The 54,126-nt window shown below is 37.6% G+C and carries 45 protein-coding genes, 1 tRNA gene and 1 rRNA gene (2 of these 47 running past the window's edge); 38 read left to right on the forward strand and 9 right to left on the reverse strand.

The window, feature by feature from the left end; translation table 11 throughout:
• From zwf to IGJ41_RS04055, 3 genes are all read right to left on the reverse strand, one after another.
• Positions 1-342: the beginning of a glucose-6-phosphate dehydrogenase gene (gene zwf / locus IGJ41_RS04045; RefSeq protein ID WP_002355906.1), read on the reverse strand. It extends 1,182 nt beyond the left edge of the window; the window shows 342 of its 1,524 coding nt (coding positions 1-342); its start codon is at positions 340-342; its stop codon lies off the left edge, out of view.
• Positions 342-1,010: a metal-dependent transcriptional regulator gene (locus IGJ41_RS04050; RefSeq protein WP_002355907.1), complete on the reverse strand. Its 669-nt coding sequence runs from the start codon at positions 1,008-1,010 to the stop codon at positions 342-344. The genes zwf and IGJ41_RS04050 overlap by 1 nt, the downstream gene beginning before the upstream one ends.
• Before the next feature lie 171 nt (positions 1,011-1,181).
• Positions 1,182-1,550 carry a DUF4828 domain-containing protein gene (locus tag IGJ41_RS04055; RefSeq protein WP_002355908.1) on the reverse strand — a complete coding sequence of 123 codons (369 nt, stop codon included), beginning with the start codon at positions 1,548-1,550 and terminating at the stop codon, positions 1,182-1,184.
• Positions 1,551-1,748: 198 nt separating this feature from the next.
• On the opposite strand from IGJ41_RS04055, the gene sfsA reads away from it, so the two are divergent.
• The 16 genes from sfsA to IGJ41_RS04135 all read left to right on the forward strand — a co-directional run bounded on the left by sfsA (position 1,749) and on the right by IGJ41_RS04135 (position 16,477).
• The gene (gene sfsA / locus IGJ41_RS04060; protein ID WP_128437540.1) at positions 1,749-2,480 is read left to right on the forward strand and encodes a DNA/RNA nuclease SfsA; all 732 of its coding nucleotides are present in this window, start codon (positions 1,749-1,751) and stop codon (positions 2,478-2,480) included.
• 105 nt (positions 2,481-2,585) lie between these two features.
• A complete protein-coding gene (locus tag IGJ41_RS04065; RefSeq protein WP_141417175.1) occupies positions 2,586-3,584 on the forward strand; it encodes a Gfo/Idh/MocA family protein in 999 nt (332 codons plus the stop codon).
• A 26-nt stretch (positions 3,585-3,610) separates the two neighbouring features.
• Positions 3,611-4,912, forward strand: coding sequence for a DEAD/DEAH box helicase (locus tag IGJ41_RS04070; RefSeq protein WP_128705387.1), 1,302 nt, complete (start codon positions 3,611-3,613; stop codon positions 4,910-4,912).
• Positions 4,913-4,956: 44 nt separating this feature from the next.
• Positions 4,957-7,662, forward strand: a complete 2,706-nt coding sequence (locus tag IGJ41_RS04075) for a sigma 54-interacting transcriptional regulator (RefSeq protein WP_438713920.1) — start codon at positions 4,957-4,959, stop codon at positions 7,660-7,662.
• 228 nt (positions 7,663-7,890) lie between these two features.
• Positions 7,891-8,208, forward strand: a complete 318-nt coding sequence (locus IGJ41_RS04080; RefSeq protein ID WP_002355913.1) for a PTS sugar transporter subunit IIB — start codon at positions 7,891-7,893, stop codon at positions 8,206-8,208.
• A 141-nt stretch (positions 8,209-8,349) separates the two neighbouring features.
• Entirely contained in the window at positions 8,350-9,813 is a 1,464-nt protein-coding gene (locus IGJ41_RS04085; RefSeq protein ID WP_010712192.1) for a PTS sugar transporter subunit IIC, read from the forward strand.
• Positions 9,814-9,856: 43 nt separating this feature from the next.
• Positions 9,857-10,075: a hypothetical protein gene (locus IGJ41_RS04090; RefSeq protein ID WP_002355915.1), complete on the forward strand. Its 219-nt coding sequence runs from the start codon at positions 9,857-9,859 to the stop codon at positions 10,073-10,075.
• A gap of 13 nt (positions 10,076-10,088) precedes the next feature.
• Positions 10,089-10,289, forward strand: coding sequence for a DUF3188 domain-containing protein (locus IGJ41_RS04095; RefSeq protein ID WP_002355916.1), 201 nt, complete (start codon positions 10,089-10,091; stop codon positions 10,287-10,289).
• Positions 10,289-10,699, forward strand: coding sequence for a DUF3284 domain-containing protein (locus tag IGJ41_RS04100; protein ID WP_002355917.1), 411 nt, complete (start codon positions 10,289-10,291; stop codon positions 10,697-10,699). Before IGJ41_RS04095 ends, IGJ41_RS04100 begins: the two co-directional genes overlap by 1 nt.
• Positions 10,700-10,974: 275 nt before the next feature.
• Positions 10,975-11,301 carry a PTS sugar transporter subunit IIB gene (locus tag IGJ41_RS04105; RefSeq protein ID WP_002355918.1) on the forward strand — a complete coding sequence of 109 codons (327 nt, stop codon included), beginning with the start codon at positions 10,975-10,977 and terminating at the stop codon, positions 11,299-11,301.
• A gap of 22 nt (positions 11,302-11,323) precedes the next feature.
• A complete protein-coding gene (locus tag IGJ41_RS04110; RefSeq protein WP_002355919.1) occupies positions 11,324-11,644 on the forward strand; it encodes a PTS lactose/cellobiose transporter subunit IIA in 321 nt (106 codons plus the stop codon).
• A gap of 65 nt (positions 11,645-11,709) precedes the next feature.
• Positions 11,710-12,987 carry a PTS sugar transporter subunit IIC gene (locus tag IGJ41_RS04115; RefSeq protein ID WP_173963833.1) on the forward strand — a complete coding sequence of 426 codons (1,278 nt, stop codon included), beginning with the start codon at positions 11,710-11,712 and terminating at the stop codon, positions 12,985-12,987.
• A gap of 83 nt (positions 12,988-13,070) precedes the next feature.
• Positions 13,071-14,465, forward strand: coding sequence for a glycoside hydrolase family 1 protein (locus IGJ41_RS04120; protein WP_002355921.1), 1,395 nt, complete (start codon positions 13,071-13,073; stop codon positions 14,463-14,465).
• A gap of 57 nt (positions 14,466-14,522) precedes the next feature.
• Entirely contained in the window at positions 14,523-15,716 is a 1,194-nt protein-coding gene (locus IGJ41_RS04125) for a GNAT family N-acetyltransferase (protein ID WP_252671984.1), read from the forward strand.
• Positions 15,717-16,036: 320 nt separating this feature from the next.
• Positions 16,037-16,110, forward strand: a tRNA-Arg gene (locus tag IGJ41_RS04130).
• Between the two features lie 34 nt (positions 16,111-16,144).
• Positions 16,145-16,477 (forward strand): putative quinol monooxygenase, encoded by a 333-nt coding sequence (locus IGJ41_RS04135; RefSeq protein ID WP_002358903.1) that lies wholly within the window; start codon positions 16,145-16,147, stop codon positions 16,475-16,477.
• 113 nt (positions 16,478-16,590) lie between these two features.
• Here IGJ41_RS04135 and ppdK read toward each other — a convergent pair whose 3' ends face one another.
• Complete coding sequence (gene ppdK, locus IGJ41_RS04140; protein WP_438713923.1) at positions 16,591-19,236, reverse strand: pyruvate, phosphate dikinase; 2,646 nt, start codon at positions 19,234-19,236, stop codon at positions 16,591-16,593.
• A gap of 169 nt (positions 19,237-19,405) precedes the next feature.
• On the opposite strand from ppdK, the gene IGJ41_RS04145 reads away from it, so the two are divergent.
• Both IGJ41_RS04145 and IGJ41_RS04150 read left to right on the forward strand, forming a co-directional pair.
• Complete coding sequence (locus IGJ41_RS04145) at positions 19,406-20,035, forward strand: helix-turn-helix transcriptional regulator (protein ID WP_002355926.1); 630 nt, start codon at positions 19,406-19,408, stop codon at positions 20,033-20,035.
• Between the two features lie 12 nt (positions 20,036-20,047).
• The gene (locus IGJ41_RS04150; protein ID WP_002355927.1) at positions 20,048-20,860 is read left to right on the forward strand and encodes a pyruvate, water dikinase regulatory protein; all 813 of its coding nucleotides are present in this window, start codon (positions 20,048-20,050) and stop codon (positions 20,858-20,860) included.
• A gap of 70 nt (positions 20,861-20,930) precedes the next feature.
• Here IGJ41_RS04150 and mprF read toward each other — a convergent pair whose 3' ends face one another.
• Both mprF and IGJ41_RS04160 read right to left on the reverse strand, forming a co-directional pair.
• Positions 20,931-23,462 carry a bifunctional lysylphosphatidylglycerol flippase/synthetase MprF gene (gene mprF, locus IGJ41_RS04155; protein ID WP_202564553.1) on the reverse strand — a complete coding sequence of 844 codons (2,532 nt, stop codon included), beginning with the start codon at positions 23,460-23,462 and terminating at the stop codon, positions 20,931-20,933.
• Entirely contained in the window at positions 23,459-24,193 is a 735-nt protein-coding gene (locus IGJ41_RS04160) for an alpha/beta fold hydrolase (protein WP_002376208.1), read from the reverse strand. Before IGJ41_RS04160 ends, mprF begins: the two co-directional genes overlap by 4 nt.
• A gap of 176 nt (positions 24,194-24,369) precedes the next feature.
• Between IGJ41_RS04160 and IGJ41_RS04165 the strand changes: the two genes are divergently transcribed.
• Both IGJ41_RS04165 and IGJ41_RS04170 read left to right on the forward strand, forming a co-directional pair.
• Positions 24,370-24,954 carry an AAA family ATPase gene (locus IGJ41_RS04165; RefSeq protein ID WP_002364651.1) on the forward strand — a complete coding sequence of 195 codons (585 nt, stop codon included), beginning with the start codon at positions 24,370-24,372 and terminating at the stop codon, positions 24,952-24,954.
• Positions 24,955-24,976: 22 nt separating this feature from the next.
• The gene (locus IGJ41_RS04170; RefSeq protein ID WP_153853870.1) at positions 24,977-26,032 is read left to right on the forward strand and encodes an endonuclease; all 1,056 of its coding nucleotides are present in this window, start codon (positions 24,977-24,979) and stop codon (positions 26,030-26,032) included.
• A 48-nt stretch (positions 26,033-26,080) separates the two neighbouring features.
• On the opposite strand, the gene IGJ41_RS04175 is transcribed toward IGJ41_RS04170, so the two are convergent.
• Complete coding sequence (locus IGJ41_RS04175) at positions 26,081-28,318, reverse strand: ATP-binding cassette domain-containing protein (protein WP_153853871.1); 2,238 nt, start codon at positions 28,316-28,318, stop codon at positions 26,081-26,083.
• A 161-nt stretch (positions 28,319-28,479) separates the two neighbouring features.
• Between IGJ41_RS04175 and IGJ41_RS04180 the strand changes: the two genes are divergently transcribed.
• From IGJ41_RS04180 to IGJ41_RS04205, 6 genes are all read left to right on the forward strand, one after another.
• Positions 28,480-30,663, forward strand: a complete 2,184-nt coding sequence (locus IGJ41_RS04180) for an amidase family protein (protein ID WP_438713927.1) — start codon at positions 28,480-28,482, stop codon at positions 30,661-30,663.
• A gap of 79 nt (positions 30,664-30,742) precedes the next feature.
• Positions 30,743-31,687, forward strand: coding sequence for an aminoglycoside phosphotransferase family protein (locus IGJ41_RS04185; protein WP_162783057.1), 945 nt, complete (start codon positions 30,743-30,745; stop codon positions 31,685-31,687).
• A gap of 42 nt (positions 31,688-31,729) precedes the next feature.
• Positions 31,730-32,383: a DUF4767 domain-containing protein gene (locus IGJ41_RS04190; RefSeq protein WP_002383434.1), complete on the forward strand. Its 654-nt coding sequence runs from the start codon at positions 31,730-31,732 to the stop codon at positions 32,381-32,383.
• A 109-nt stretch (positions 32,384-32,492) separates the two neighbouring features.
• Positions 32,493-32,906: a nucleoside-diphosphate kinase gene (gene ndk / locus IGJ41_RS04195; protein WP_002419116.1), complete on the forward strand. Its 414-nt coding sequence runs from the start codon at positions 32,493-32,495 to the stop codon at positions 32,904-32,906.
• 159 nt (positions 32,907-33,065) lie between these two features.
• Positions 33,066-34,676, forward strand: coding sequence for an aspartate 4-decarboxylase (gene aspD / locus IGJ41_RS04200; RefSeq protein ID WP_104855471.1), 1,611 nt, complete (start codon positions 33,066-33,068; stop codon positions 34,674-34,676).
• A gap of 142 nt (positions 34,677-34,818) precedes the next feature.
• Positions 34,819-35,904 (forward strand): hypothetical protein, encoded by a 1,086-nt coding sequence (locus tag IGJ41_RS04205; protein ID WP_002419118.1) that lies wholly within the window; start codon positions 34,819-34,821, stop codon positions 35,902-35,904.
• Between the two features lie 115 nt (positions 35,905-36,019).
• Here IGJ41_RS04205 and IGJ41_RS04210 read toward each other — a convergent pair whose 3' ends face one another.
• Positions 36,020-36,823, reverse strand: a complete 804-nt coding sequence (locus tag IGJ41_RS04210; RefSeq protein WP_002383439.1) for a Cof-type HAD-IIB family hydrolase — start codon at positions 36,821-36,823, stop codon at positions 36,020-36,022.
• Between the two features lie 205 nt (positions 36,824-37,028).
• Here IGJ41_RS04210 and IGJ41_RS04215 point away from each other — a divergent pair, with 205 nt between their 5' ends.
• The 3 genes from IGJ41_RS04215 (at position 37,029) to IGJ41_RS04225 (ending at position 40,568) form a co-directional block, all read left to right on the forward strand.
• Positions 37,029-37,604 carry a DUF1361 domain-containing protein gene (locus tag IGJ41_RS04215; protein WP_002383440.1) on the forward strand — a complete coding sequence of 192 codons (576 nt, stop codon included), beginning with the start codon at positions 37,029-37,031 and terminating at the stop codon, positions 37,602-37,604.
• Positions 37,605-37,755: 151 nt separating this feature from the next.
• Positions 37,756-39,162 (forward strand): NCS2 family permease, encoded by a 1,407-nt coding sequence (locus IGJ41_RS04220; protein ID WP_010816394.1) that lies wholly within the window; start codon positions 37,756-37,758, stop codon positions 39,160-39,162.
• Between the two features lie 209 nt (positions 39,163-39,371).
• On the forward strand, positions 39,372-40,568 hold the full coding sequence (locus IGJ41_RS04225; RefSeq protein WP_002381323.1) for a multidrug efflux MFS transporter: 1,197 nt from the start codon (positions 39,372-39,374) through the stop codon (positions 40,566-40,568).
• Between the two features lie 54 nt (positions 40,569-40,622).
• Here the strand turns inward: IGJ41_RS04225 and IGJ41_RS04230 are convergent, their stop codons facing one another.
• Positions 40,623-40,808, reverse strand: coding sequence for a YjzD family protein (locus tag IGJ41_RS04230; RefSeq protein WP_438713932.1), 186 nt, complete (start codon positions 40,806-40,808; stop codon positions 40,623-40,625).
• 117 nt (positions 40,809-40,925) lie between these two features.
• Here IGJ41_RS04230 and dnaE point away from each other — a divergent pair, with 117 nt between their 5' ends.
• The 9 genes from dnaE to IGJ41_RS04275 form a co-directional block, all read left to right on the forward strand.
• On the forward strand, positions 40,926-44,255 hold the full coding sequence (gene dnaE / locus IGJ41_RS04235; protein WP_153853872.1) for a DNA polymerase III subunit alpha: 3,330 nt from the start codon (positions 40,926-40,928) through the stop codon (positions 44,253-44,255).
• Positions 44,256-44,427: 172 nt separating this feature from the next.
• Positions 44,428-45,390 (forward strand): 6-phosphofructokinase, encoded by a 963-nt coding sequence (gene pfkA, locus IGJ41_RS04240; protein WP_002355947.1) that lies wholly within the window; start codon positions 44,428-44,430, stop codon positions 45,388-45,390.
• Positions 45,391-45,454: 64 nt separating this feature from the next.
• Positions 45,455-47,212 (forward strand): pyruvate kinase, encoded by a 1,758-nt coding sequence (gene pyk / locus IGJ41_RS04245; protein WP_002355949.1) that lies wholly within the window; start codon positions 45,455-45,457, stop codon positions 47,210-47,212.
• A 373-nt stretch (positions 47,213-47,585) separates the two neighbouring features.
• Positions 47,586-48,155, forward strand: coding sequence for a YceD family protein (locus tag IGJ41_RS04250; RefSeq protein ID WP_002363429.1), 570 nt, complete (start codon positions 47,586-47,588; stop codon positions 48,153-48,155).
• A gap of 56 nt (positions 48,156-48,211) precedes the next feature.
• Positions 48,212-48,391, forward strand: a complete 180-nt coding sequence (rpmF, locus tag IGJ41_RS04255) for a 50S ribosomal protein L32 (protein WP_002355952.1) — start codon at positions 48,212-48,214, stop codon at positions 48,389-48,391.
• A 204-nt stretch (positions 48,392-48,595) separates the two neighbouring features.
• Entirely contained in the window at positions 48,596-50,017 is a 1,422-nt protein-coding gene (gene gndA / locus IGJ41_RS04260; protein ID WP_002355953.1) for an NADP-dependent phosphogluconate dehydrogenase, read from the forward strand.
• Positions 50,018-50,174: 157 nt separating this feature from the next.
• Complete coding sequence (locus IGJ41_RS04265) at positions 50,175-50,861, forward strand: response regulator transcription factor (protein WP_002355954.1); 687 nt, start codon at positions 50,175-50,177, stop codon at positions 50,859-50,861.
• A gap of 10 nt (positions 50,862-50,871) precedes the next feature.
• Positions 50,872-52,401 carry a HAMP domain-containing sensor histidine kinase gene (locus IGJ41_RS04270; RefSeq protein ID WP_002416339.1) on the forward strand — a complete coding sequence of 510 codons (1,530 nt, stop codon included), beginning with the start codon at positions 50,872-50,874 and terminating at the stop codon, positions 52,399-52,401.
• A 767-nt stretch (positions 52,402-53,168) separates the two neighbouring features.
• Positions 53,169-54,126 (forward strand): 16S ribosomal RNA (locus tag IGJ41_RS04275); it runs 603 nt beyond the window's last position.

The raw sequence follows: 54,126 nt of genomic DNA on the forward strand, positions 1-54,126 counted from the left end.
GTAAACGTGATTGCCTTCTAAGTGGTATTGTTCATTTAGTCGATCAGATAATTCTTTTAAGGTATTATAATGTTCCGTATCATTCACATTATGTGATTGGTAATAGAAATGACTAGAAAATTCAGTTGCCTCTTCGGCCGTGGGATTTAAGTCTTGAATGGTTTCACGAACGATTTCACGATAGTATTCGTCTGTCCATTCCCGACGTGCGGTACCAATCACCGCAAAACGCTCAGCTAATAATCCTTTTTTATATAAGCGGAACAGGGAAGGATACAATTTGCGTTTGGCAAGATCACCTGTCCCCCCGAAAATAGTAAATAATGCTACTTTTTCATTCATTAGTTTTCCTCACTTTCTCTAATCAACGGCTCAACAAAAATTGTGTTTGCTGCTTTAAAGCTGACGGATAATTCTTTGTTTTCATTATAAATGGTGATCGGTCCTTCATATGCAGCAATTTCTTTAATCGTATATTCTTCTTGAATATTTAAATCAATGGAAACTAAATAATCCAGTAATTCTTTTTCGTCTAAGACACGTGCAATCCGAACTTTTGTGCCAACAGGGTAGTCTGTTAACGTTTGGCGTTTCTCCTCATGAATGGGTTGATTATCTTCGGGAATAACACCACCGTGTGGACAAAATTCTGGATGATTTAAATAATCCGCTAAACGGTTCACAAGCGTCTGTGAAGTAACATGTTCTAAAACTTCTGCCTCTTCGTGCACATCATTCCAAGTGTAATTTAAGTGCTCTACTAAAAAGACTTCCCAGATTCGGTGTTTGCGAATTAACGTACTCGCTTTTTTTAAGCCTTTTTCAGTTAATTGTACCCCTTGATAAGGAGAATGCTCAACCAAATCTTCTTTTACTAACTTTGAAATCATCTCACTAACCGAAGCTGCCGAAACATCGAGTCCAGAAACAATTTGTTTATTATTCACTTTAACTTCGTCGCCACCTAATTCAAAAATTAATTTTAAATAGTCTTCGCGATTTGGTGTCATAGGGGCTCATCCTTTCAAAAAAACATCATCCTAAGTTTATCAGAAAAAGGCGCATTTGACTATTTAATAATATTCAAGTTGTAAGAAAACTTTCTGAATGCTTTTGCAAGGGATGTAAAAAAATAAATCACCCACCGCACATACTTCATTTTATGTGTCGTGGGTGATTTATTAATTGTAAATGGCCCGTTCTAGTGTGTAGGTTTCGTCGTCGGCTTCATCGTAAAGCGTCGCAGGGACACCATTTTCACATTGAATGATTAAATGGTAACCTAACTTGTCTAAGATAACTAAGCGTTTAGGGGTTAATTCAACAAGCAAGGCATGCGTTTGTTTGCCATCAATGAAAACATTGAAAGATGAGGTGATTTCTAAGGTGTGTTGCGTGGCTTTCTTCACGTCCACAAACCACCAATGCCCAGTATAGTTGTGTTGAAGCTCCTGTGGGGAAGGGAGCTGTTTATTTTTTTTCCAGAGGATAGAGCCTGCTAATCCAGTAAGTAAAGATGCACCAACCAAGAAAGTCCAATGTTTTTTCAAAGAAATTCCTCCTAACCTTCATTTTCATTTATTCGTCTTCGTTACCTTTATTATATAGAAATTGTCTAAAATATTCGACTAAATCGCTGAGAATTGACAAATATTTAATGATTGACACAAGATAGTAAAATTGTTGGTTTTGGTCTATACTTTTCCTTGTTTTTTTATGGTATAGTGTGTAAGAAAGGAAGTCTGTGTATGAAGTACCCGAATGTCCAACTTGCTTATTTTATCGAACGACCCAATCGGTTTATTGCACACTGTCGTTTAATGGAAACGAATGAAGAAGTAATCACACATGTCAAAAATACTGGCAGAGGGAAAGAAGTTTTTTTACCAGGTGCTGTTGTGGCGCTTAGTTATCAACCATCGCCTAAAAGAAAAACAGATTACGATTTGATTGCAGTAAAAAAAGGTTCTTTTTGGATTAATATTGATAGCCAAGTACCGAATACATTAGTCAATGAAGCGTTAAAAAATGGTCAAATTGTGCTTCCTGGTTTAGTTGGTACGATCCAAACTGTTAAACGTGAGCAACGATTTGCACATTCAAAATTTGATTTTCTAGTGGAAACGGATGCGGACGAACAAGCTTTTGTCGAAGTGAAAGGCATGACTTTAGAAAATAAAGGCATCGGTGCTTTTCCTGACGCGCCAACACTTCGTGGCTTGAAGCATGTCACTGAACTAATAGCTGCAACTAAAGCGGGTTACCGCTGTTACATTTTGTTTGTGGTCCAATTTGAAGAAATTAAGCAAGCAACGATTCACCAAGAGATGCAACCTGCCTTTGCTGAAAATCTGGGTGCTGCAATTGATCAAGGTGTGCAAGTCCTTGCTTACAATTGCCACGTAACACCAGCAACGATTGAACTTAAGTCACAGGTAACCTTTGATTTATTACAGGCATTTGATGATCCTAATAAATAACTTGAAGAACTCCTAGCGCTTTAAGGCAGGGTAATTACGTGACTTTTGTACGAGAGATTACTATTATAAAGAGAGTAAATAAACAAAAAATGGAGGTTTTTGATTATGATACATTTAGGCGTAATTGGTACCAATTGGATTAGTCATCAATTTGTTGCAGCAGCTTTAGAAACGGGTGCGTATGATTTAACGGCTGTTTATTCTCGGAAACTAGCAACGGCACAAGAATTTGGTTCTCGCTATGGGGATGTGGAATATGCAATTGATTTAGAGACGTTTTTTGGTATTGCACATATGGATACGGTTTATATTGCCTCACCAAATTCATTACATTTTGAACAAGCGAAACAAGCAATTTTAGCGAAAAAAAATGTAATTGTTGAAAAACCAGCTTTTTCAACGCCTGATGAGATGGCAGAAATTATTGAATTAGCGAATAAAAATCGTGTGTATTTCTTTGAAGCGGCCCGTAATATTCATGAGCAAAGTTTCCAAAAAATTGCTGAATTATTGCCATTAAAAAACCAAATTTTAGGTGCGAATTTTACGTATATGAAATATTCTTCTCGCTATGATCAAGTATTAGAAGGCAAAGAGCCAAATATTTTTTCTCCTCATTTTTCTGGGGGAGCCTTAGCAGATTTAGGCGTTTATTTAGTTTATGCAGCCTTAGGCTGGTTTGGCGTACCAAACGAAAGCCATTATTTTGCTAGTAAAATTGCGACAGGTGTCGATGGCTTAGGAACAATTATTTTACGTTATGATCAGTTTGATGTGACGTTAAGCACTGGGAAAATTAGTGATTCTTTTGCGCCATCCGAAATTTACTTTGAAAACGGGACCTTGATTTTAGATAGTGTCAATGCTATTTCTTCGGCTGAGTACCATGATCGCGCACATGAAGAACGTGATGTCTTAGATATTCAAGTAGCCGATAATCCAATGATTGAAGAAGCCCGTGATTTTGCAGCAGTTTTAAATAACCCAACAGATAAGTATTGGGGCACCAAGTATGAAGAATGGGTTGAGCTTGCTCGAAATGTCAATAAAGTAGTCACTGATTTACGTCATAGTGCCGGCATTATTTTTGATGCTGATAAATAAGAATTAAGCGATAGGAAAGGAACAATATGAGATTTTTAGAACAACTTCCAGAGGCTTGGCAAGAACAGTGGCAAGCTTCTGGCTTTAACGAACCATCAACAATTCAAGAAAAAAGTTTTACGCCCCTTCGCGAAGGAGAAAATGTTTTAGGAATTTCGCCGACAGGAACTGGAAAAACACTTGCTTACATGCTGCCTTTACTCTTAACTGTTGAAAAAGGACAGGGAAATCAATTGTTGATTATTGCTCCGTCTCAAGAATTAGCTATGCAAATTGCTGAAGTTGCTCGGACTTGGGCTAAGCCACTTCAATTAACGGTTCAAACGTTAATCGGCGGGGCAAATGTTTCACGCCAGATTGACAAGTTAAAAAAACGTCCCGAAGTGTTAATCGGAACACCAGGTCGGATTTTAGAGTTAATGAAGAATAAAAAAGTCAAAGCTCAGTTGTTAAAAACAATCGTAATGGATGAAGTTGATCAACTTTTCCAAGAGGAAGAGCTAAGTTTAACCAAGCAAATTTTGACACACACACCAACCGAATACCAACTTGTTTTTTATTCAGCGACTGCTGATCGTGTCGTGAATCAAGCGCAATCTTTAAGCCAAAAATTACAGGTGATTGATGTGACGGAAGAAGATACTTCAGCAGGTCAAGTCGCCCACTACTTTATTCGGTTAGCACCAAGAAAAAAAGCTGATTACTTACGTCGTTTGGCCCATACAGAAGCATTCAGAAGCATGGTCTTTTTCAATCAAGTTGCTGATTTAGGTGCAGCAGAAGAAAAATTAGTTTATGAGAATGTGCCAGCTATTGGTCTGGCTTCAGATCAAAGTAAACAGTTGCGTAAATTGGCGATCGATCAATTTAAAGCAGAACGAGTGAAGTTGTTATTAACCACGGATATTGCGGCACGGGGCTTAGATTTCACAGGGGTCCCTTACGTCGTAAACGTAGATGTTCCTTTAACCGAAGAGAGCTATATTCATCGTTCTGGTCGCGTTGGCCGGATGGGTGCACAAGGGGCAGTGATTACGTTTATCAACGATGGCACCAAAAGGGATTATCAACGTTTGATGAAACAATTGGCCATTCCTTGTCAGGAAATCTTTTTATATGATGGTGCACTTCATGAGCAGCCAAAAGCCAAAGATGAACTAGAAAAAAAGAACGTAGCCAAAGATACGTATTCAGAAAAAAAGAGTACGAAAGAAAGAAAACCAGAAACAGTAAATTCTGTTGTCAAAGAACCACAAGAAACACGCAAAAAGAAGAAAAACAAAAAGAAAAACACGAAAAACAAAGGAGCTCGTAAAGCGAAGAAATAACGCTTTACGAGCTTCAAGCAGAACGTTGTATCGAGGAGGATTCCATGAAATCTCGGAAGGAAGAAATCTTAGCGTTACTTCAAAAAAATGAAACTGGCTTAACGGCAGGAGCGGTAGCAGAACAGTTAATGATTGATCGCAGTAATGCCAGCCGTTATTTAAATGAATTATTCAAAGAAAAGAAAATTACTAGAAGTACTGGACGTCCTGTTATCTATTCAGTGCCAACAATCAATGAAGGAGAACAAGTCCATGTAGATGAGTCTACCTCTGTTAGTTTTGACACATTAGTAGGTGCCAATGATTCTTTAAAAGTGAGTATTCAGCAGGCCAAGGCGGCTATTTTATATCCACCAAGAGGTTTGCATACGATTATTTTTGGGAAAACAGGAACAGGGAAATCTCTTTTTGCTGAATGTATGTACCGTTTTGCCATTGATTCAAAAACCTTAGATGAAGATGCCCCTTTTGTCTCTTTTAATTGTGCTGATTATGCACAAAACCCACAATTATTATTTGGTCATATCTTTGGCGTAAAAAAAGGCGCCTATACTGGTGCGAATGAAGATAGTCCAGGCTTAATGGCAAAAGCAGATGGCGGGATTCTCTTTTTAGATGAAATTCATCGCTTACCGCCAGAAGGTCAAGAAATGCTCTTTACGTTTATTGATAAAGGCGTGTACCGTCCATTAGGAGAAAGTGGTCAAACCTATGAAGCCTCTGTTCAAATTATTGGTGCGACAACGGAATCCTCAGAAAACTTTTTAACCACTTTTAATCGGCGGATTCCGATGTCGATTACATTACCATCTTTAGATGCACGGACGCTAGATGAGCGTTATGCCATCATTTCGTTATTTATTCAGCAAGAGGCAACACGTTTGGGCCAACAAATTGATATCGAACGCGAAGCAGTTTTGGCTTTTATGTTATACGATGCAGAAGGAAATATTGGTCAGGTGAAGCGGGACTTAAAATTAGTTTGTGCTAAGTCATTTCTTTATTATCGGACGCACAATTTAGAACATTTGGTTATCCGTAAACGGGATTTGTCGTTACCTGTCCAAAAAGGATTATTAAAAATTAAAGAAGTACCTGAGCGCTTGGATCAATTTGTCGATAGTAAAAGTAATTATTTATCTTTCCAGCCAGGTACCAACAAAATTGTTTGGTCGCAAGATCCAGCTAGAGACATGCAAGTTTACAATGAAATCGAAGAAAAAGTCGCTGACTTGTCTGAAGCTGACTTAGAAAATGTTGATTTAGAAGAATTGATTTCTAAAGATATGAATGCGTATTTTAAAAATTATGTCGAAGAATTAACCCAACATTCTTTACATAAGGAGTTATTACCAGAAGCTATTTGGGACTTAACGAATCGTCTTTATGATATCGCAGAAGAGCGTTTGGAACACACGTACAACGAAACAGCGCGCTTTGCCTTTGCGCTTCATTTACAAAGTACGATTGAACGTGTCAAAGAAGGTCACGTGATTGTCCATCCTGATTTAAATAATGTCCGTAAAAATATGAAAAAAGAATTTCAAGTAGCCTTAGATTTATCTTCTATTATTGAAGAAGAGAACAACATAGAGATTCCTTTCGATGAAATTGGCTTTATTAGTATGTTTTTATCTATTAATGTCGGTAAAGAAGAAAGAACTCCAGAAAATAATGTTGGTGTGTTCGTCTTAATGCATGGGGATTCTACTGCCTCAAGTATGTTGAAAACCGCCCAAGAACTTTTAGGAACGTCAATCGGAACAGCGATGAATATGCCGTTAACGATGGAAGTTCAAACAATGTATGAACAATTACGAAACCAAGTAATTACGCAAAAAGAATCGTTAAACAATGGGATTTTATTACTGACGGATATGGGTTCATTAAATTCGTTTGGAAATATGTTGTTTGAAGAAACAGGTATCCGAACGAAGGCGATTACAATGGCGAGCACAATGATTGTCTTAGAAGCTATTCGAATGGCAAGCGTGGGACGAAGTTTAGAGGACATTTACCAAAATATTCAACTTTCTTTTGAAAGCGTTGTGAGAGAACAATTTCGCTCTAGTCTGCAAAAACGTCAAAACGTAAAAAAAGCAGTAATCGTGACGTGCTTTACAGGAGAAGGGGTCGCCGCAAAACTATACCAACGAATCTTACCAGTTATTGATGAAACAAAAGTGGAACTGATTCAAATGCAATTTATTGAACGAGAAACGTTTAAAAAGCATATCGACAACTTGATGGAAGAATATGAAATTAAGGCCATTGCGGGAACTGTGGATGTTGAATATCAAAATATTCCCTTCTTTTCCGTCTATGATATTTTTGATGATGAAAAATTAAATGTATTGAAACGGATTGCTAGTGATGAAGTGGCAATTGATACAATTGTTCATTCACTAAGTGGCGTCATTACTTCTGTGGACTCCTTACAAAAATTAATTCTCATGTTACAAAAAACAGTTCATCAAATACAAACAGACATGCATATTATTGTTGAACCAGGGGTGGATGCCGGAATCATGATTCATTTGGCTTTTCTGGTAGATGCTTTAATTAAAGGAGAAGAAGCAAGAACTTTTCCAAACTTAGCGGAATATGTTAAAACACATCGTTTAGAAATCGATGTCGTACGCACGAATTTTATGTTAATTGAACGGGCGTATCGTGTGACGATCCCGGAAGCAGAAGTTGCGCATGTTACCCAAATGTTTTTAGAAAATGAAATTAAAAGTAAACAATAATAAATAAAAAAACATCAAGAAATGAGAAAACGCTCTCTTTTTTCTTGATGTTTTCTTTTTGTAAGTTACACACAATTTCATGTGTGTAAGCGTTTTCTTTTAGTGTGTGCACGCTTTTTTCGATGACAAAAGCTGTTATATCAGTATTTTAATGAGGAAAAAACTTGGCACAATTATTGCTATAAATAAAGTGTATAACGTCATAACTTTTAAGGAGATGAAGAAAAAATGGCAAAAAAAACAATTATGTTAGTTTGTTCCGCGGGAATGAGCACAAGTTTATTAGTAACAAAAATGCAAAAAGCAGCAGAAGATCGTGGCATGGAAGCAGACATCTTTGCAGTATCGGCTTCTGAAGCAGATACAAACTTGGAAAATAAAGAGGTGAATGTTTTACTTTTAGGTCCACAAGTTCGTTTCATGAAAGGGCAATTTGAACAAAAATTACAACCAAAAGGGATTCCTTTAGATGTCATTAACATGGCAGATTATGGCATGATGAATGGCGAAAAAGTTTTAGATCAAGCAATCTCATTAATGGGATAAGGAATTAAAACGTTTAAGAAAAGTGAATAGCAAACAAGGATAGTGCATGTTACCAAAGGTTTTATTTTGTACGCTCGATTCATTCGTTTAATGAGGCTACTGCCTTTTTAATAAATATAAATGGATACAGGAGGAATAAAAATGAACGGATTAATGGCATGGATGGAAAAATATATCTTACCAACTGCCGCAAAAATTGGTGCACAGAAACATCTGGTGGCACTAAGGGATGCTTTTATTGGTACATTACCTGCGACAATGGCTGGATCAGTCGCCGTAATGATTAACGCAATTATTCGAGATCTTCCCCAAGAGTTTGTCTCAACTTATGCGGCAAGTTTGGAAGCAGACAAAGGTATTTTTGCAGTATTGAATGTCATCATTGGGATTAATGGTTTTGTTTGGAATGGTACATTGGCTATCGCTGGTTTGATTTTCGCTTTTTCTTGGGGCTATAACTTAGCGAAAGCATACAATGTGAATGAGCTAGCTGGTGGGATTGTCAGTTTAGCTACCTTAATTTCAGGTGTTGCTTTTGCACCAAATAACACAGCTGAATTAGCTGTAAAAGTGCCAGAAAATATTGCCAACGCAATTAATGGGGCAGAAATTGGTGCATCAATTGCTAATAATCAATTGACTGTCAATCCATGGGGTTGGTTAAATCTCAATCATTTAAATGGTAACGCTTTCTTTACAGTGATGATTATGGGCGCTTTATCAACCATTATTTTTTGTAAATTAATGCAAGCGGATTTAACAATAAAAATGCCTGATTCTGTTCCGCCAGCAGTTTCAAAAGCGTTTGCGGCAATTTTACCAGCAACAATCGCGTTGTATGTCGTAGCAATTATTAACTTTACGGTGTCAAAACTTTCAGGCGGTCAATTATTAATTGACTTAATTCAAAAATATATCGCGGAACCGTTTCTTGGGTTATCACAAGGACTAGGAGCTGTGTTAATTGTAACGGTTTTTGTTCAAATTTTCTGGTTCTTTGGTATTCACGGTCCAAACGTTTTGGCACCAGTTCTTGAAGGAATTTGGGGACAAGCACAATTAATCAATATTGATATTTTCCAAAAAGGTTATGAAGGAAAAACAGGAACAGCTGCGGTTTTAGCCGCTATTGACGACGGTAAAGCCTACATGTGGGTCCGTGGTTCGTTTGATGCTTTTGCTTGGTTTGGTGGTTCAGGCGGTACAATTGTCCTAATTATTGCAATCTTGTTATTCTCCAAACGAGCAGATTATTTAACAGTCGGTAAATTATCATTAGGACCTGGGATCTTTAATATCAATGAACCGATTATGTTTGGTTTACCAGTTGTTCTGAATCCAATTATGTTTATTCCATTTGTAATTGCGCCATTAGTTGCTACTACAATTGGCTGGGTTGCAACGTATCTTGGGCTAGTCGCCCCAGTTTCTCAACAAGTCGCATGGGTGACACCGCCGTTGCTATTATCTTTCTTAGCGACAGGTGCCGACTGGCGCGCACCAATCGTAGCGTTGGTATGTATGGTAGTCACTTTCTTGATTTGGACACCGTTTGTTATCGCTGCTAACAAAATGGATCCTGCATTAGGCGAAAGTGAGCAATAGGCAATAAAAACAGCAATTACTTGTATAGAAAGGAGCGAGCGGCATGATTTCGATTGCAAGCGCAATGAAGCAAGAGGAAATTATTACTTTATTAGAGGCATATCAAGGGGAAAATGAAACATTTACTTTTAAAGAAAAGAATGGTATTAAGTTATTTTTTGAAGTTGAAGGAGACCCTGAAACTGCTGCACAAGTTGCAAAACAGCTGATTAAGGAACAACCTTGGGGTGGCGTTTTATACTTCCAAGCAACGGTAGTCTAAAAAGATAGGATGGATGAAAATGATTAGAAATGGATTATTTTTATGTAGTATTGGCTTCTTGATTGTTTTGTATTCGTTGAATCCCAGCTCCTTAAACTATGATTTATTAAGTCTGACAACGGGGATTTTTTTCATTGGACTTGGTGGTTACCTGTTTTTTAAAGGAAAAAAAGTTGCTGAAGAAGAGGCGACAAAGGATGAGGTGAAACGGTAATGGAAATTACGAAAACATTAACTATTTCAGCAGATGAATTTTACACGCAATTAATGAATTCTGTTATTTTTGATATCCGTAAGCAAACAGGCAAAACTCTTACAAGAAAGCAGTTACGTAAGTTTGAATATATCAAAGAATATAGTAAAAATAGTCGCGCGAAAATAGTTATTGAAGAAGCTGTAGAAAATAAGACCTATCAATTTCGAACATCCACAACTAAAAATGATTTCTCGGTGCGGTATGAGCTCCAGCCAATTGATGAAAAAAGCTGTGAACTGCGTTATACAGAAACAATGGTTTCTTATGGGGCGTTACAAAAACTGAATGACGCAGTATTAGGTATCTTTTTAAGTTATTTTAAAAAGAAACAGTTTTATAAAATGCTTAAAATGATGGAAACTGCTTAAAGGGAAAAAGCGGCTTTTGTCCAGTTGATTCTCTTCAGCTTTAGAAAGTGAGCGATGAGTCGTTTCGACTTATCGCTCACTTTCTTTTGTTGCCCTATTATTTTGGAAACGCACACAAAAAAGCTGTGTGTAATCGTTTTATTTTTAGTGTGTACACGCTTTCTATATCAAGAAATGTTGTCATATCAAGGTTTTTAATATGTTAAAACTTGGCACGCTTCTTGCTTATATAAAGGTGTAAAGCAAAACAAAGAGAATTTAGGAGATGAAGGAAAATGGCAAAAAAAACAATTATGTTAGTTTGTTCCGCAGGAATGAGCACAAGTTTATTAGTAACAAAAATGCAAAAAGCAGCAGAAGATCGTGGTATGGAAGCAGACATCTTTGCAGTATCGGCTTCTGAAGCAGATACAAACTTGGAAAATAAAGAGGTAAATGTTTTATTATTAGGCCCACAAGTTCGTTTCATGAAAGGGCAATTTGAACAAAAATTACAACCAAAAGGGATTCCTTTAGATGTAATTAACATGGCGGACTATGGCATGATGAATGGCGAAAAAGTTTTAGATCAAGCAATTTCATTAATGGGATCATCAAACTAGAGCAGAAAATGGGGTAGAGGTAATGGACGGACAACAGAACTTAGAAGCAATCATGGGTTTAATCATGTATGGCGGAAATGCTAAAAGCGATGCAATGGAAGCGATTGCCGCAGCAAAATCGGGGGATTTTGAATTAGCAGACAAAAAAATTGCAGATGCAGAAGAATCACTTGTACATGCACATCATTCGCAAACAGGAATGTTAACAGAAGAAGCAAAAGGCAATAACATGCAAGTAACATTGTTAACAGTGCACAGTCAAGATCATTTAATGACTGCGATTGCATTTACAGATTTAGCAAAAGAAATTATCGATCTTTATCGCCGTATTGATAACGAGTAATCTCGTTGTCAATGCGTCTTATAAGAAAAACGCGCTTGAGAAAGCGTTAATTAGGAGGAATAACAATGGACGGATTTGTTCAATGGATGGAGAAACACTTTATGCCGAAAGCGTCAGTAATCGCAGCGCAACGGCACTTGGTAGCAATTCGTGACGCGTTTGTCGTAACGATGCCATTAATGATTTTAGGGGCTTTGGCGGTATTAATTAATAATATTCCAATTCCAGGATATGAGGACTTTTTAAACAAAATTTTCCCAATGATGTATAACGATGCACCAATTTGGAAAAGCTTTGGTGGTAACATTTGGAACGGTACATTCGCAATCTTTGCCGTTTTAGTAGCCTTTTTAGTAGCACACAATTTAGTTAAATCTTATGGAAAAGACGGCATTGCAGCCGGTACAGTTTCTGTAGCTTCATTCTTCGCAGTTGGCGGCTTAGAAGGTATGGGCGCAACTGGATTATTTATTGCTTTGATTATTGCACTTATTTCAGGAGAACTATTCCAACGTTTATCTGGCAATCCTAAATTAGTTATCAAAATGCCTGATGGTGTACCACCAGCAGTAGCAAAATCATTTGCGGCATTATTACCAGCAATGATTACAATCAGTTTATTTAGTTTAATCACATCAATTCTATTTGCTTTAGGAATTGACAATATCGTTATTTCATTCTACGAAGCAGTTCAACAACCATTTATGGGACTTGCAAACAGCTACCCATCAGCATTATTGTTAGCTTTCATTACACCATTCTTGTGGTTCTTTGGTTTACATGGTGCCAACATGGTTGACCCATTAATGCAAACAATCAACGTACCAGCGATTGATGCGAACATTAAAGCTTTAGAAGCAGGTAAAGCAATTCCTTATATTGTAAACAAACCTTTCTTTGATTCATTTGTAAACTTAGGTGGAACAGGGGCAACATTAGGTCTGTTAATTGCTATCTTTATCGTAGGTCGTCGTAACAAACCATACAAAGTCATTACAAACTTAAGTTTAGCACCAGGACTATTTAATATTAATGAACCAGTCATGTTCGGTTTACCAATTGTTTTAAACCCAATCATGTTTATCCCATTTATTTTAGTCCCAATGGTTCTTGTAACTGTTGCGTATGTGGCGACAGCAACTGGTTTAGTGCCAGCTGCAACCTTTATGCCACCTTGGGTAACACCACCAATTATTGGCGGATTTTTAGCAACGAAGAGTATCGCCGGCGGAGTTTTAGCAGCTGTTAACTTATTGATTTCTATTTTGATCTACATGCCTTTCGTAAAAGTAGCAACAGATCAATACTTGAAACAAGAAACAGCCGCAGAAGCAGCTGAGTAAAAAATCGAAGGATTGAATCGTCCGGACTCTTACGGAGGGTTCAATCCTTTTTTTAATGATTAAATCGTAAAGGAGCAAACAACATGAAATATCAATTTCCAGAAAATTTTTGGTGGGGGTCTGCAGCCAGCGGTCCTCAAACAGAAGGCGTTTTTGAAGGTGATGGTAAAGGTCAAAACATTTGGGATTTTTGGTATCAAGAAGCGCCAGAAAAATTCTTTCAACAAGTCGGTCCAGATAAGACCTCACAATTTTATAAAAAATACCAAGAAGATATTCAGTTAATGAAAGAAACGGGACATAACTCTTTTCGAACATCCATTCAATGGAGCCGTTTAATTCCAGATCCTACAACAGGGAAAGTCAATCAAACAGCAGTTGATTTTTATAATCAAGTGATTGATGATTTATTAGAACACGGGATTGAACCCTTTATGAACTTGTATCATTTTGATATGCCGATGGTACTTCAAGAAAAAGGCGGTTGGGAAAGCCGTGAAGTGGTTGATTTGTATGTCGACTTTGCCAAAACCTGTTTTGAATTGTTTGGCGATCGCGTGAAAAAATGGTTTACGCACAATGAACCAATTGTACCAGTTGAAGGTGGTTATCTCTATGGCTGGCATTATCCTGATAAAGTGAATCTAAAAGAAGGGATTCAAGTACTCTATCATGAAGCTTTAGCTAGTGCCAAAGCGATTGCCGTCTATCACTCTATGAACTTATCAGGTGAAATTGGCATTATTTTAAACTTAACGCCGACTTATCCTCGTGATGAGCACAACGAAGCCGATGTAAATGCGGCTAAATTTGTCGATGGTTTCTTTAACCGTTCGTTTTTAGACCCGGCTGTTAAAGGTCATTTTCCAGAAGATATGGTTGCTTGGGCGAAAGCAAATGACTTGTTGCCAGAAACAACGCCAGAAGATTTAGCAATAATTGCTGAAAATACTGTGGACTTATTAGGAGTAAACTACTATCAACCACGTCGTGCCAAAGCAAAAGAAACACCTGTTGAAACACGACCAGAAGGCTTACTTCCAGAAGATTTTTATGATGTCTACGATATGCCTGGCAAAAAAATGAATCCTTACCGTGGCTGGGAAATCTACGAAAAAGGCATTTATGATACATTAATGAATTTAAAAGAAAATTATGGCAACATTCGTTGCTACATTTCAGAAAATGGCATGGGCGTAGAAGGAGAAGAACGCTTTGTCAATGAACAAGGAGTCATTGAAGATGATTATCGGATTGAATTCGTGCAAGATCACTTGAAATGGGTGCATCAAGCGATTCAAGAAGGTAGTAATGTTCAAGGATATCATATGTGGACGTGTATGGATAACTGGTCTTGGCTTAATGCCTATAAAAATCGTTACGGCTTCATCGCTGTGGATTTAGATGATGATGCGAAACGGACCATTAAGAAAAGCGGTCGTTGGTTCAAAGAAATGACAGCAAATAACGGCTTTTAGAAAGAGAAATGTTTCTGTGATAAAATGAATTGATACAATGTGCGAGGAGGAAAGAAAATGACAACTAGAAGAGTCAAAAAAATGGGCAAAGAAGAAATGAAAGAGATGTTTGATCTTGTCATCTATGCTTTTAATCAGGAACCCACGGCGGAACGCCAAGAACGTTTTGAAAAATTGTTGTCACATACGCAAAGCTATGGCTTCCTAATTGATGAGCAATTAACAAGTCAAGTGATGGCGACACCTTTTCAAGTGAATTTCCATGGTGTCCGCTATCCCATGGCTGGAATTGGCTATGTGGCTTCTTATCCAGAATATCGTGGTGAAGGCGGCATCTCTGCTATTATGAAAGAAATGTTGGCTGATTTAGCGAAACAAAAGGTTGCCCTTTCTTACTTAGCACCGTTTTCATATCCATTTTATCGTCAATATGGTTATGAACAAACATTTGAACAAGCAGAGTATACAATTAAAACGGAAGACTGGCCACGTGTTAAACGAGTTCCGGGTACCATTAAACGAGTTTCTTGGGCTGACGGTAAAGAGGTCATTAAAGACGTATACCTTGAAAATCAAAGAGCGCACTCTGGTGGTGTGATCCGTGAAACTTGGTGGCTGGATTATACGCTGAATCGTGCCAGTAAACCAAATAATCAAGCGATTTATTATTCGTCAGAAGGGAAAGCAGAAGGCTATGTGATTTATCGGATAGCTGCTGGCACCTTTGAAATCGTAGAATGGAACTATTTAACTAATACAGCTTTTAAAGCTTTAGCTGGGTTTATTGGCTCACATAGTGGTTCCGTTCAATCGTTCCATTGGATTAATGGTTTTGCTGGAAAAGATTTAAATGATTTAATGCCAACGCCAGCAGCTTCTGTAAAAATTTTACCTTACATGATGGCACGAATCGTTGAGTTACAAACATTTCTGGAAAAGTATCCATTTCAATCAGGAGAAAAAGAAACGTATTCTTTAGAGATTGAAGATTCCTATGGGCCATGGAATGAAGGTATTTGGACAATAATAATTGACGAACAAGGAAAAGCGACAGTGACTAAAGGTGCTGTGGAAAAAGAAGGGACTGCTGCTTTGAAAGCAGATATCCAAACGTGGACGCAACTATTCTTGGGCTATCGTTCAGCAGAGACGTTATCTTTTTATGAACGCTTGCAAGGAGACGCAACGACAGCTCAACGTTTAGGCCAACGTTTAGTCAAAGGCATGCCAATTTTAGAAGATTATTTTTAAAAGTGTGTTTATTCGCAAAAAATGACAGAACCTACTATAATAAAAATGTAAAAAGAATTATTTTAGAAAGGTGATGGGGACAATGGCGAAAACGAAACAAGAAAAAGTTGCACGCAATAATAAAATTGGGCAATATATAGCTATTGCGACAGGACTTTATTATTTAGGAAAAATGATTCTTGATCGGCGGCAAAAAAAATAATAGATAAAAGAACGACGTGTTTCACTGAAAGAAAGTATCTCGCATAATTGTTTATGCGGGATACTTTCTTTTTGTCTATTGACAGATGTAGTGAAGACTTCTAAAATTAAAACAGATTGTTCTCGTAGCTCAGTAGGATAGAGCAACCGCCTCCTAAGCGGTAGGTCGCTGGTTCAATTCCAGTCGGGAACGTAAAAAGGCAAGTAAATTTAGGGGGGGAAGACAGATGGCGATTACTATAAATATTTATTATAGTGGGACAAATGGACGTGCAAGAGAATTTGCCAAAGAAATGATTGCCAGCGGAATTGTAGAGGCGATTCGTGCAGAAAAAGGGAATAGTCGCTATGAATACTTTTTTCCAATGGACGATGAAGAAACAGTTCTGCTGATTGATAGTTGGACAGATCAGGAAGCATTAGACAAACACCACGCTTCTCCAATGATGACCCGTATTACGGAACTTAGAGAAAAATATGATTTGCATATGAAAGTAGAAAGATATGTATCAGATGTAACAGACCCCTTGACAAAAGATGCTGCGTTTATAAGAAAATAACCAGAGTGCAATCATTGATCTTAAAATTTAGTGCTAGGAACATCAATCGTTTCGACTGATGTTCCTAGCACTTTTTATCTTGTAAGGATGAATCATTTGTTACACACGTTAAATTAAAGAAGGACCATTTGTTCTTCAGTCACAGCCGGTTCGGTTAAAATTTTGGCTTGGGCAGCTGCGAGTTTCGCAATAGGTACCCGATAAGGTGAGCAAGAGATGTAGTTTAGGCCAAGTGTTTGGAAAAATGTGATGGATTGCGGATCACCACCGACTTCTCCACATACGCCAATACTCATGTTTGGTTTAGTGCGACGCGCTTTCTCTACAGCTAATTGAATCAGTTGACTAACACCTGTTTGATCTAGTGATTGAAACGGATCTTGGGTAATGATTTTCTTTTCCCGATACGTATTAATGAATTTACCGATATCATCACGAGAAAAACCATAGGTCATTTGTGTTAAATCATTTGTTCCAAAGCTGAAAAAGTCTGCTTCTTCTGCTAACTGATCCGCAATCAGACAAGCTCTAGGTAGTTCAATCATTGTCCCGATTTCGTAAGGGAAAGGAGTCATTTTATGTTCTTCAAAGAGACCGTCAATCGTTTCTTTTAAAATGCGTTTGAGATAGAGAAGTTCTTCTTTTTCGGCGATTAGAGGAATCATCACTTCTGGATAAACAGTAATTCCTTCTTTGACTAATCGAATGGCACTAGTAAATAAGGCTATAACTTGCATTTTGTATATTTGTGGTTGGGTCACACCTAAGCGACAACCACGATGGCCCAACATTGGATTGGTTTCTTGTAACCGTTCAATTTGTTTGGCGATGGTCACCGGGAACCGTTGTAGTTGCTTCGCCAATAATTGAATATCATTCTTTTCATGAGGTAAAAACTCATGCATCGGCGGATCTAACAAGCGGACCACCATGGGTTTGTCTTGAACTACTTTCAGCATTTGATAAAAGTCTTCCTGTTGAAAATGAAGAAGTTGCTCCAACGCATAGGTTGCTTCCTTTTCAGACTCTGCTAAAATCAGGCGACGCATTTCCAAGACACGCTCTTCACCGAAAAACATATGCTCTGTTCGCGCTAAACCAATCCCCGCTGCGCCAAAACGGATAGCAGTCTCTAAATCTTGTGTAGTTTCTGCATTGGCACGAACAGTTAAATCAGCATATGCATCTGCCCAAGACAAGAGCTCTTGAAGGTCATCGTTATTATCAGCAGAAATTGTAGGAATTTCGCCAAGATAAATTTCCCCCGTTGAGCCATCGACGGAAATGATTGTTCCTTCTAAGATGACCTGTGGCCCGCAGTGTAGTTGTTTGGCTTCTTCATTGACGGTTAAACTTTCACAACCAGTCACACAGCAAGTTCCCATTCCTCGTGCGACCACAGCGGCATGAGAAGTCATTCCGCCACGACTGGTCACAATTGCTTCGCTTACAACCATGCCTTCAATATCTTCTGGTGAAGTTTCTTGACGAACAAGAATGACTTTCTTTCCTAGATTGGTCAGTTCTTTGGCTTTTTCTGCTGTAAAAACAATTTGGCCACTTGCTGCACCAGGACTAGCAGGAAGTCCCATAGCTAAGCGTTCCATGTGTTGTCGTTTCTCTTGATCAAACACGGGATGAATTAATTGATCAATCGTATCAGGTGTCACACGCAACAGTGCTTCTTGTTTAGTAATGCGATTTTCTTTGGCTAAGTCTAAAGCAATTTTAACCGTAGCTGCGGCGGTTCGTTTCCCGTTTCTTGTTTGTAAAATATATAATTTTTCATTTTCAATGGTAAATTCAATATCTTGCATGTCACGATAATGATATTCTAACAGTTCTGCGTAATGGCGAAAATCTTGATAAACTTTTGGCATAGTCAAACGTAAACGACGAATGGGTTCTGGCGTCCGAATACCAGCCACTACATCTTCTCCTTGCGCGTTCAAAAGAAACTCTCCAAACAATTGATTTTCCCCTGTGACCGGATTTCTAGTGAAAACAACGCCAGTGCCACTGTCTAGTCCACGATTGCCGAAAACCATTTCTTGAATGTTGACAGCTGTACCTAAATCATGTGCAATATGATGTAAGTTTCGATAAACCACCGCACGTTGATTATTCCATGAATCAAAAACAGCTTTGATTGCTTCAAAAAGTTGTGCGACAGGGTCTTGCGGGAAGACCACCTGATGTTGTTCAAAAACTTCTTGGTAGCGGACAATCAAGGCGAAATGATCTGCTTCTTGAAAAGCGGTAATTTTTTTGTTTAGCTCTTGTTCCAAGCGCTCTTTTTGTTGGTCAAATAATTCTTTGGGAATGTGATAGACGACGTCTCCAAACATTTGAATAAGTCGACGATAACAGTCAAAAGCAAAACCAGGAGAGGTTAAGGTCGCAAATTTTTTCACACGTTGATCATTTAAACCCAAATTTAAAATAGTATCCATCATACCAGGCATCGAGAAGGCAGCACCACTGCGAACAGAAACTAAGAGAATCTCATTGTCCGCGGTAAAAGATTTGCCTGTTTCAGTTTCTAAGTTTTTAACCGCTTTCAAAATTTCTGATTGTAAGTGTTCTTCAAAGAAAGTAGCATCTGCCAAATAGTCCATACAGCAACGGGTTGTAATCGTGAATCCTTGCGGAATCGGCAAACCTAAGCGTGTCATTTCTGCCAAGTTCGCCCCTTTACCACCAAGAGTCTCTTTACCTTCATTGTGTGTTTCGTTAAAAGAATAAATAAACTTTTTCATGCGTGACCTCCGTTTAATATGTGTCTTATATGTTCAATAAACATCATAATAGACGGAAATAAGTTTGTCAATAGAAAAAGTTTCTTGTCAATATGTTGAAAAAACAATAAATATGTGTATAATTGTAAGCGAATGCACAATTTGTTTAAGAGGAATTGAGGAGGAAATGATGAAATTAAGTAAACGACAAGAGCAAATTATCGCTGTTGTAAAAGAGCATCAGCCAGTTAGTGGTGAACGCATTTCGGACATACTAGCCGTTTCACGTGCGACATTGCGTTCTGATTTGTCTTTTTTAACACTTTCAGGAATTTTAAAAGCAAGTCCGAAAGTTGGTTATACTTACGAAAGTGATAATATGGAGGCTTTTTTCTTTTTTGATGTTTTTCAAACAAAAGTTCAGGAGATTATGAGTCCACCATTGATGGTTGCCCAAGACACCTCAATTCGAGATGCGATTACCAACTTGTTTATGTATGATGTCGGTTCTCTTTATGTCATGGATGAAGCAAAAGAATTATTAGGGGTTTTGTCACGAAAAGATTTATTACGAGCCTCTTTAAATACAAATATTGATGGCACACCTGTTGCTGTTTGTATGACAAGAGTGCCACATGTGAAAACCTGCACACCAGAATTTACTATTCTTGAAGCTGCTGACACTTTGCAAAAATACGAAGTGGATTCTTTGCCAGTCGTTGAAAAAGAAAATCCCAAAAAAGTTATTGGAAAAATTACGAAAACGAAAATTTTAACCTATATTACGCAACAAGCGAAAGAAGCCGCACAAAACAGATAAGGGAGCTTAATTATGAAAAAAGAAATCATTGTTTATACTATTTCCGATTCACTTGGAGAAACATCACAAAAATTGTTAGCTGCAGCAAGCGCACAATATCCAGATATTTCTTTTCTTAATCGATACAATTTTTCTTTTGTCACAACAGAAGAAGAATTATTAGAGATTTTAAAAGATGCCTTAAAAGATAAAGCCTTAGTTGTCAGTACATTAGTCAGTAAACAACTAATCACAGCGGCGAAAGAATTTAGTGAACGAACAGGGTTGTTATATTTAGATTTAATGGCGCCATTTTTTGAATTAATTCAAGCGAAAGCCGGAGTAGATCCTATTGAAGAGCCTGGACGACGCCACCAACTAGATCGTGCCTATTTTGATAAAATCTCAGCGATTGAATTTGCTGTAAAATATGATGATGGCAAAAATCCTCAAGGGTTTCTTGATTCTGATATATTGTTGTTAGGCGTTTCGCGGACCTCAAAAACGCCAGTCAGTATGTATTTAGCGAATCAAGGCTACCGCGTTTCTAACTTACCATTAATTCCAGAAGTTCCATTGCCGCCAATTTTGGAAGAAATGGATCCACAAAAAATGATTGGTTTAGTTTGTTCACCAGAAACATTAGGACAGATTCGTAGCAGTCGGTTGGCTTCCTTAGGTTTAGGTAATGAGACCAGTTATACCAATGTTGAACGGATTGAACAAGAATTAGCTTATGCTGAAGAAATTTTTGCGAAGTATGGCATCCCAGTGATTGATGTAACCGCAAAATCTGTCGAAGAAACAGCCTTTTTAATTAAAGAAAAACTAGATGAAAGAAATTAAAAAGCTTGGCAACCTCACTAAATTTCAGTGAAGTTGCCAAGCTTTTTATACTTAATTGGGCTTCTTTTTGTTAGTCAATATTTTTTTGATCGACAATGAGTAAAGCGATCATCACGTAGACAATCCAACTACTTTTAGAATAAAGTGTATAGCGGGGTTGCCATTTGCTAGCAAATTTTTCCTTGTATTCGCGTAATCCTTGGAAGGAGTAGATTTCTGAACCAAATTCATAAATTAACGCAGCAATCCGTTCTTGAATAAAACTTTTTCTTGATTGACCAACGTTGGCTAACGGAGCCATCCCTAAATTGAAATAATGAATATTTTCTGTTTTCATATATTCAAATAAATGAATAAATAGGAAATCCATACTTCCAGAAGGGGCTTTTTCTTTATGGTGACGCATCAAGTCGATGGTACCAACTTCATTTGTGTAACTAGGAATGATATTAGCGAAAGAGACCATTTCTCCTTCAGCATTTCGGACAACAGCAATTGGGTTTCTTTGAAGATACGCTTCATCGAAAAATCCTAGTGAAAAGCCTTTTTCTTTTCGATTGTCTAACCAACTATCCGAAATAGCTTTTAATTCGTGCATTTGTTCGGCACTAAAAGGAGGTTGGAGTACGTCAAATGAATAGCCGACTTTGGTAATTTTATTAAACACTGCGCGGGTACCTTTGAATTTTTTCCCAGACATCGTAAATGTTTCTAGATTAACTAAGGCTTCTTCGCCCATTTTGATAAATTCGTAGCCATATTCGTGTAGTAACATCACGCTGTCCTCATTGGTTTCGTAAAAGACGGGTACATAGCCGAAACGATCTGTTTCTTTAAGGAATGCATCAATCGCCGCAGGAAAATCTTCTTTGTTCCCAGAAGGGTTGCCCATCACAACGCATTTATTATTAATGGTGTTGAATTGTAAAAAGACAGTCGGTTCTTCTTTGGGATATAAGAAAACCTGTTTATCATGAAGAAAGACAAGTTCACTGTCAATATTCCCGCCATAAGTTGTTAAGATATTATGCAAGATACTATCTTCTGGAAACTCACCAACTTGGTGTTTTTTCCCTTGGAGGTAGCGAACAAATAGAAAGTTAAAACTCATAACTAAGAGGATAGCGATAAATCCTGACAACCAAATCCGTTCGGAAGGGAACAAGAAAAATTCCACAAAATGATGACGATGGTGTGGGAAGTTCGGTAAATTATAAACACCAATTACCAGGTATAACAAAGTCAACAAGCCAAAGATAAACCCATCAATCGTCATCCACTCCCAAGAGTAAACCAGTTGTTCACGGTACAATTCTGATTTTGAAAAAATAACGATAAATAATAAAATAGCTAAATAGAAAATGGAAAACATACTAAAGTCAACAACAAATGAATACAAGATAGCACCAATTAATAAAATAATCGTTGGATAATAGGCTCTTTTAACACGATCAGCAATCCCACGTCCCATAATTAATAATGCAAAGCCTAAAACAATACTCGGAATTTGAATAATAATATGTGAACGGAAGGGGTTAATATCTCTTAACCAATGCACTTGAGTGAAGGCTTCTGGAATAGTGGCTAGGAGCACCATCATGATTCCTGAAAAATAAAGTAAAACCACTTCCAGCTTGTGGGCAATTTCCAAAGTAATTTGTTTTAGCAGTTGACGATAATGAGTATCCAACTTTTGGCTTAAGTGTTTTGTAAAGAACAAACAGCCAATTAAGAAAGGAATAATATAATAGAATAAACGATAGAGCAATAACCACAAAACAATAATTTCACGATCGACACCTAAGTTGCTCAGTCCTAAAATCATCATGACATCAAAACTACCTAAAGCCCCTGGAATCATCGAAGCAATCCCAATAATCGAAGCTGCTACATATAAAGGAACAATATCAATTAAAGGAATCGGTACATCTAATAAGTAACCAATACTGATAAAGGTAATTAAAACACCTGTCCATTCTAAAAACGAAGAAACAACTAGAGATAAGCGATTTTTTGCATCGAGGTTACCAAAGGAACTATTTTTTTGGAAATGTAAAATAAGATAAAGTAACGGGAAATAAAGACCGCCACCTAATAACCAAATCCAATATTGCTGTAAATAAGCCATCTTTGGATCAAACTGAACAAGGAAAAAGCAAAGAATACTATAAATAGATAGACCGGATAACACAAAAAGTAAAATATGGGTTAACGCAGGTAAAATTTTCTTTTCCTCTGTTTTATTTCCATAAAATTCAGAACGAAGTCCCATGCTGACCAAACCACCGAATCCACCAATATTATTGATGGTATTGACAATCCAGCTAGATTCAAGGAGTTCCCGTTTTGAGACTTTCAAGTTTAAAATGCGATTTAATGTTAAGTCATAATTTAGCATCGGAGTAACGGAAACTAAACCGATAACCATCATCAATAACAATTTCCATAGCGGAATCTCATCAAAAATCTGTTTTAACTGTTCAAATGAGATCGTTTTACCAATTGATAAAAGTTGGGCAACAACAATAATTGAGACCGCAATAACAAACAGTGTTTTTAGTAATCCTGTATGCGTTTTGATCCAATGAATAATTTGTTTCATTTAGACACCTTCATTTCCTTTAAGAATTTTTCGATTGTTTTATTAAAAATATCTGGTGAGTTTTTGGCAAATAAATGACCTTGTTTATTTACCAAGACCAATTTGCCAGCAGGAATGGCATCAGCAATCGCCCGTGAATGGGAAAGCGCAATTAAATCTCGACTGCCAGTAATAACAAGAGTAGGACAGGGGATGTGTTCTAAATCTTGTTTTGTCAGTCCAGTATCTTCAAATAACAGAGCCACGATAGGGAGCCGTGCGCGCAATTTTTTTGAAAAAAAGGCGCCAATACGACAAAACCAATATTGAAAATAAGTGGCAATCGTTACATATTTTTTCAGACCAGACATGGTGACATTTCCAGAATTTAAGACGAGTTTGTTGACGAAATCAGGATATAAATGGGTAAAAACCATGGCAATATTTGCTCCGTCACTAAAGCCCAATAAATTAATTTTTGTTAAGTGTTCTTGTTGAATAATACCAGCTAAATCTTCTGCCAAAAGCGGAAAAGTTAATTGACTTTGTGTATTGGTGGAACGGCCATGTCCGCGGGTATCCACCGCAATAACTTGATACTCCTTGGAGAAATAAGAAATTTGATAATTAAAAAAAGTATGATCATTGCCATTACCATGAAGTAACACAAGGGGATAATTTGTTTCTTTGCCAAAAATTTGATAAAAAATTTGACTGCCATCTATTGTTTCAAAATATTTTTCTATTGCCATTCTCCGTCACCTATCTCATCTATAATCAATCGAGTCCTCTCTCATTATAGAGTCTTTTGTCTTTTTTTTGTAATAAAAAACAGAAAATTTTCCGAACAGTTTTGTAAGGTGTTGTAATATAGTGTGATATAGTAGAAGATAGCCACCTAAAAATTAGAGTAGAGGAGGGAAAGTTGATGTCTTTAATCGTTTTAATTGGTGCCCAAGCTGTCGGGAAAATGACCGTTGGCAAGGCTTTAGAAAAGCAGTTAGATGCTAAATTACTATTTAATCATCAAACCATTGACTTATTTGCAAACTATCTTGGGTATACGGAACGTGCGTTTCAATTGTCTGATTCAGTTAGAAAGGAACTTTTTCATGCCTTTGTCGAAAATCCAGCCACAAATACAACAAAAAACATTATTTTTACAGTGGTGATTGCTTTTGATCAAGAACAGGATTTTCAATTTTTAGAAGAAATATCAGAAATTTTTCTTAGTAAACATGAGTCCGTTTATTTCGTCGAACTCGTCTCTTCAACAGAAATCCGCCTAGAACGGAATGTTCATCCAGAGCGGCTAGAGGCAAAACCTTCAAAACGCGATGTCGACTTTTCTCGAAAAGAATTACTCAATACCTTCAAAGAACATCGGTTAGTAAGCCACGAAGGTGAACTAGAAAGTACATTTCCAAATGTAAAAATAACGAAAATAAATAATTCAAACATGACACCAGAAGAAGTAGCAACGAAGATAATTGCTACTTTTGGTTTGACATAATGTGAAAGGAACATCGGAATCAATGAAAAATTTTTTTAAATATCTCGGTAGCTTGATGGTCCTTCTTTTAAGCATAGCTTTAATTTTGATAGGATATTTAACCTTCCGAGAGTTTCGACCACGAGCGGTTGAACCAGTTGCTATAAATAAACAATTTTCAGAGCAAACCATCGAAAAAAAGCAATCCATTTCTTTAGTCACGTATAACCTTGGCTATGCCGGCCTAGGACAAACAGAAGATTTTTTTATGGACGGTGGCAAAACTGTCCAACCAGTTAATAAGGCAATGGTTCAACAGAATTTAACAGGCATTGAAGAAACCTTGAAAGATTTACCAGCGATGATTTACTTATTCCAAGAAGTCGATCGTCGCTCGCAACGTTCTTATGAAGTCAATCAAGAGGAAGAATTACAAAAACAGCTACAGCTGAACAGCGCATTTGCTTATAATTTTAAGGTAGATTATGTGCCCATTCCTTGGCCGCCGATTGGACGAGTAGAAAGTGGTTTATTAACATTATCAAATGAAAAAATAACAGAGGCCAAACGCATTGCTTTACCCAATCCCTTTCATTGGCCCGTTAGCATTAGTAACTTAAAACGAGCGCTTCTAGAAACGCGCTTTCCAATTAAAGGCACAGACAAAGAATTAGTGGTTTTTAACTTACATTTGGAAGCCTATGACAATGGGGAAGGGAAGATTGCTCAAAGCAAAAAGTTAGCTGACGTATTATCCCAAGAATACGCTAAAGGAAACTATGTAATTGCTGGAGGTGACTTTAATCAAGTTTTCAAAGGCAGTCATCGATATCCTGACCTAGGGGAAGCTGGTTGGGCACCAGGAGAAATTGATCCTGCAGACTTACCTAAACATTTTTCACTTGCTTATGATGATCAACAACCGACTGTGCGGGTGCTTAATAAGCCTTACACTGGCTCTTATGAAACATCCCAAGTGTATGTAATTGATGGTTTTATTGTTTCTGATAATGTGGCTGTTCATAGCGTGAAAACAAAGGACGAACAATTTAAATATACAGATCACCAACCTGTGAAGATGGAAGTTGGGTTGAAATAAAAAAAGTACAAACGGTGCTTGTTGCTTGCACCGTTTGTACTTTTTATTTTACAGATAGCCTTTAGTAATAGAGTGAGTGGAATTTAACATATTTGCTGGGGTTCCTGTAAAAAGAAGCTGTCCGCCATTTTCTCCACCTTCGGGACCTAGTTCAATCAACCAGTCGGCACTTTTAATCACATCAATGTGATGTTCTAATAAAATCAAGCTGTTTCCTTCTTCTACCATTCGATTGAAAAGTTGAAGACTTTGTTGGATATCAATTAAGTGTAAGCCATCTGTAGGTTCATCCATTAAATAGATAGCTTTTTTTTGGTGAAGTGTGTCTGCTAATTTTACCCTTTGCAATTCGCCACCAGATAATGTTGAGAGCGATTGATTGAGTTTAAGGTAGCCTAAGCCAACTTCCAGTAAATTTTTTAATGAAAGAGCAAAAGGCTGGTCTTTGAAAAAATCATAGCCATCTTTAACGCTTAAAGCTAGTACTTCAACGATATTTTTTCCGTTGTACAGATAATGAAGCACCTCTTCTTTGTAACGCGTTCCGTGACAGGTTTCGCAAATACTAGTAACATCCTCCATAAAAGACATATCGGAGACAATTATTCCTTTCCCCTTGCAAGTAGGACAGGCGCCTTTGGAATTATAGCTAAATAAAGCTGGACTAACATGATTTTCTTCCGCAAACAGTTTGCGGACCTTATCAAAAATATTGAGATAGGTCATTGGTGTGGATCGTAAATTTGCGGTAATGCTTTTTTGTGAAAGATGAATAATTTCTTGGTTATCAGCTTGGGCTTTTTGATAAATTTCTTCCGCTAATGATGATTTACCTGAACCAGCGACCCCACAAATAACAGTCAAAACTCCTAACGGAACTTCGACAGATAGATTGTTTAAATTATGCATTGTCGCATGTTCGATTGTTAAAGACTTCCTTGCTTTTCTTGGTTGGACGTTTAAAAGGAGCGGCTCTTGAAGCGCTTGACTAGTCAAGGTTTTGGAGGCTAAAAATGCGTCATACGTTCCTGAAAACTGGACATGGCCACCATTTTCGCCTGCGAAAGGTCCTATATCGATGATAAAATCAGCTTCTCTAATTAATTGTGGATTGTGTTCCACCAGAACCACGGTGTTTCCTTTATTTTTTAAATTGAGCAACGCACGACTGATCCGTTCGATGTCCTTTGGATGTAAGCCAGCACTTGGTTCATCTAAAATATACATAATATCGTTTAAGGCGCTGTTTACATACTTAGCAATTTTAATCCGCTGTGCTTCACCACCAGAAAGTGTTTCAGTTGCTCGTCCTAATGTGAGGTAGGAGAGACCGATATTAATTAATGCTTCTAGACGTACAAGTAGCTCTTCTTGAATATTTTTTATTAAGGAAAGGCCCATCGAACGAATAAAAGAATGTAATTCAGTGAGTGGCATGTCAACAGCATCAGCAATACTTTTTTGATTAATTTTGCAGCTACGAACACGTTCATTGACTCTACTTCCTAAACAATCAGGACATCTTTTTACGGTAACAAAGTGATTAAGGTATTTTTGATGACGTTTACCTTCGTCTGTATGCAATATGCTACGTTGCATGCGCGGGACGATTCCTTCATACAAAGCTGTATGAGGCCACTCTTTGGGTGGATTAGCTAGTTTTTGTTGTGGAGCATATAAAAATAATGCTAACTCTTCAGGAGAATAGTCCTTGATTTTTTTATCCAAATCAAATAGACCACTATGGGCATAACGCTTCCACCGCCAGTTGCCAACTGTAAATGTGGGGAAATCGATAGGCCCTTCGTTTAATGATTTGTCATAATCAACTAGCTGATGAAGATTGATTTCGGTAATCTTTCCTAAGCCATCGCATGTTGGACATTTTCCATCCGGATGATTAAACGAAAAAGTATCTGAATAACCAACAAATGGAGAACCTGCTCGTGAAAACAACAAACGTAAAAACGTATAAATATCTGTATACGTTCCCACTGTCGAACGAGAATTGTCTGCTACTTTTTTCTGGTCAATGACAATTGCAACAGGAAGATTCTCGATTTTTTCAACTTCTGGACGACCATATTTGGGTAAGTAATTTTGAACAAACGAACTAAATGTATCATTTAGTTCACGACGTGATTCAGCAGCTAATGTGTCAAATACTAAGGAGGACTTTCCTGAACCCGAAAGTCCAGTAACAACAGTTAGTTGTTTTTTAGGGATATTGACAGAGATATTCTTCAAATTATTTTGTGTTGCGTGCTTAATTTCAATCCATTCCATTAAAAAACCTCCGTTTCTATTCTATTTTAGCATATAAAAAGAACCTAGCCTAAAAGTTGAACATTGGAATTTTCAAGAGAACTTTACTTTTTAATCGCTTTCATTTATGCTATAAGTAATACAGATTTTTTAACTGTATTAATAGATAAAGGATGTGACTTATGAAGAAGTCGATTTTGTTCAAAAAGTTAGGGATTATTTTATTAATTAGCCAAACACTGGTAGGGGTACCAATGTTGGCACAAGAAAGTATACTAGAAACAACCGTTCAAACAGAGACGGAATCAGTAACAACAGAAACCAGTCAGACTGTAGCTAACTTGGAATCTGAAACTACTAGCCAAACGGTGATGCAGGAAAAAGAATCCTCTTCGGCAATCGCCGAAAGCAGTAGCGGAAATGTGGTTGCAGTAACCACTGAAACCACAAATGAGATACAAAATAGTGATACAGATGGAAAAGCTGTTTCTGCAGAGAGTGTTTTTTCAGAAGCAGATTATAAACAAGCAACTGCACTGGAGTTAGCAACTTTAGTAAGAGAAAAAAAGGTGACGAGCGAAGAATTAGTAAAAATTGCGTTGGCCATCACTAAACGTGAAAATCCTACATTAAATGCGGTCATTACTTTACGAGAAGAAGCGGCTTTGACAGAAGCAAAAGCTTTACAAGATACAGGTCAACCATTTCTAGGTGTGCCGCTCTTACTAAAAGGGTTAGGACAATCCTTGAAAGGTGAAAGCAACACGAACGGTTTTGGTTTTCTCCAAAATCAAGTAGCTGGTGGGACATCGACCTTTGTCAAAGCACTACAAAATGCCGGATTCATAATCATTGGTCAAACGAATTATCCAGAATTAGGTTGGAAGAATATTTCAGATTCAAAGTTATATGGCGTTTCCGTCAATCCATGGAATCCTAACTATTATTCAGGTGGTTCTTCAGGCGGAGCGGGTGCTAGTGTCGCCGCGGCATTTGTTCCCATTGCTTCTGGAAGTGATGCTGGTGGCTCTATCCGCATCCCTGCTTCTTGGACAGGCACCGTAGGCTTGAAACCTTCTAGAGGAGTAATCATTGGTAATTCTAATAGTGTAAAAGGTCAAACTGTTCACTTTGGTTTAAGTCGAACCGTGGCAGATACAAATGCATTATTTGAAACCTTATTAACCAAAAAAGATCTTCCTGCGGGACATTTAAGTCAAGCGCAACCCATTGCTTATACAACAGAATCCCCTGCCGGAACGCCTGTAAGTGCCGAAGCAAAAGAGGCGGTCGCTGAAGCTGTTGCTTTTTTAAAAGACCAAGGGTACACATTGGTTGAAGTGAAGCACCCTGTTGATGGGGAACGTCTAATGAAAAATTATTATACTGTAGCTGCTGGCTCAGCAGGAATTGCCGATTTTATGGCGCGGCAGAAATTGAAAAGACCGCTTGAACGAAATGATGTAGAACTGTTAACATGGGCGCTTTTTCAAACAGGAAAAAATATAACGAGTGAAGAGACAACTGCGGCTTGGACAGATATTGCTTTACAAGCACAAGCGATGGACGAATTTTATCAACAGTATCCTATCTTATTAACACCAACGACGGCTGCCACCGCACCTAGTATTGATAATCCGTTACTAAAGCCAGAACATGCAGCGCAGATGGAAAGAATTGATCAATTGTCACCAGCAGAACAAAAACAATTGATTTATGACCAATGGCTGACGGCGTTCACATATACACCGTTTACACAACAAGCAAATTTATTTGGACATCCAGCATTAAGTGTACCAACTTACGTTTCAAAAGAAGGACTGCCTTTGGGGATTCAATTTAATAGTGCATTAAATGAAGACCGAACATTGCTACAATTAGGTGCTTTATTTGAAAATAACCACAAGATAAATCAACCACATGTAGAAGAACCAGAAAAAGACAAAGAACCAGATGCAAGTGGCGAACCAGATAAGGATAAAGAACCAGATGCAAGTGGCGAACCAGACAAAGACAAAGAACCAGATGCAAGCGGCGAACCAGACAAAGACAAAGAAACAAAAACAAGTGAAGGACCAATCGAAGGAAAAGATCAAAACCAAAACCAAAACCCAGACAAAGCTGGAAAAACTACTAGTGAGTCATCCTTAGATAATTCGCTGAATTCATCAGTAAATCAGGGAACCAAATCAACAGAAAGTACGCATGCTTTTTCTAATAAAAGTATGATTGGGAAACAAGAACAGCTTCCCAAAAAAGTATTACCAAAAGCAGGTGCAGAAGTACCTAGTACTTTCTGGATTGTTTTAGGAGGAGCTTTCTTAGTAACGAGTGGAACGATTTATATAAGGAAAACTAGAAAATGATAACCAGTGAAGGCTGGAGACAATTTATCCCCAATTGTCTCCAGCCTTTTTTCTTTGGTATACTAAAACCAATAGGGAAATGGAGGCGAAAGTAATGAGGGCGTTTGAGAAGATTCCAGCGTTTCAGCAATGGCAAAAAGTTGAAGCTATTCACCGTGGTTGGTCAACTGATTTAAAGTTTAAAGTTACCAAAAATCAAGAAACCTTTTTATTGCGAATTTTTCAACAAGAAGAGTTATTAGCCAAACAACAAGAATATCAATTTATCAAAAAAGTAGCGGCGTTAGGATTTCCCAGTTCTAAACCTTTTTTATGTGCACCTATTCCTGAAAGTGAACAAGGATACATGTTATTAACGTATCTAGAAGGTGAAGACTTAAGCGATGTTTTACCCGCTCTTTCTCCCAAAAGACAACTGAACTTAGGCGTAGAAGCGGGCCGCTATTTAAACAAAATCCATAAGCTTTTGTTGCCTGAAAGGATTAGTCAAAGAGAGATTGCGCAAAATTTATACGAAAAAAAGCAGAGCCAACTAAATAAGTATAAGGAATCTCAATTTTGTATGCCGTACCAGCAGCCAATAATTTCATATTTAGAAAAACAATTACCATTATTGCAACAACGGCCTGTGGTTTATCAGCATGGAGATTTCCATGTGGGAAATTTTATTTACTTGCCAACTAGGCAGGTCGGTGTGATTGATTTTAATCGATGGGATTTTGGGGATCCTTATGAAGAATTTTACAAGTTACAATTTTTTTCAAGAAAGGTTTCGCCATTGTTTGCTTATGGTCAATTACAAGGTTATTTTGCTGGGAAAGTTCCTACCTTATTTTGGCAGTTTCAAAAGCTTTATACTTTTCACGCAGGACTCTATTCTTTAGTTTGGGCACTGAGCTTTGGTGAAAAAGAAATCAGGACTATGGAACAGCAATACCAACAATTACTAGAGGACTATAATTGTGGAGAATTACTAGTTCCCAAATGGTTTTCAACTATCCAAAGAAAGGGATTGAGATTTTAGGTTTATTTCGATAGAATAAAAATAAAAACAGGAGTTTAAGGAATGAAACTAAACGGGATTATTATGATAGCGGTTGTTGGAAGCGTTTTATCTGGCTGTGGTTGGCAAAAATCGAAAGAGGAATCACAGAAAGTGCGAACCGTACAAACAAACAATGTAAATACTGAAGAAACAAGAGCAATTTCAGCAACCGAAGTTAGTCAAACCACGGCGTTGGAATTAGAGCAAACAACGCAAACACAAGAATTAACTGAATTAGTTACAGAAGAAGGGACGATTTGGAATCAGCAAAAAGCAAAACAGTTAGGACAATACATGGAAACCTGGGGTCAAGAACGCAATCAGAACTATCAAGCGTACCAACCAGGTCACTCTGTAGCTTTTTACACGATTCAAGTGCCTGATGATTTATTGAGTTATGAACCTAAAATACAACCAGCTATTGGGAACAATCCCATTTGGTTAAATTGGTCAGAAACTGGCAACGAAGGGGGTTATTGTCTGGTGGCAGTATACTCTGACAGTGCGACACAAGTTGCCCAGAAGCATGTCTATTTATTTACTTTAGTGAATGGTGAAGCCAAAGTTTATGTGAGTAAAGAACAGCCAGTAGAAGAGCAACCTTATTTGTTTTTAAAAGAAACAAGTAATACAGAACTGAAAGAACAATTCACAAACCTTGTGAATAATCTTTAATTTTTTATTTAATCAAAAGGAAAAGAAAATTTATCATTGACAAAGTATCCGCTTTCATTTTATTCTGTAGCTACCCCTTGGGAAAGGGCAAAAGGAAGTTTTGAAAGGGATGGAAGAAAAAATGAAGGAAACAAGTTTAGTAATTATTAAGCCAGATGGCGTTGAACGAAAGTTAGTTGGCAAAATCATTCAACGTTTTGAAGATAAAGGTATTGACTTATTGCACCTTAAATTCGAACGACTAACAGTAGAAACAGTGAAGGAACACTATGAGCATTTAAAAGATGAACTATTTTTCCCTGAATTATTAGCCTATATGACAAGTGGCCCAGTGGTTGTGATGGTCGTTGTAGGGGACAATGTGGTTAAAAAAGTGCGTAAATTAGTTGGAGCAACGAATCCGTTAGATGCTGAAAGTGGCTCCTTACGAGCGGATTATGGGTTGTCTGTCACCAAAAATTTAATCCATGCTTCTGATTCTGTCCAATCAGCAAAAATTGAGATGCAACGGTTCTTTGGTTAATCAGCAAAAAAGAAGCAATCCTTTATTTTTTATAAAGGATTGTTTCTTTTTTATTAATTGTCAGAATATTCCGCTTAAATGGTTGACATCTGGAGGTAGAAGAGTAGTATAGACTACATACTAAATACTAAATGACTGTGTGTGCTTCAGGAGGATAAAATGATAACAAGTGATGAATTGACAGAAAACCTTAGTCCGTTTGAATTAAGTCTATTTTTAGAGAAGAAATTACATGAAGAAAATCATAATTTAGAAACATTGCTAAATGCAGGGCGAGGCAATCCTAATTGGACGGCGCCAACACCAAGGGAAGCCTTTTTTTTATTAGGTCAATTTGCTACAAAAGAAACCTTAAGAGAGGGGAGCGAACAAACGGCTGGTATGATTCAGCCAAGTTTTGGTAGAACGCAACGCTTCTTAAACTTTTTAGCAGAAAATCCTAGCAAAGGGGCAACCTTCTTACAAGAAATTTGGACAGCAGAGCATAACTATTTTGGGATGGATAAGGAAATGTGGTTAGATGCCATGTTAGACTATGTGATTGGGGATAATTATCCGAATCCTGTTCGTTGCTTGAAGGCGTGTGAACAACCGATTAAAGCATATTTAAATCAAGAATTATTTTCCAGTGAAGCACAACCCTTTGATATTTTTGCCGTTGAAGGTGGTACAGCAGGGATTTGTTACTTGTTTGATACGTTGGCAAATAATTATTTACTAGAAAAAGGTGATCGTATTGCGTTGTTATTACCAACGTTTGCTCCTTATCTAGAAATTCCAGAACTACCACGTTATGATTTTGACGTAGTTAAAATCAAAGCAGAGCAAATGATTATTGATGGAAAAACGACGTATCAATACTCAAACAAGGAAATTGATAAACTAAAAGACCCGTCCATCAAAGCGGTTTTTGTCGTAAATCCCAGCAATCCAACTGCTAATGCTATGGGAAAACCTACCATTGAACAAATCAAACAAATCGTTGCAGCGGATAACCCTAAGTTAATGATTTTAACAGATGACGTTTACGGAACCTTTGTGCCAGCTTTCCGTTCATTATTTACGGAGTTACCTTACAATACAGCTTGTATCTATTCTTATTCTAAATACTTTGGCGCTACCGGTTGGCGTGTGGGGACCATTGCGGTCAGCCAAGAGAACATCTTTGATCAATTATTAAAAGAATTGCCAGTGGCTCGAAAAATAGAATTACAGGCACGTTATGCTACATTGAATGCAGACACAAGCCAAATTAACTTTATCAGCCGCTTGGTCGCAGACAGCCGCGATATTGCGTTGAACCATGCAGCGGGACTTTCTTCTATTCAGCAAGCGATGATGGCTTTATTTAGTTTGTATGCTTTGTTAAAAGACGGTCAAGCATATAAAGACGAAGTGATGGATATTTGTCATACGCGTGAAAAGCTCTTGTTTCGCACCTTAGGCATTGAAGAGCCTTTAGCAAGTTTAAATACAGCATACTATTGTGAAATTAACTTTAGAGACTGGACAGAAAAACGTTATGGCCCAGAATTTTCAAGTTATTTAACGAAATCGTGGACGATCACAAAAGTATTAACCTCTTTAGCAGAAAAAGAAAAATTAATGCTTTTAAAAGCGGATGCTTTCGGGAGTGACAAATGGTCAGTTCGAATTTCTTTAGCCAATTTAGCTACTAACCAATATAGTGAAGTTGGTAAACGAATGATTCGCCTATCTGAACACATTAAAGAAGAGTGGTTGCGCCAAAAGCGCCAAGCAATTAAATAAAAAAACGCTAAGTCTCTTAAGCTGCAGGAGACTTAGCGTTTTTGTTTATTATTTATTCATTTTTCCGTCAGTTTTGGTTTATAAATGTTTGCTACACTGGAGATAAGAGGAAATTAAGCGTTTATAAAAAGGAGAAAAGTGAATGAAACATATTAAAGGAATGTTGGTTTTTATCGGATTATTTATTTTGGTTGGTTGTGCGCCAGATCAAGAGTCAACGAAACAAACAACAAGTGGACCGCAAGAGACAAAGCAAGTGAAGCAAGTTACCGTCACCAATCAAACGACTTCTGCGGTGGAAAAACAAGCGCCGACTAAAAATGACGAACTGATTGCTAATCAATTAACTTTTGATTCTCATGAATACACGTACGAAGTGGTTACAGGGGCCACACAAACGACATTTGGGACAACCCCACCAGCAAAATATACACCAGAAGAAAAAAAGGAAAAAATGTTTTGGTCCAATCAACCGCCTTTGGGATTAATGACGGGTAACTATTATAAAAATGAAGGTGTATTTACTGGCGGAAATTACGGCATTGTAGAGATTATTACGGAACCTGAAACGCAACGGATTCTGAATGTTGAGTTTACAGAGTTTGCTAGTGATCCTTATTACGATACACGCTATTCGGGTGTCAACAAACGCCTGTCGGATTATCCTGAATTTCAAGCAAGCAACACGCGTACAGACGATACGTTAGTCACCGTTGTTAATGGTATTACTTATGTAGAAAAACAAATGCGTGACGAAAATCGTGTCACAGGTAATTTTTATACGGTACGCGGTTCATCAACTTCTGCGCGTGAAGGTTTAATGCCTTTAGCAGCAGAGATGGACACTTGGCTAAAAGAGCCATCGAAAGAAACGTATATCGGTTACGCAGAAGATTTAGGTAATGGCCTAATCGGTCGACTTCAAGTGATAACAGAAGAGCAGAAAATAAAACATGTCAGCTATGATGAATACTTTTCAGATGAACAGGAAAAAATCACAGAAACAGCCCTGCGGCCTTTTTATCGTCAATCGAAATATTATTCACCAGGATATAATAAACAAACCAACAATTCTTTTATTCATTTTGTAGATGCACTAACAAAGGCCATTACGACACAACAAACTTTATCCGTTAACGAAGAACAAGAGCTACAGCATCCGTCTTTTACTACTTATCAAAGATTGGCTGAAAAAATCAGCACGTTTCAAAATTCATTGAAGGAATAAGAAAAACGAAAGTAGGGCATAAGTCGTTTCGACTTATGCCCTACTTTTGTAATCTTAAGATTATCAGCTAAACCAAAGTGAGTTCTTTTTAAAGAAATACTTTTATTTTAGCCTTTTATAGATCTAAATAATTTTCTAAGTAATCTGCTAAACCATCTTGATCATTTGTTTTTTCAGTGACATCGTTGGCTACGGATTTAATTTTATCCGTGGCATTGTTCATAGCAACACCCCAACCAGCATAACTTAACATTTCTTCGTCATTATGTTCATCGCCAAAAGCAATGATATCAGCTGGTTTGACAGATAAAAAGTTCGCCACTTGATCAACGCCATGGGCCTTTTGAATTCCTTTTGCGACCATTTCTAAAATAGGCATTGGACCGCCCCAAGTGCGGACATCAATATAATCACCATATTGTTTTGTCAATGTATCAGCAACTTTTTCAGCTTGGTTTGGCGTGGTCCGAACCATCATTGAGGTAGGATTGGTTCGTAAATTTTTAGCATTAAGTAAATTATCTAAGGTTGCTTTGGAAGCAAAAAATTTCGGATCGAACCCATCTAACGTATCGATATAAAATGTTTCTTTGTTTTCAGCAGCAACAAAATCTAATTGTAATTCTTTTTTCTGTGCCAAAATGTCAAAGACTAGGTCACGCTCAATATTGGCTTCGCTTTCCAAGTCCCATTTTTTCTCTGGAATGTGAACTAAAGCGCCGTTAAAGTTAACCATAGGGGTCGTTAGGCCAAGTTGTTGGTAAAATTGATGACTCATTCTATAGGGACGTCCAGTGGCAATACTGACGTAATGACCGTTGTCAATCGCTTTTTTTAGTGTTTGTTCGGTTTTTGGACTGATTAAAGACTGTGCATTTAATGTTGTGCCGTCTAAATCAATAGCAATTAATTTTTTCAAGTAAAAATTCCTCCTAAATGCCTTTTACTCAGTCTAGCATAAAACCGAAGATTATCAAGGGGAGAAGTATGTTCATTTATAAGGTTTAAAAAAAAGCTTAAGAAGCATGCTACACTAAAATAAACCGTTTGAAAAAGGAGCGCAGAGCATCTTGAAAAATTCTAGAAATTATTTACGAGTGATCACCTTAATCTATTGTATCTATATGTGGTTATTTGCTACGCATTTTCATTTTATGGCGTTGAACGTGTTGTTAGCCTATATTCCAATTGAACTTAGTTATCTTTTAAACGCAGAAAAACGTAAAAGGGATTGGTTGATAGGTTTTGCTTGGTTAATTTTTTATCCTAATGCGCCGTACCTATTTACGGATTTTTTTCATTTAGAAACGCTATCTATTTATCGAGGCTTTAATACGATTTTTGCAAACCAAATTGGTGATTGGTGGGCGTTTGTTTGCTTAACTAGCGGGATTGTTATATATGGACTTTTAGGGATGAAAACAGTAACAACTGTTAGCCAGAAATTGCAAAGTTATTGCGGCTATAGAACAATTATAGGCTTTCAAGCCAGCCTTCATTTCTTGTCTGCTTTGGCGATTTATGTTGGACGTTTTGATCGATTACACAGTGTCTATCTTTTTATGAATCCAATTGAAACAGTGAAAATTATCTTTTTTGACTGGTCCCTTCAAAAATTAATGTTTATTTTATTAATGATGTTTCTACAGATGCTGTTGTTTGGGCTAATCCAATTATTAGGAAAAGAAGAAGCAATGTAAAGCTTTTTCTTTTTTTATATCCGCAAAATACGAACATTATATAGATAAATATATATAATAGTTAATATTTTGTTGTAAAAAGATAGCGATTCTCTTATAATCAAAGAGTAATTATTCGAAAACATGGATTTTAAGGGAGAGAAGTGCAATTATGAATACGTTTTTCAAATTAAAGGAAAACAAGACAACGGTATCAACTGAAATAATGGCGGGGGTTACGACCTTTTTTGCAATGAGTTATATTTTATTTGTTAATCCGTCCATTCTTTCAGAAACAGGGATGCCTTTTCAGGCTGTTTTTTTAGCGACCATTATTGCTTCAATCATCGGTACATTAATTATGGGGCTGTTTGCTAATGTACCTTACGCTCAAGCACCGGGAATGGGACTCAATGCTTTCTTCACGTTTACGGTCGTTTTTGGGATGGGGTATACTTGGCAACAAGCATTAGCAATGGTTTTTATTTGTGGTTTGATTAATATTTTGATTACAGTGACAAAAATTCGCAAAATGATTATTAAAGCAATTCCAGAGAGTTTACAACATGCTATTGGTGGTGGGATTGGAATTTTTGTCGCTTATGTAGGGTTGAAAAATGCTGGCTTACTAAGTTTCACAGTACAAGCAGAACCTCAAAATGGTGTTGTGAATGGTTCGAGTATCGTGCCCGCTTTAGGAAATTTTGATAATCCAGCTATTATTTTGGCGGTAATTGGGTTAGTTTTAACAACGATTTTAGTTGTCACCAATGTTCGTGGGGCTATTTTAATTGGCATCGTGGTTACTACGTTAGTCGCAATTCCAATGGGGGTGGTAGACACTGCTTCGGTTGATTGGCATGCTAATTCGTTGGGCAATTCATTTCAAGAATTAGGTACAACTTTTGGCGCTGCTTTTGGTGCTGAGGGCTTACAGTCATTGTTTAGCGATTCTTCAAAAATTCCTCAAGTTTTAATGACCATTATTGCCTTCAGTTTATCAGATACGTTTGATACAATTGGAACATTTATTGGTACGGGACGTCGAACAGGAATTTTCTCTAAAGAAGATGAATTAGCTTTAGAAGATAGTAAGGGTTTTAGCACTAAAATGGACAAAGCTCTATTTGCAGATGCTATTGCAACATCTATCGGTGCGATTTTTGGTACATCGAATACGACAACTTATGTAGAAAGTGCAGCAGGAATCGGTGCGGGTGGTCGAACAGGTTTGACATCGGTAGTGGTAGCAATTCTATTTGCCCTAAGTAGTCTTTTTTCACCACTTATTGCTATTGTGCCGGCACAAGCTACGGCTCCAGCGTTAATTTTAGTGGGAATTATGATGTTAGCTTCTTTCAAAGACATCAATTGGACGGATTTAGAAGATGCGATTCCAGCATTTTTTGCTTCAATTTTCATGGGATTATGTTATAGCATCTCTTATGGGATTGCTGCTGGGTTCATCTTTTATGCAGTGGTGAAAGTAGTCAAAGGGAAAGCCAAAGAAGTTTCACCAATTATTTGGGTCATTGATGCGTTGTTTATCTTAAACTTTGTAATCTTAGCTATTTTATAGTAAACAGAAGTGAGGCTGAGATAACAGCGGTTAGCTTCGAAGGTGTTGCATTTATTCAGCTATTTATCTTAAGCCCAAGTGTTAAGAAGTCTGGCAGATTGGTCGTTTTGACCGGTCTGCCAGACTTTTTTTTAAAAGAATTTTCTTTTGAGAGATTCACTCTTTTAGAGTATAGTGGTAGGTGAAGAGGTGATAAGGTGGATAAAAGTATGAAAATAAAATGGAAGCAGAATTTATTAGTCGCATGGATTGGTTGCTTTTTTACAGGGGCGAGTATTAGCTTAGTTATGCCGTTTATTCCAGTATATGTTGAACAATTAGGGACGCCTAAGAGTCAAGTAGAGTTGTTTTCTGGATTGGCAATTTCTGTCACGGCATTTGCTGCTGCGATTGTTGCGCCGATTTGGGGAAATTTAGCTGATCGAAAAGGTCGGAAAATTATGATGATTCGGGCTGCAGCAGGAATGACGATCACAATGGGGGCGTTAGCGTTTGTCCCTAATGTATACTGGCTGCTGATTATGCGTTTTATGAACGGGATTTTATCCGGCTATATTCCTAACGCAACAGCGATGATTGCGTCGCAGGCGCCAAAAGAGAAAAATGGCTGGGCTCTAGGAACATTATCAACAGGTGCAATTGCTGGGACGTTAATTGCGCCATCGATTGGCGGTGCGTTGGCACAGTGGTTTGGAATGGAAAATGTCTTTATTATTACCGGCGTTATTTTATTCATTACAACGTTGTTGACTATCTTTTTAGTTAAAGAAGATTTTCAACCAGTTGAGAAAAAGGATTTATTAACGACGAAAGAAATTTTTAGTAAGATGGATCATGTTTCAGTATTGATTGGTTTGTTTGTGACTACGTTAATTTTACAATTAGGAATTACAAGTATCAGCCCAATCTTAACGCTATATATTCGATCTTTAAGTGGCGATACAGAGAATGTATTATTTGTTAGTGGTTTGATTGTTTCGATTGCCGGCGTTTCAGCAATTATTTCTTCTCCAACTTTGGGAAAAATTGGGGACCGCATTGGGAACCAAAAAGTTTTATTAGGCGGATTAATTCTTTCTTTTATTTGTTACATTCCCATGGCGTTTGTGCAAACACCTTTTCAGTTAGGCGTTTTACGATTCCTTTTAGGTTTTTCAACAGGCGCATTAATGCCATCAATTAATACGTTAATTAGTAAAATAACGCCAACGGAGGGCGTAAGTAGAGTTTATAGTTACAATCAGATGTGTAGTAATTTCGGTCAAGTTTTAGGACCGATGGTAGGGTCAACAGTTGCCCATGGTTTTGGCTATTCTTCTGTTTTTCTGGTAACCGCTTGTTTCGTTTTAGGAAACATTGGGTTGTCCTTCTTTAATTTCCGAAAAGTTTTAAATAAAAAGCTCTAAACAGTTGAAAAGATAAAAAAACCAGTTACAATAACTTTAGTAACTGGTTTTTTCTTATTTAACAGGTTTGGTTTCTTTCGGTACTGCAAAGTGTGCAATTAATAAAATAATACCGGCTGTTGCCAACGATAGAATCGTTGTCATTTTAAAGTCGTATGAACCACCAGATAATGCACCGCCGATATATCCAACGACTTGGCCTAATGCGAAGGTCCAGAAAAATACAACAAGATAACGCATATGAGCACCTCTTTTCTAGCTCTTAGTTTAGCATATTTTCTTTAAAAGTAAAGAATCCGCGATAGGAAAATAAGAGAAGAGGCAAAAAATAGCAAGGATTCAAAAAGGAGCTGTCCAATGTCATTTCCACAATTACATACCGTTACTTCCTATTCGCTTTTATCTAGTACGGTTAGGATTCGTTCCTATGTAAAACAAGCGAAAGCGTTAGGTTATCAAACATTAGCGATTACCGATATCAATGTCTTGCATGGGGCGGTTGAATTTTATGAAGCATGCCAAGAAGCGGGAATTCAACCAATTATCGGTTTAAGATTAGAATATACCCCAGCAGAAAAAGAAGGGCATTCCGAATTGCTTTTATTTGCTAAAAATTTAAAAGGGTATCAGCAATTAATGCAACTATCTAGCAGCAAAATGACGACAGAGGGTCCCTTTTACTTAGCAGAACATCAATCCTTATTAAGTGATTTATTTGCCGTGACTTTGTCAGCTAAAGGAGAAGTCGCCCAAACATTTTTTGAAGATGAACAACAAGCGGTTCACGCTTTCCAACAACTTGCTTCATATTTTGATCCCCAGTCGTTATTTGTTGAACATTCTTTTTCAATGAATCAACAACGCAATCCAGCGCTCTTTTCTTTTTACCAAAGAGAACAATTACCTGGCGTGGCTTTGCAAGAGGTACGTCATTTAACAAGGGAAGAAGGCTTTGCCGTAACTGTTCTTGAGAGCATCAAAGAAAATAATCAATTGAATATTACAAGCCAAACACCGGAAATAGAAGGTCTGAATTACTTGCGTGAAGCAGAGACGACGATGGAACAAATGCTTCAAATAGCTGGTGCAGAAGTGGTCCAGAATACGATTCAGCTAGCTGAAAATTGCCGAGTTGACATTCCTTTACATCAAAAATTATTACCGCATTTTCCTGTGCCTGATAATCAAACGGCTGGTTCTTATTTACGCACATTGTGTTTAGAAAAATTACCAGAAAGAGTGCCTCATCTAAATGAAGTTTACCAAAAACGATTAGAAAAAGAGTTAACCATCATTCACAATATGGGCTTTGATGATTACTTTTTAATCGTTTGGGATGTGATGGACTTCTGTCATAACAATCAAATTGTTACAGGCGCTGGCCGAGGTTCAGCTGCGGGCTCTTTAGTGTCCTATGTGTTATCAATTACAGATGTAGATCCAATCAAATATGATTTGCTTTTTGAACGTTTTTTGAATCCAGAACGCTACACGATGCCCGATATTGATTTAGATATTCCTGATAATCGGCGGGAGGAAGTTTTAGCTTATGTCAGTCAAAAATACGGTCATTATCACATGGCGCAAATTGCCACGTTTGGTACGATGGCTGCGAAAATGGTTTTACGGGACGTTGCACGTGTTTTCGGGTTGTCACAGAGTGAAGCGAATCGTTGGTCGGCAGCTGTCCCCAACAAGCTGAAAATTACGTTAGAAGAAGCGTACCAAGAGTCGAAACGGATGCAAGAATTGGTCAATTTTTCGCCAAATAATCAATTGCTCTATAAAACAGCTGTTCAGCTAGAAGGATTGCCTCGTCATGTTTCTACGCACGCAGCAGGTGTGGTAATTAGTGATGAAAATCTTTTGAATTTGGTTCCGTTACAACTAGGATCGAATGAAATTTTATTGACCCAATTTACTATGAATGATGTTGAAAAAATTGGTCTTCTGAAAATGGATTTCTTGGGCTTAAGAAATTTATCCATCATTGATGATACCCTCACAGCTGTTAAACGCGTCTATAATCAAACCATTCGTTTAAATCAGATTCCATTAGATGACGAAACAACGCTGGCTTTATTTAGAAAAGGGGAAACAAGTGGTGTTTTCCAGTTTGAATCTGCTGGAATTCGGAATGTATTAAGAAAATTAGGACCAACTAGCATTGAAGATATTGCTGCTGTCAATGCCTTGTATCGTCCTGGTCCGATGCAAAATATTGATGTTTTCATCCGCCGGAAAAAAGGCTTGGAACAAATTAGTTATCCAGAGCCTAGTCTCGCCCCCATTTTAGAAAATACGTACGGAATTATTGTTTACCAAGAGCAGATTATGCAAGTTGCTGCGAAAATGGCAGGCTTCTCTTTAGGGCAAGCTGACATTTTACGTCGGGCCATTAGTAAAAAGAAAAAAGATGTGCTAGATGAAGAACGGAATCATTTTGTTAATGGTGCGTTACAACAAGGCTATCCCCAAGAAACAGCTAACCAAGTGTACGATTATATTGAGCGCTTTGCTAATTATGGCTTTAACCGCTCGCATGCATTTGCCTATTCCTTTATTGGTTTTCAAATGGCTTACTTGAAGGTTCATTATCCGAGTGCTTTTTATGTCGCATTGTTGCATTCTGTTCGTCATAATCCAACAAAAATTAAAGAATATATTGGCGAAGCTAGAAAAAACAAGCAGACGATTTTGCAGCCGTCAATTAACCAAAGTCACTACAGCTTTTACCTAAATCAGCAACAGCAAATTTTATTTGGTTTTAGTTCTTTAAAAGGAATCCGCCGAGACTTCATTCAAAATATTTTAAATGAACGCCGAGAAAATGGACCGTACAAAACGTTCGATGAGTTTCTTTTGCGAATTGACCGTAAGTGGTTGAAAGTTGAAAATATCGAACCATTGATTGCCATCGGTGCATTTGACGAAATTGCGCCTAATCGCCGTCAATTAGCGGTAGGTTTAGAGAGTAATATCCAAAGTATTCTTCTCAGCGGTGGTAGTATGGATTTGTTAGAAACGTTGAAGCCCAAGGAAGAAGAAATTGCCGATTATCCGCTAGAAGAGCGACTAGAACAAGAAGAACAATATTTAGGGGTCTATTTATCAGGACATCCGACAGAAGAGTTCAAAAAAACACGCTTAGCCAAGCAAACGCAACTTGTTCATGAACTTGTTGAAAATCAGCCCACGAAATTATTGATTTATGTCAAAAACATTCGGACGATTCGGACCAAAAAGGGAGAACAAATGGCCTTTGTTGATGGGGATGATACAACAGGAAGTATTTCACTAACGTTGTTCCCAACTGTTTTTCGCCAGTTAAGACAGAGTGTCGAGAAAGGGCAAGTTTATTATGTGGAAGGAAAAGTGGAACGCAGTACGTACAATCAAGAATTGCAAATATTGGTTCAACGAATAGAAAAAGCGCAACAAGTAGAAACATCAATTAGTGACGAAACGTGTTTTATCAGAATTACAAAAGATGTCGAACAAACGGGCGTTTTTCAGAAAATGAAAGAGGTACTCAGTCGTCACGCTGGACACATTCCAGTGATTGTCTATTTTGAAAAAACAGGTAAGAAAATAGTATTAAATGAAGAAAATTGGGTCGCTCATACAAGCGCTAGTCAGCAACAATTAGCTTACGTTTTAGGCGAGCAAAACGTCATTTTCAAATGATTTACGGTAAAAAATACTAGTTGTTTTCAACTTTTTTCATTTTTTTCTTCTTAACTCAAGACATTTTGGTTCTTTAATGGTAAAATGAATGACGTAATATTTTTGTATATCAATTTTTGCGAAAAGGTTTCTTTTGGCAGTTGAAAGTATATTATATGAGGTGAAATAGCGAATGAAACGCATTGGTATTTTAACCAGCGGGGGAGATGCCCCTGGAATGAACGCTGCAATTCGTGCAGTCGTACGCAAAAGTATTTTTGATGGAATCGAAGTTTACGGTATTAACTATGGATTTGCCGGTTTAGTCGCAGGCGACATCCGTCGTTTAGATGTTGCTGACGTTGGCGATAAGATTCAACGTGGTGGAACATTCTTGTACTCTGCTCGTTATCCTGAATTTGCTACTGAAGAAGGGCAATTAAAAGGAATCGAACAATTGAAAAAATTCGGTATTGAAGGCTTAGTTGTTATTGGTGGAGACGGTTCTTATCATGGCGCAATGGCTTTGACAAAACGTGGTTTCCCGGCTGTTGGAATTCCTGGAACAATTGATAATGATATTCCTGGAACAGATTTCACAATCGGTTTTGATACAGCGATTAACACTGTTTTGGAATCAATTGACCGAATTCGTGATACAGCAACTTCTCATGTTCGTACATTCGTTATCGAAGTAATGGGACGTAACGCTGGTGATATCGCATTGTGGTCAGGCGTGGCAGGCGGAGCAGATGAAATCATTATTCCTGAACATGATTTTGATATGAAAAACGTTGCCAAACGCATTCAAGAAGGCCGTGACCGCGGGAAAAAACATTGCTTAATCATTTTAGCAGAAGGCGTAATGGGCGGAAATGAATTTGCTGATAAACTTTCTGAATACGGTGATTTCCATACGCGTGTATCAATTTTAGGACACGTGGTTCGTGGGGGCTCGCCAAGTGCTCGTGACCGTGTATTAGCAAGTAAATTTGGGTCATATGCTGTTGAACTTCTAAAAGAAGGCAAAGGCGGTTTATGTATCGGTATGTTAGATAACCAAGTAGTTGCAGCTGATATTATTGACACGTTAGAAAACAATAAACACAAACCAGATTTATCTCTTTATGAGTTAAATCATGAAATTTCTTTTTAATCTTGTATATTAGCTAATCTTATTAGCTTTGTATAAACAAATTTGGAATAGGAGCGTTTTAGTAATGAAAAAAACGAAAATCGTATGTACGATTGGACCAGCTAGTGAATCCGTTGATATGCTAGTAAACTTAATTAATGCAGGTATGAATGTTTGCCGTTTGAACTTTTCACATGGTGACTACGAAGAGCATGGTGCTCGTATTAAAAACATTCGTGAAGCTGTAAAAATTACAGGGAAACGCGTAGCGATCTTACTAGATACAAAAGGTCCTGAAATCCGCACAAATGACATGGAAAATGGCGCAATCACAATGAAAATTGGTGATTCAGTACGTATTTCTATGACAGAAGTTTTAGGAACAAATGAAAAATTCTCAATCACTTATCCAGAATTAATCAATGATGTAAACGTAGGTTCACACATTCTTTTAGATGATGGTTTAATCGATTTAGAAGTAACTGATATCGACCGTGATGCAAACGAAATCGTAACAGTTGTTAAAAACGAAGGCGTCTTGAAAAACAAAAAAGGCGTTAACGTACCAGGCGTTTCTGTAAACTTACCAGGGATCACTGAAAAAGATGCTAACGATATCCGTTTCGGAATTGGTCAAGGAATTGACTTTATCGCAGCTAGCTTCGTTCGTCGTGCTTCTGACGTTTTAGAAATCACTAAAATTTTAGAAGAAGAAAACGCAACACACATCCAAATCATTCCTAAAATCGAAAACCAAGAAGGTATCGATAATATCGATGAAATCTTAAAAGTTTCTGATGGTTTAATGGTTGCTCGTGGTGACATGGGTGTTGAAATTCCAACAGAAGATGTTCCAGTTGTCCAAAAAGCTTTAATTAAAAAATGTAATGCTTTAGGTAAACCAGTTATCACTGCAACACAAATGTTAGATTCAATGCAACGTAACCCACGTCCAACACGTGCGGAAGCAAATGACGTAGCAAATGCAATCTACGATGGAACAGATGCAGTAATGTTATCAGGCGAAACTGCAGCAGGGGATTACCCATTAGAAGCTGTTCAAACAATGGCTCGTATTGCAGTTCGTACAGAAGAAACATTAGTTAACCAAGATTCATTCGCATTGAAATTATATAGCAAAACAGATATGACTGAAGCAATCGGACAATCTGTTGGCCATACAGCACGTAATTTGGGTATCCAAACAATCGTTGCGGCAACAGAATCAGGCCATACAGCACGTATGATCTCTAAATACCGTCCAAAAGCACATATCGTTGCAATTACGTTCTCAGAACAAAAAGCACGTAGCTTATCATTATCATGGGGTGTTTACGCAACAGTTGCTGACAAACCATCAAGCACAGATGAAATGTTTAATTTAGCTTCAAAAGTATCACAAGAAGAAGGTTATGCTTCAGAAGGTGATTTAATCATTATCACTGCTGGTGTTCCAGTTGGCGAAAAAGGCACAACAAACTTAATGAAAATTCAAATGATCGGTTCTAAATTAGTTCAAGGTCAAGGTGTCGGCGAAGAAGCAATTATTGCAAAAGCCGTTGTTGCAGGAACTGCTGAAGAAGCAGTTGCTAAAGCGACTGAAGGAGCTATTTTAGTTACAAAAACAACAGATAAAGAATACATGCCTGCAATTGAAAAAGCATCAGCATTAGTTGTTGAAGAAGGTGGTTTAACTTCTCATGCAGCTGTTGTAGCGATTGCACAAAATATTCCAGTTATCGTAGGTGCTGCAGATGCAACATCATTAATTAATAATGACGAAGTGATTACTGTTGATCCTCGTCGTGGTATTGTTTACCGCGGAGCAACAACAGCTATCTAAGTCTAATTAATTCAATCATTTGATTTTAAGCAATATGTACTCGGACGCAAAGCTGGGACAAACCGATTCGTCAGTTTGTCTCAGCTTTTTTTACAAGGAAGACAGTAGTACGAAATGTTCAGAAAACACGTATTCAGTAAATAAAGAGTTGGGCGCAAATAGTAAAATTATGTCTGAGTTTTAAATTATTTATGTTATTTCACACAAAAATTTTGTTATTTAATTAAATAAGCGCTAAGTTATCTTCAACAGAAAAACAATTATAAAAAAAACGAAAGAAAAACAGGAAATAAGAAAGGGCTGTCAAGAAAATTTCATTGACAAAGCTTTCATACCCCTGTATAATAGCTTTTGTTGCTTAGGAGTGATAATTATGAAGTGGTCTTTGTTAGAATTAAATAAATACAAAGAAGAGCCGCTAGTGTTTTCAGAAACATTGCATCTTAAAGAAGAGCTTCTTCAACGAGATGATACCTTGTTGGATGTAAGTCCAATCAAAGTAGAAGGCTTATTAGCAGTCAATAAATCAGAATATTTACTTCATTACACTATTCAGGTAACTGTAACCGTTCCTTCATCCCGTTCTTTAGAACCTGTGGCTTTGCCAATGCAAATCACGGTCGATGAAGTCTTTATGACAAAAGAACAAATGGATACAAGAGATGAACGATTTGCAGCTGAAGAGATTATTTTATTGGACAAGCCAACAATTGATTTAGATGAATCTGTCGAAGACAACATTCTATTGTCCATTCCAATTCAAGTGCTTACAGAAGAAGAACAAAACAGTCAAGAAATGCCAAGTGGCAATGACTGGGAAGTGATTTCAGAAGAAGCATATTTGGAAAGTAAGCAGAAAGCAGCAGAACAAACAGTGGATCCTCGTCTGGCTAAACTATCAGAATTACTCAGCGATAATGCTGAAGAGGAAGATAACAGCTAGGTTGGAATATATTGTGTATGTAAATACACGCATCTTTACAAGGAGGTGGAACAACAATGGCAGTACCAGCTAGAAGAACTTCTAAAGCGAAAAAAGCAAAACGTCGCACACACTACAAATTAACAATCAAAGGCTTAAATGCATGCTCAAACTGTGGTGAAATGAAAAAAAGCCATCACGTATGTCCAGCATGTGGTCACTACGATGGAAAAGACGTAATGTCTAAAGAAGCATAAGCATAAAAACATTTTTTGAAATGTTGAATCCCCTAGGCTAACCATGGAGCCTAGGGGATTTGTATTTTTTTAAGAAAATATGAAGAAATTGGAAATTTATTGGCACTATATTGTTTTCATATGAAAGATAGTGCGTTATAATAGTGAGGATTATAAGAGAATGCTCATAGAATTTTCGTTGATTATAATATAGGAGGTCATAAAATGACAAAACAACAATTTGGCGTAGTCGGCATGGCTGTCATGGGAAAAAATCTTGCTTTAAACATTGAAAGCAGAGGCTATACAGTTGCGCTGTATAACCGTACAGGATCAAAAACAACAGAAGTGGTTGAAGAACATCCTGACAAAAACTTTCAAGCAACATACTCAATTGAGGAATTTGTGAATGCAATTGAAAAACCTCGTCGAATTATGTTGATGGTTAAAGCTGGACCTGCAACAGATGCGACAATCCAAGAATTGTTACCACACCTTGATAAAGGCGACATCTTAATTGATGGCGGTAATACGTTCTTCAAAGACACAATGCGACGTAATGAAGAACTAGCAAACTCAGGAATTAACTTTATTGGTACTGGCGTTTCTGGCGGAGAAGAAGGAGCCTTGAAAGGACCATCTATCATGCCTGGCGGACAAAAAGAAGCGTATGAGTTAGTTGCGCCAATTCTTGAAAAAATTTCAGCTAAAGCAGAAGACGGTGAACCATGTGTGACTTACATTGGCCCAAATGGTGCTGGACATTATGTAAAAATGGTTCATAATGGGATTGAATATGGGGACATGCAATTAATTGCTGAATCCTACGATTTAATGAAACAAATCTTAGGTTTATCTGTTGATGAAATGGCAGAGATTTTCAAAGAATGGAACGAAGGCGAATTAGACAGTTACCTTATTGAGATCACGGCTGACATTTTGACACGTAAAGATGATGAAGGAACCGACCAACCAATCGTTGATGTTATTCTTGATGCAGCAGGCAACAAAGGAACAGGTAAATGGACAAGCCAAAGTGCGTTAGATCTTGGCGTACCATTACCATTAATTACAGAATCAGTATTTGCACGTTTTATTTCGGCTTACAAAGAAGAACGCGTAAAAGCAAGTGGCATTTTATCAAAACCTGCAGCCTTTAACTTTGCAGGCGATAAAAAAGAATTGATTGAAAAAATTCGCGAAGCATTATACTTTAGTAAATTAATGAGCTATGCGCAAGGTTTTGCACAACTCCGTGCAGCTTCTGAAGAATACGGATGGGATTTACCATTTGGTGAAATTGCAAAAATCTGGCGAGCAGGTTGCATTATCCGTGCACAATTCTTACAAAAAATTACCGATGCATATGAAAAAAATCCAGCACTTGAAAACTTGTTGTTAGATGAATACTTCGTAGAAATTACGAAAAAATATCAACAAGCCGTTCGTGAAGTTGTTGCGATTGCTGTTCAAGCAGGTGTTCCTGTACCAACATTCTCATCTGCAATTGCTTATTACGATTCTTATCGTTCAGATCGCTTACCAGCGAATTTAATTCAAGCACAACGTGATTACTTCGGTGCTCATACGTACGAACGCACAGACAAAGAAGGAATCTACCATTATAGCTGGTACAACGAAGAATAAACACGCTGGAGACCATGAGTGTGGCTCACCATGCTCATGGTTTTACTGTGGCTTAAAAAAGAACCAGACAGATTGAGTAGTAATTCTCTAATAAGTAGTAAGGAATAAAAAGGTTGAGCTTGAGTATAGCTTTTAAAGAGAAAGGACAATTAATCAAATGAGCAACATTTTAATTATTGAAGATGAAAAGAACTTAGCGAGATTCGTTGAGCTTGAATTAAAACATGAGGGGTATACGACAGAAGTACACTACAATGGTCGTACAGGATTGGAAGCCGCTCTTAACAACGAATGGGATGCTATCCTTCTTGATTTGATGTTACCAGAATTGAATGGATTAGAAGTATGTCGCCGTGTTCGCCAAGTGAAAAATACACCAATTATTATGATGACTGCGCGTGATTCAGTAATTGACCGTGTTTCTGGTTTAGACCATGGAGCGGATGATTATATTGTTAAACCATTTGCAATTGAAGAACTGTTAGCTCGTTTACGTGCGTTACTTCGTCGTATTGATATTGAGGGCGATAAAAACGTTGCAAAACAAACAACGATTACATATCGTGACTTAACAATTGAAAAAGAAAATCGTGTCGTTCGTCGTAATTCTGAAATGATTGAATTAACAAAACGCGAATACGAATTACTATTAACGCTAATGGAAAACGTGAACGTTGTCTTGGCACGTGATGTGTTACTAAATAAAGTTTGGGGCTATGAAACAGAAGTAGAAACAAACGTTGTGGATGTATATATCCGCTACTTGCGAAATAAAATTGACGTACCTGGAGAAGAAAGCTACATCCAAACTGTCCGTGGAACTGGCTACGTTATGCGTTCGTGAGAACTAATTAATGAAAAGAACGATTAAAAAAGAACTGGAAGGCCCATCTTTAACTATAAAGTGGGCTTTCGCAAGTTCTTTCTTTATATTTGTAGTTTTTACCATTTTTGCGGTGATTACCTATAAGTCTTCTGTCAGTCTTATTGTTGCCAAAGAAAAGGAAAATGTCGAAGCAACGATTGCAGAAGTAACAAATCGATTAGCTAATGCCAATGAAAATTTAACGGTAACAGACGTTTTTGACTATTTAAAAACGCCGAGTGAAAGAGATGAAAACTACTATAATAAGCATACAGCAGTAGAAGGTTCGTTTATGGAAATGGACAGTTTCATATCTGAACTAGGACAACCAGAACTTTATTTATCTGTGTATGACACAAACCAAAAGCTAGTTTTTAAAACACAAAATGAATATGATAAGTTATTACAATTGGATCGACAATTACCTGTTGTTCGAACCGTGTTTGATAAAACCGGTTTTTATTCCGTGGAACCTATTTTTTCAAAAGAAACACGAGAAAAGATTGGCTATATTCAAGCGTTTTATGAACTTTCTTCTTTTTATGAAATTCGTAATCATTTATTATTAACACTTGTAGTTTTAGAAGTGATTTCTCTGATTGTAAGTAGTGTCTTAGGCTTTATCCTCTCTTCTTATTTCTTAAAACCATTAAAAGTATTGAGAGACACGATGGATACAATCCGCAAAGACCCGCAATCAGATGTCCACATGCCGGAGATTAATACGAGAGATGAGTTAGCAGATATCTCGGAAATCTTTAATGAAATGTTAGATCGTATGAGACGCTATATCGAACAACAAGAGCAGTTTGTTGAAGATGTTTCCCATGAATTAAGAACGCCCGTTGCGATTATGGAAGGCCATTTAAACCTTTTAAATCGTTGGGGAAAAGACGATCCTGAAATTTTAGATGAATCATTAAAGGCCAGTTTACAAGAAATTAGTCGAATGAAGAGTTTGGTCCAAGAAATGCTTGACCTTTCACGCGCTGAACAAGTGGACACCCAATATGCAAATGAACGAACAGATGCTAAACAAGTAGTCTACCAAGTATTCAATAACTTCCAATTGGTTTATCCTGAGTTTCATATCACATTAGATGACGATTTACCAACCGAAGTTGAGCTGAAAATCTATCGTAATCACTTTGAACAATTGCTAATTATTCTATTAGATAATGCGATTAAATATTCAACCGATCGAAAAGAAGTGCATATTTCCATTTCTCGAACGATGAATGAATTTGAAATAGCTGTGCAAGATTTTGGTGAAGGAATCACTGAAGAAGACTTGGAGAAAATATTTGATCGATTCTACCGAGTAGATAAAGCCCGTGCAAGAAATAAAGGCGGTAATGGCTTAGGACTATCGATTGCAAAACAATTAGTCGAAAACTATAAAGGACGTATTGATGCAGAAAGCGTATTGCATCAAGGAACGATTTTTAGAATTTTTATTCCAATCGCTGGAATAAAAGAAGAGGAGGTCGGGACAGAACCGTTTAGCTCCGAGAAATAAGAAGAAATTTCCGAAAATTGCTCTTTAATTTTTGGATAATTTCGGCTTATTTCCGAAGGAGTTGGTTCTGTTCCCGCCGTTTATCAGTTTTTGAGCGTGGAGCAAAAATCCAAAGTGATTTTTGTCCCACACTTTTTTTTACGAATGATTAACGAACATTTCAGTAAGAGAAAAGGGATTATAAGATAAAGAAACGAATGTTTTCTTTGCAGAAAATATTCATCGTTCGAAATTGAAAAAAATGTTATTTTTCTGCAAAATAATAGTTGCGTTTTAGAAAAATCCTTGGTATATTAATATCTGTTCTGACAAACAGTTCGTTAAGAAAAAAGTTTTAAAAAGTTAAAAATTTTTCTTGACGAAAAGATAAATAACATGTTAGAATAACAAAGTCGTTAAAGAGATTGCTTTTAAATCAATCGTTTGATCAAAAAAACTTGTTATAAAATAACAAAAAAGTTTTAAAAAGTTGTTGACAAATAACTGAGATAATGATAAGATATAGAGGTTGTCACAACAGACGGCAACGACCGAGCAAAACAACTTAAAAAAACTTTTTCAAAAAAGTTCTTGACATTCAAACGAAAGTTTGTTATGATATAAAAGTTGCTGCGAGGTAACGTAGACCTTTGAAAACTGAACAAAGAATAGACGAACCAAATGTGTAGGGCGTCTTGATTCAATTCAAGACAACAAACATTTTTAACAAGCAAGCAATATGCTAGCAAACAAATTGAGCTTAACAATCGCAAGATTGTTCTAACTTTTATTATGAGAGTTTGATCCTGGCTCAGGACGAACGCTGGCGGCGTGCCTAATACATGCAAGTCGAACGCTTCTTTCCTCCCGAGTGCTTGCACTCAATTGGAAAGAGGAGTGGCGGACGGGTGAGTAACACGTGGGTAACCTACCCATCAGAGGGGGATAACACTTGGAAACAGGTGCTAATACCGCATAACAGTTTATGCCGCATGGCATAAGAGTGAAAGGCGCTTTCGGGTGTCGCTGATGGATGGACCCGCGGTGCATTAGCTAGTTGGTGAGGTAACGGCTCACCAAGGCCACGATGCATAGCCGACCTGAGAGGGTGATCGGCCACACTGGGACTGAGACACGGCCCAGACTCCTACGGGAGGCAGCAGTAGGGAATCTTCGGCAATGGACGAAAGTCTGACCGAGCAACGCCGCGTGAGTGAAGAAGGTTTTCGGATCGTAAAACTCTGTTGTTAGAGAAGAACAAGGACGTTAGTAACTGAACGTCCCCTGACGGTATCTAACCAGAAAGCCACGGCTAACTACGTGCCAGCAGCCGCGGTAATACGTAGGTGGCAAGCGTTGTCCGGATTTATTGGGCGTAAAGCGAGCGCAGGCGGTTTCTTAAGTCTGATGTGAAAGCCCCCGGCTCAACCGGGGAGGGTCATTGGAAACTGGGAGACTTGAGTGCAGAAGAGGAGAGTGGAATTCCATGTGTAGCGGTGAAATGCGTAGATATATGGAGGAACACCAGTGGCGAAGGCGGCTCTCTGGTCTGTAACTGACGCTGAGGCTCGAAAGCGTGGGGAGCAAACAGGATTAGATACCCTGGTAGTCCACGCCGTAAACGATGAGTGCTAAGTGTTGGAGGGTTTCCGCCCTTCAGTGCTGCAGCAAACGCATTAAGCACTCCGCCTGGGGAGTACGACCGCAAGGTTGAAACTCAAAGGAATTGACGGGGGCCCGCACAAG

It is taken from the genome of Enterococcus sp. DIV1537a, assembly GCF_051712085.1.
GTDB classification, from domain to species: Bacteria; Bacillota; Bacilli; order Lactobacillales; family Enterococcaceae; genus Enterococcus; species Enterococcus faecalis.

What these genes read in the sequence shown, in the direction of transcription:
- dnaE (WP_153853872.1), top strand. Translation starts at nt 40,926, where the DNA reads ATGTCATTTCCACAATTACATACCGTTACTTCCTATTCGCTTTTATCT.
- rpmF (WP_002355952.1), top strand. Translation starts at nt 48,212, where the DNA reads ATGGCAGTACCAGCTAGAAGAACTTCTAAAGCGAAAAAAGCAAAACGT.
- IGJ41_RS04230 (WP_438713932.1), bottom strand. Translation starts at nt 40,808, where the DNA reads ATGCGTTATCTTGTTGTATTTTTCTGGACCTTCGCATTAGGCCAAGTC.
- ndk (WP_002419116.1), top strand. Translation starts at nt 32,493, where the DNA reads ATGGAAGAAAAAATGAAGGAAACAAGTTTAGTAATTATTAAGCCAGAT.
- IGJ41_RS04095 (WP_002355916.1), top strand. Translation starts at nt 10,089, where the DNA reads ATGAAAATGATTAGAAATGGATTATTTTTATGTAGTATTGGCTTCTTG.
- IGJ41_RS04265 (WP_002355954.1), top strand. Translation starts at nt 50,175, where the DNA reads ATGAGCAACATTTTAATTATTGAAGATGAAAAGAACTTAGCGAGATTC.
- IGJ41_RS04135 (WP_002358903.1), top strand. Translation starts at nt 16,145, where the DNA reads ATGGCGATTACTATAAATATTTATTATAGTGGGACAAATGGACGTGCA.
- IGJ41_RS04110 (WP_002355919.1), top strand. Translation starts at nt 11,324, where the DNA reads ATGGACGGACAACAGAACTTAGAAGCAATCATGGGTTTAATCATGTAT.
- IGJ41_RS04270 (WP_002416339.1), top strand. Translation starts at nt 50,872, where the DNA reads ATGAAAAGAACGATTAAAAAAGAACTGGAAGGCCCATCTTTAACTATA.
- IGJ41_RS04065 (WP_141417175.1), top strand. Translation starts at nt 2,586, where the DNA reads ATGATACATTTAGGCGTAATTGGTACCAATTGGATTAGTCATCAATTT.
- IGJ41_RS04190 (WP_002383434.1), top strand. Translation starts at nt 31,730, where the DNA reads ATGAAACTAAACGGGATTATTATGATAGCGGTTGTTGGAAGCGTTTTA.
- IGJ41_RS04180 (WP_438713927.1), top strand. Translation starts at nt 28,480, where the DNA reads ATGAAGAAGTCGATTTTGTTCAAAAAGTTAGGGATTATTTTATTAATT.
- IGJ41_RS04185 (WP_162783057.1), top strand. Translation starts at nt 30,743, where the DNA reads ATGGAGGCGAAAGTAATGAGGGCGTTTGAGAAGATTCCAGCGTTTCAG.
- IGJ41_RS04050 (WP_002355907.1), bottom strand. Translation starts at nt 1,010, where the DNA reads ATGACACCAAATCGCGAAGACTATTTAAAATTAATTTTTGAATTAGGT.
- IGJ41_RS04225 (WP_002381323.1), top strand. Translation starts at nt 39,372, where the DNA reads ATGAAAATAAAATGGAAGCAGAATTTATTAGTCGCATGGATTGGTTGC.
- IGJ41_RS04115 (WP_173963833.1), top strand. Translation starts at nt 11,710, where the DNA reads ATGGACGGATTTGTTCAATGGATGGAGAAACACTTTATGCCGAAAGCG.
- IGJ41_RS04090 (WP_002355915.1), top strand. Translation starts at nt 9,857, where the DNA reads ATGATTTCGATTGCAAGCGCAATGAAGCAAGAGGAAATTATTACTTTA.
- IGJ41_RS04145 (WP_002355926.1), top strand. Translation starts at nt 19,406, where the DNA reads ATGAAATTAAGTAAACGACAAGAGCAAATTATCGCTGTTGTAAAAGAG.
- mprF (WP_202564553.1), bottom strand. Translation starts at nt 23,462, where the DNA reads ATGAAACAAATTATTCATTGGATCAAAACGCATACAGGATTACTAAAA.
- IGJ41_RS04085 (WP_010712192.1), top strand. Translation starts at nt 8,350, where the DNA reads ATGAACGGATTAATGGCATGGATGGAAAAATATATCTTACCAACTGCC.
- IGJ41_RS04215 (WP_002383440.1), top strand. Translation starts at nt 37,029, where the DNA reads ATGTGGTTATTTGCTACGCATTTTCATTTTATGGCGTTGAACGTGTTG.
- IGJ41_RS04205 (WP_002419118.1), top strand. Translation starts at nt 34,819, where the DNA reads ATGAAACATATTAAAGGAATGTTGGTTTTTATCGGATTATTTATTTTG.
- IGJ41_RS04175 (WP_153853871.1), bottom strand. Translation starts at nt 28,318, where the DNA reads ATGGAATGGATTGAAATTAAGCACGCAACACAAAATAATTTGAAGAAT.
- aspD (WP_104855471.1), top strand. Translation starts at nt 33,066, where the DNA reads ATGATAACAAGTGATGAATTGACAGAAAACCTTAGTCCGTTTGAATTA.
- IGJ41_RS04220 (WP_010816394.1), top strand. Translation starts at nt 37,756, where the DNA reads ATGAATACGTTTTTCAAATTAAAGGAAAACAAGACAACGGTATCAACT.
- IGJ41_RS04250 (WP_002363429.1), top strand. Translation starts at nt 47,586, where the DNA reads ATGAAGTGGTCTTTGTTAGAATTAAATAAATACAAAGAAGAGCCGCTA.
- IGJ41_RS04070 (WP_128705387.1), top strand. Translation starts at nt 3,611, where the DNA reads ATGAGATTTTTAGAACAACTTCCAGAGGCTTGGCAAGAACAGTGGCAA.
- IGJ41_RS04075 (WP_438713920.1), top strand. Translation starts at nt 4,957, where the DNA reads ATGAAATCTCGGAAGGAAGAAATCTTAGCGTTACTTCAAAAAAATGAA.
- IGJ41_RS04165 (WP_002364651.1), top strand. Translation starts at nt 24,370, where the DNA reads ATGTCTTTAATCGTTTTAATTGGTGCCCAAGCTGTCGGGAAAATGACC.
- IGJ41_RS04120 (WP_002355921.1), top strand. Translation starts at nt 13,071, where the DNA reads ATGAAATATCAATTTCCAGAAAATTTTTGGTGGGGGTCTGCAGCCAGC.
- IGJ41_RS04100 (WP_002355917.1), top strand. Translation starts at nt 10,289, where the DNA reads ATGGAAATTACGAAAACATTAACTATTTCAGCAGATGAATTTTACACG.
- IGJ41_RS04160 (WP_002376208.1), bottom strand. Translation starts at nt 24,193, where the DNA reads ATGGCAATAGAAAAATATTTTGAAACAATAGATGGCAGTCAAATTTTT.
- IGJ41_RS04150 (WP_002355927.1), top strand. Translation starts at nt 20,048, where the DNA reads ATGAAAAAAGAAATCATTGTTTATACTATTTCCGATTCACTTGGAGAA.
- IGJ41_RS04105 (WP_002355918.1), top strand. Translation starts at nt 10,975, where the DNA reads ATGGCAAAAAAAACAATTATGTTAGTTTGTTCCGCAGGAATGAGCACA.
- ppdK (WP_438713923.1), bottom strand. Translation starts at nt 19,236, where the DNA reads ATGAAAAAGTTTATTTATTCTTTTAACGAAACACACAATGAAGGTAAA.
- IGJ41_RS04125 (WP_252671984.1), top strand. Translation starts at nt 14,523, where the DNA reads ATGACAACTAGAAGAGTCAAAAAAATGGGCAAAGAAGAAATGAAAGAG.
- IGJ41_RS04170 (WP_153853870.1), top strand. Translation starts at nt 24,977, where the DNA reads ATGAAAAATTTTTTTAAATATCTCGGTAGCTTGATGGTCCTTCTTTTA.
- pyk (WP_002355949.1), top strand. Translation starts at nt 45,455, where the DNA reads ATGAAAAAAACGAAAATCGTATGTACGATTGGACCAGCTAGTGAATCC.
- pfkA (WP_002355947.1), top strand. Translation starts at nt 44,428, where the DNA reads ATGAAACGCATTGGTATTTTAACCAGCGGGGGAGATGCCCCTGGAATG.
- IGJ41_RS04080 (WP_002355913.1), top strand. Translation starts at nt 7,891, where the DNA reads ATGGCAAAAAAAACAATTATGTTAGTTTGTTCCGCGGGAATGAGCACA.
- gndA (WP_002355953.1), top strand. Translation starts at nt 48,596, where the DNA reads ATGACAAAACAACAATTTGGCGTAGTCGGCATGGCTGTCATGGGAAAA.
- sfsA (WP_128437540.1), top strand. Translation starts at nt 1,749, where the DNA reads ATGAAGTACCCGAATGTCCAACTTGCTTATTTTATCGAACGACCCAAT.